We start from the raw sequence: 57671 nt of genomic DNA, 5'->3' as shown, positions 1-57671 counted from the left end.
GGAATCGCGGCGCGCGCGACGAGGAACATCCCCTTCACGTTCACGTCCATCACGGCGTCCCACTCCGCCTCGGCCATCTCCTCGACCGGCGCGACGGTGATGATACCCGCGTTGTTCGCGAGGACGTCGATGCGACCGAACTCCGCGACGACGTCGTCGACCATCGCCTCGACCTGGTCGGCCTTCGTCACGTCGCACTCGACGACGTGAGCGCGCCGGCCGTGGTCCTCGACGCGCTCGACGGCGCCCTGCGCCCGCGAGGCGCCCCCTATCTCCTCCGACGACCGCTGGTTGTACTCAGTGTCGAGGACGTCCACGTCCGCGATGACGACGTCGCTCCCGGCGGCCGCCAGCTCCGCGGCGATACCCCCGCCGATGTCCCCACCGCCGCCCGTCACTACCGATACGGCCCCCTCTAGACTGGTTCTCTCGACCATCACCCCCGTATGGCAGCGATAGGTAATCATAGTTCGTGACGGAAACCGGACAGAGCGACCGGGGAGACGGTCACCGGGAGGCGTGAGCGCGACGTCGCTTCGCGACGACCGAGGATACCCCTACGGGAACAGGGGTCAGATAACGAAAGTGCCCGGGGTGGGCTCCGAACCCACGATCTCCGCATGTCCCAGGTCGGAGGCAGGCGATGCCTCGCGGGATGCGGCGGATGCCGCCAGGTGAAACCCTATGAGTGCGGCGCTATGTCCAGCTAAGCCACCCGGGCTCAGTCACACGTTTCGGGCTACGCTACTTGACTGTTCTCATCTTCGTCGGCCCGCCGTGGGGGTGTCTCACGCATCGACGCGGGGACGCGCCGTCCCCGGCCGGTCACTCCCGGCCGGTCACCTTCCGGATACACGAGGAGCCGAACGGGCCGTGGTCGCCGGCCTCCAGACGCATGAAGTAGCCCGTCGAGAGGCTGGCGCCACAGCGCTTGCAGGTGAACTCTCCCTCCTTCGTCACCACCTCGCTCTCGAACCGGAGGAAGCGCCCAGCGGTGGGTCTGATGAGGCCGTCCTCGCGGCGGATGACGCCGCGTTTCTCGGCCTCGTCGAGGATGGTCCGGGTGGTCGTCGGCACGGTGGTGACGGTCTCGAGTCGGTCGACGGCCTCCGCCAGCGAGAGCTCCTCGTGTTCGAGGCGTTCGAGCAGTTGCACGCCGAGTTCGACCGTCTCGTCGGTCACGGAGAGGGGTACAGAGGCCGGGAGAATAACGCTTGTGCGACCAGAAAGCGTTTACCGACCCACCGGAAGCCGGGAGTATGCGCATGGACCGCGCGACGCGCCGACAGTTCGCCGGGGTCCTCCTCGTCGGCGGGGTCGCCCTCCTCGCGTCCGCGCTGGTACCGCCGGAGCGCGCACTGGTCGCCCTCGACGCCCTCGTCGACGACCCGCGGAGCTTCGCGCTCGCACTCGCGGTGCTGTACCTCTGTCGCCCGCTGGTCGCCTGGCCCATCAGCGTCGTCTCCGCGCTGGTCGGCTTCGTCTACGGGACCGCCGGCCTCCCCGTCGCGCTGGTCGGGGCGGTGCTCACGACGGTGCCGCCGTACGCGCTGGCCCGCTGGTGGCGCCCGACGACCGGGCCGTTCGCGCGGGCCGGCGAGCGCAGTGCCGACCTCTTCGCCGCGACGGGCGACACCCGGGGCGTCCTCGCCGCCCGACTCGCGCCCGTCCCGACCGACGTGGTGTCGGCGGCGGCGGGGCTCGCGCGCGTCGACCCTCGGTCGTTCCTCCTCGGGACGGCCGTCGGCGAGATACCGTGGGTGGTCGCGAGCGTCCTCGCCGGGCAGTCGATGGAGGCGCTCACCACGGAGGGCGTCCACGCCGGGTGGCCGCTCGTCGTCGCCGGCGTCGCCGTGGCGGGCGCACTCCTCGCCGGGCCGATGTACCAGCGCGTGAGCGACCGCGCTGGCGTCGTCGACTGAGCTAGAAGGGGTCGGAGCAGTCGTAGACGACGCCGTGGTGCGGACAGACGTACTTGCAGTGCCGTCGGTACAGCGGCGTCTCACAGACGGGACAGGGTCGGCCGCCGCGGCGGTCGCCCGCGGAATCGGACATAGGTGTACCGAGGTCGAAGGCCGCAAAGAGCTTTGGTCACCGGTCGGCGCACAACCGGACAACCCGTATAGTCCTGGCACACCTGAGTAAGAGTATGCCAGACACTCGCGCACGTCTCCGAGCGGCCGGCCCGTCGCTCGGACTCGCGCTCGCGGCCGGTATCGCGGGCGTCGCGGGGTCGTACCTCCTCGCCGGCTTCACCCCCGGGTTCGTCGTCGCACCCGTCGAGGCGACCCTCTCGCGGGCGATGCCGGACGTCGTCGTCAGGTACGCCATCCTCCTGCTGGGGAGCCTCGGCCAGCAACTCAACCTGCTGACCGCGCTGGTGCTGACGACGCTCCTGTTCGCCCTCGCGGCCGGCCTCTCGCGCGGTATCGGCAGGCAGGTCGGCGTCCCGTTCGTCGGCGCGGCACTCGCGGCGAGCGTCGTCTGGGGGATGACCGTCACGCTCACGGGCGCGCCCGTCCTCGCGCTCGGTGCCGCCCTCCCCGTGGGTCTCGCCGTCGCCGTCCCGGACCTCACGGCGCTCGCGGCGAGCGACCCCGGCCGCCGCGTCGACGCCGGCCGACGGAGCGCCCTGGGCGTCCTCGGTGCCGCCCTCGGCTTTGGCCTGCTGTCGTACGTCGTCGGCGGACGCGGTGACAGTGGCGGAGGCGCCCTCGAATCGTCGGAGGAACGGCGCGCGACCACCGAGGACCTCCTCGCGGAGGCCGAGGAGAAGTCACTCCCCGTCGAGGGGCTCGAACCGCTCGTCAGCGAGAACTTCTACACGGTCGATATCAGCAGCGTCGACCCGGATGTGAACGCGGAGGACTGGTCGCTCACCATCACCGGCGCCATAGCGGAGGACGTCGCCCTGAGCTACGACGACCTCACCGGGATGGACTCCGAATCGAAGTTCGTCTCGCTTCGCTGCGTCGGCGAGTCGCTCAACGGCAAGAAGATGGACAACGCGCTCTGGGAGGTGGTCCCCATCGCCGACGTCCTGGAGCGCGCCGGCCTCGACCTCGACCAGTGCTGCGTCCGCCTCCGCGCGGCCGACGACTACTACCAGGTGTTCCCCGTCGAGGCGCTGAAGCGGGGCTACCTCGTCTACGGCATGAACGGCGAGGCGCTCCCGCGCGCCCACGGCTACCCCGTCCGGACGCTCATCCCCGGACACTGGGGCGAGATAAACGTCAAGTGGCTCACCGAGATGGAGATACTGGAACAGGACGCGGAGGGCTACTGGGAGAAGCGCGGCTGGCACGGTACCGGTCCCGTCACCACCGTCGCGAAGTTCCACGTCGTCAACCGCCTCGACGACGGCCGTGTCCAGGTCGCGGGCCACGCCTACGCCGGCACGCGCGGCATCAGCCGCGTCGAGGTGTCGACCGACGGCGGCGAGAGCTGGGCCGACGCGACCCTCTCCGAGGAACTGCCCGGCGAGGACGTCTGGCGCCAGTGGGCCTACGAGTACGACGCGCCGGGTGAAGAGCACGACGTGGTCGTCCGCGCCTACGAGGGCGACGGGACGCGCCAGCCGCGCGAGCGTCGCGAGGCCTTCCCCCGTGGCGCGACCGGGTGGGTGACGCGGACCGTCTCGCCGGAGTGAGGAACGGGTCGGCACGCTGATACCGCGGGCGACCCGTGACTCGATATGGTCGACCTCCTCCCGCTCAGCGTCGTCGGCGCCGTCGCGCTGGCGGCGTTCTTCCTCGTTCGAACGCGCGAGGCGCGCTCCACCGCTCGCAACTACGGTATCGCGCTCGTGCTCGTCGCGACGCTGTTCCTGTTCGGCGAGGACCTCGCGGCGTCGGCCGGCATCGCGCTCCCGGCGGGCGTGCGCGTCGCCCTCTCGCTCGCGAACTTCGCCTGCCTCGGCGCCGCGCTCTACTTCTTCGTCGTCCGGGGCGGCCGGTCGGGGTGAGGCGCGAGGTCAGGGGTTCAGCGCCAGCAGGAGCAAGAGCGCGCCGGCGGCGACGAGGAGACCGCCGAGCGTCTGACTCGCGAGGCGGGCCCGGCGCGAGGTGCGCGAGGCGTCCCCGAACAGCAGCGACGCCTCCGGTCGCCGGATACGGTACGCGCCGACGACGAGGGCGACGAGGGCGAACCCGAGGAGCGTGAGGTCCATCGTCGATACGTATCGTACGCCCGGACCAAGGCGTTTCCCCGTCGAGCAGGGGACACGCGAGTGGCGGCGCGAATCGCCAACCGGGAAGCGTAACGATGGACGCGAGCGAGCGAACGAGGGAACGCGAGGCCGCGAGAGGCGGTTACGGACGCGGGGCGGACCGAGTCAGCACTCGGACCAGCCGCAGGACTCGCAGGTCTTGCAGCCCTCGCTGTAGTAGAGGGTCATCGACCCGCAGTCGGGGCACTCGGGGCTCTCGCCGGCGTCGATGAGCGACTGCGTGGCGTCGTCCGCCGCCGCGCCGCCGTCGGTCTCGGGTTCGACGTCGACGTCCGCGTCGGCCGCGGGCGCCTCCCGGTTCGGGTCGGTCTCCGTCTCCGTGCGGGGTTCGTCCCCCAGTTCCGAGAGGTTCTGCTGGCGGGGGTAGGGGCGTTCGATCTCGTCGTCGAGGTAGCGCCGCATCGCCGTCCCGATGGCGTCCGGGATGGAGTTGACCTGCTCGCCCTTGTCCCAGGCGACCTTCGGGCTGCGGATGCCCTTCAGTTCGGCCGCGAGTTCCTCGGGGTCGACGCCACAGCGCAGCGCCGTCGAGATGGTCTTGGCGAGCGCCTCGGTGAACGAGGCGGTGAAGCCGCCGGAGTTGCCGATGTTGGCGAACAGCTCGAACGGCTCGCCGTACTCGTCCTCGTTGATGTTGACGTAGAGCTTCCCGTAGCCCGTGTCGATACGCTGGGTGACGCCGTAGAGCACGTCCGGTCGCGGGCGCTTCTCGCCGGTGGTGCCGACGGTGTCGGCGAGGTCGTCGAGGCCGCCGCCGAAGGCCGCGCGGGCCTCCTCGGTCTCGAGGAACCCGTCGAGGTTCCCGAAGGCGTCCTCGATGCGCTCGACGAGCACCGCGGCCGCCTCGTCCTCGTCCATGTCTGCGAACTCGGCGTTGTCGGCGCGCGTCGTCAGGACCTGCTTCGAGCGCGTGCCGTCGCGGTAGACGGTGACGCCCTTCCCGCCGTGGTCGTAGATGTAGCGATACACCTCGTCCATGTCCTCCTTCGAGGCGCTGTTGGGGAAGTTACAGGTCTTGGAGATGGCCGAATCGACGCCCGCCTGGCAGGCACACTGGACGGCGGCGTGGTCCTTCCCGGTGAGGTCGGCCGTGACGACGAACAGCTCGGAGATGCTGTCCGGGACGGTCGAGAGCGAGGAGACACCCTCGAAGGCGTTGGTCGCCATCTGCTCCTGGGCCTCGCGTTTGACCTCGTCGACGTCGATGTCGTTGTCCTCCAGGACGCGCAGGAAGTAGTCGTCGAACTCGACGAGCATCTCGTCGCCCTGCACGTCGTCGCTCACGTTCTTGTAGTAGGCGACGTTGTAGATGGGTTCGCAGCCCCCGGTGGTGTTGCCGACCATGCTCGTGGTGCCGGTGGGCGCGATGGTCGTCGTGTTGTGGTTGCGGATGGGGAAGCCGTCGGCCCACTCGTCGGCGTCCTCGCCCGTGTGGTGTTCGAACCACTCGCGGTACTCGGTGGGGGCCGCGTACTTCGAGTCGTCCCAGTCCTCGAACGACCCGCGTTCGAGCGCGAGGTCGTGGGAGGTCCGCTTCGACTCGTGGTTGATGTGGGTCATCAGCTGGCGGGCGACCTCGTTGCCCTCGTCGCTCCCGTAGCGGATGCCCAGCTGGATGTAGAGCTGTGCGAGACCCATGATGCCCAGGCCGATCTTCCGCATCTCGCGGACCTTCTCCTCGATCTCGGGCACCGGGAAGTCCGACATCGTGACGACGTTCTCGAGGAAACGCGTCCCGAGGTCGATGCGGCGGTCGAACTCCTCGACGTCGATGGCATCGGAGAGGAACCGCTCGACGCCCTCCTCCAGCGAGTCGAACTCGTGGTCCTGCGACCAGACGCGCCAGTCGGGGGCGTCGAGGTCGGCGACCGTCGAGAGGTTGATGTGCCCGAGGTTGCACGCCTCGTACTCCTCGAGCGGCTGTTCGCCGCAGGGGTTCGTCGCGAGGATGCGGTGGTCCGGGTGGGCCTCCACGTCGAAGGAGTGCTCCTTGTTCACCCGTTCGAGGTAGATGACGCCCGGTTCGCCGTTCTCGTGGGCGCCGCTGACGATGCGGTCCCAGAGGACATCGGCGGGGATGGAGAACTCCTCGCCGGGTTCGACGTACTCGCCGAGGCCGTAGCGGCTGTACATCTCCTTCGTCTCGGCGGTGGCGACGTGTGGCTTCTCGGTGCGGGGGTTCGTGAACGTGAACTCCTCGTCGTTGTACAGGGCCTCCATGAAGCCGTCGGTGACGCCCACCGAGATGTTGAAGTTCGAGAGGTGACCCTCGACGGCGTTGCGGAGGTGCTTGGGGACGCGCCCGTCCTCGTCGATGAGGCTCCGGGCCTCCTCGAGCGCCTCGGAGAAGCTGGTGTAGGTGTAGTCGTCGGGGTCGTTGAGGCGCAGGCAGTGTGCCAGCGAGACGTCCTTGTTCTTCGAGTGGATGAACTCGATGACGTCCGGATGCGAGACGCGCATGACGCCCATCTGGGCGCCGCGGCGCGTGCCGCCCTGCGCGATGGTCTCGCACATCTGGTCGAACGTCCGCATGAACGTGATGGGGCCGGAGGCGATGCCGCCGGTGGAGCCGACCGCGTCGCCGTAGGGGCGCAGGCGCCAGAAGGCGTAGCCCATCCCGCCGCCCGACTGGAAGACCTCGGCGGCCTCCTTCGCGGTCTGGTGGATGTCGGTGAGGTCGTCGTCGGGCGAGTCGACGAAGCACGCCGAGAGCTGCTGGAGTTCGTCGCCCGCGTTCATCAGCGTCGGCGAGTTCGGGACGAACGAGAGCATCGACATGAGCTCCTCGAACTCGTCGGCCTTCTCCTCGACATGCGCGCGAATCCCGTCGGGCAGGTCGGGGACGACGGTGTCGTAGGCGAACTTCGAGACGTTGTACTCCGAGAGGGTGGTCTCCGCCTCGCCGTCGGCCGTCGTGCCCGCCCCGAACACCTCGGCCGCGAGTTCGTCGCGGCGCGGGTGGTTCGGTTTGAGCTGGTCGGGAGTGACGGTCACGTCCACGTCGCGGCGCTCGGCCTCGAAGACGGCCTCGGCGAGCGCGATGTTCTTCGCGACGCGAGTGAACAGGTCCTCCTGCGTCTCGGTGAGGTCACCGTTCGCGTCCTTGCGCAGGTAGCGCGCGGGGAGGATGTTGTGGTACGCGTTCCCCGTCATGCGCGCCTCGAGCGTCTCGCCCGTCGTCCGTTTTATCGGCAGGGTCAGGTCGTCTGCCGAGAGGTCTGCATTACTCATAGCCACCGCCAAGCGATACCGCAGATGTCGAGTGGTGTCGTTCGTGTTCAGTCATTGATAGCGACGGTTAGTTCCGTTGGAGCCAGTTGAACCCATCGTCTGGGTCGCGACGACTCCGAGTAGTCCGCGTGTTCGAACGCACCCGACCGGGGGCTCTCCACGTCCGGGTGCACGTCACCATCCGAGGGACTCCCATCCTATAACCGTAGGTAGACCGGAGTGAAAGTGAGTCTGTCGGCGAAAAACCGTACGACTGCAGACCTGTTCGAGGCGAAAAGACAGGGAGGTTCGACACTGAAACGAAGGGGTCGGGGGCGACCGAGGGGCGGCGAGCCTGTCGCTCCCGAGCCGATACCGTTTACCCCCCACCGACGTAGTAGGGGGTATGGACGCCACCCTCCTCCAGTCCGTCCCCGTCGACGCCCTGACGGCGCTCGCGGTCCTCGGGGCGCTCGTCCTCGTCGGCCGGCTCGCCCTCCGCGTCGCGTGGAAACTCGTCGTGGTCGCGGCGCTCGTCGTGGTCGGTCTCTGGGTCTTCGACGTCGTGAGCGCCCCGTTCGCCGCGGCGCTACTGTTCTAACCGCCGGGCACCCGCGACGAAGTTCCGCATCAGGTCGTGGCCGTGGGCCGTGAGCACGCTCTCGGGGTGGAACTGGACGCACTCGATGGGGTACTCGCGGTGGCGCACGCCCATGACGAGGCGCGCGCCGTCGGCCTCGGTGGTCGCGCTCACGGTGAAGCAGTCGGGGACCTCGGTGGCGACGAGCGAGTGGTAGCGCCCGCCGCGCAGGGGCGAGGGGAGCCCCTCGAAGACCCCCCGGCCGTCGTGGTCGACGGGGAACGCCTTGCCGTGAATCGGCTCGGGCGCGTGGCCCACCGACCCGCCGTAGGCGTAGACGGCCGCCTCCAGACCGAGACAGACCCCGAGGGTCGGCACCTCGGGGCTCACCTCCCGGAGGACGTCGAGGGTGACGCCCACGTCGCGGTCGTTCGCCGGGTGGCCCGGCCCGGGGCTGAGGACGATGGCGTCCGGGTCGGCCGCGCGCACGTCGGCGAGCGAGGCGGTGTTCTTCACGACGGTCGTCTCCGCGTGCTGGGAGACGTACTCGACGAGGTTGTACGTGAACGAGTCGAAGTTGTCGACGAACAGGACCCGGGGACTCACCGCGACACCTCCGTCGGCGGCCGCTCGATGGCCTCCAGGGCGGCGAGCACCCCCCGCATCTTCTTCTCCGTCTCCTCGTACTCCGCGGCGGGGTCGCTGTCGGCGACGAGCCCCGCGCCCGCCCGGACGGTGACGCTCGTCTCCGCGCCGTCGCGTTCGACCAGCGCCGAGCGGATGACGATGGCGACGTCGGCGTCGCCGTCCCACGAGAAGTAGCCGACGCCGCCGCCGTAGATGCCGCGCGGCGTCTCCTCCAGTTCGTCGATGAGTTCCATCGCCCGGACCTTCGGCGCGCCCGAGAGCGTCCCCGCGGGGAAGGAAGCGCGCGTGGCGTCGAAGGCGTCGAACGGCGGCGCGAGCCGTCCCGTGACGGTCGACTCGATGTGCTGGACGTGGCTGTACTTCAGGACGTTCATGAACTCCTCGACGCGGACGCTGCCCGGTTCGCTCACGCGCCGGACGTCGTTGCGCGCGAGGTCGACGAGCATCGTGTGCTCGGCGCGCTCCTTGTCGTCGGCGAGGAGTTCGCCCGCCAGCCGCCGGTCCTCGACGGGACTCGTCCCGCGGGCGCAGGTGCCCGCGATGGGGTTGGCGGTGACGCGGCCGTCGCGCACCGACACGAGCGTCTCGGGGCTGGCGCCGACGACGGTCCGCTCGTCGTAGTCGAGGACGTACATGTAGGGGGAGGGGTTGATTTCGCGCAGCGAGGCGTAGAGACGGAGGGGGTCGACCTCGCCGCGGAGTTCGCGCTCGCGCGAGACGACGCCCTGGTAGATGTCGCCGTCGAGGACGTGCTCCTTCGCGCGACGGACGGCCGCCTCGTACGCCTCGCGCGACCCGGCGCGCTCGCCGGTCCGCTGGAACCCCCCGCGGGTCGGCGGCGTCGCGTCCGAGAGCACCCCGTCCACGCGTTCGGCGGTCGCGAGCAGGGCGTCGTAGACCCCCTCGGGGTCGTCGTCGTCGCCGACCAGGGGCGTGAAGACGAGGCGACAGCGCTCGCGGTGGTGGTCGAACGCGAGCGTCGTCTCGCTGAGGACGAACTGTGCGTCGGGGACGGGCGAGTCGGGGCGCTCGACGCCGACCTCCTCCAGCCAGAGGTCGTAGACGGCGTCGTAGGCGAGGAAGCCGACGAGGCCGCCCGCGAAGCGCTCCGCGCGCTCGAAGCCGCGGCGCTCGACGTCGGGGAGCGCCGCGCGCAGGTCGTCGAGGACGTCGCCGTCCGATTCGGCGCGGAGGGCGTCCGCGTAACGCGCCTCGAAGACGTCCACGCTGGGGCCGTCGGGGCCGAGCGTGACGACGGCCGCCGGGTCGACGCCGACGTAGGAGTAGCGCGCGTGGCGGGTCGCCTCCTCGGGCGCGAACGCCCCGTCGGGGTCGTGGGAGGCGACCTTCTCGCCGCTCTCGAGCAGGAACGAGAACGGCCGGTCGGCGTCGGCCCGGAGCGCGGCGTAGGCGGTCAGCGGGTCGCAGTCGACGTCGAGGTCCGCCGCGACGTGGACGACGGCCGGTCCGTCGCCCGCGAGGTCGGCGAACTCGTCGCGGGTGCGAGAGAGCGCAGGAGTCGGCATCTCAGACCGCCCCCCGCGCGCCGGCGACGAACGCCCGCATCGCCGCGTCGTCCTTCCGGCCGTCCGGTCCCTCGACGCCGCTCGCCACGTCGACGGCGTAGGGGTCGACGCTGGCGACGGCCTCGCCGACGTTCGCCGGGGTCAGTCCCCCCGCGAGGACCACCGGGGTGTCGAGGTCCTCGACGACCGACCGGGTGCGCGCCCAGTCGTGTGTCTCGCCGGTGCCGCCGCCCCCGTCCGTCGCGGGCGTGTCGACGAGGAGGGCATCCGCGCCGTCGGCGTACGCGACGACGTCGGGCTCGTCGGCGCCGACGGCCGCGACGACCCGGGCGTCCACGGCCGCGGCGAGCGTCTCGATGTCGGCCGGCGAGAGGCCGTGGACCTGCACGACGTCCGGCCGGACGCGCGCGACGAGGTCGGCGCCCGCCGCGGGCGAGTCGGGCATCGTCACGAGCGTCGTCGTGACGAACGGCGGGGTGCTCGCGACGAGCGCCGCGGCGTCCTCGGGCAGGAGTTCGCGGTGGGTGTCGACCGACACCTCGCTGATGAAGCCGAGGGCGTCGGCGCCGGCCGCGACGGCGGCGTCGCGGTCGCTGGCGGTCGTGATGCCGCAGAGTTTCACGCGCGCCATCAGGTCGAGGGGGGGACCGAGACGCCCGTCCGGAGGTCGTCCAGTTTCGCGGCGGCGGCGCCGGAGTCGATGGCCTCGCGGGCGCGCTCGACGCCCGCCGCGACGGTGTCGGCCTCGCCCGCGACGTAGACGGCCGCCCCCGCGTTGAGCAGGATGACGTCGCGCTTGGGGCCGGTCACGTCGCCCTCGACGATGCCCCGGAGCGCGGCGGCGTTCTCGCTCGGCGTGCCGCCGGCGACGGCCTCGACCGGCGCGGCGTCGAGGCCGACGTCCGCGGGCGTGAGGGTGTACTGCTCGATGGTCTCGCCGTCCACCTCGGCGACGACGGACTCGCCGTGGAGACAGAACTCGTCCATGCCGTCGCCGTGGACGACGAGCGCGCGCTCGACGGGGAGGTTCGCGAGCGCCCGGGCGAGCACCGGAACGAGGTCCGCGTCGTAGACGCCGACCACCTGCGCGTCCGCCCCGGCGGGGTTCGTCAGCGGGCCGAGCACGTTGAACAGCGTCCGGATACCGAGTTCCTTGCGCGGGCCGATGACGGCCTTCATCGCGGGGTGGAAGACGGGTGCGAGCATGAAGCCGATGCCGTCGGCCTCGATGGCGGCCTCGACGGCCTCGGGGTCGGCGTCCACCTCCACGCCCACCTCGGTGAGCACGTCGGCGCTCCCCGAGGAGGAGGAGACGGAGTAGTTGCCGTGTTTGGCGACGGGGACGCCCGCGCCGCTGGCGACGATGGCGCTGGTCGTCGAGACGTTGATGGTGTCGTAGTCGTCGCCCCCGGTGCCGCAGGTGTCGACCAGCGGCGAGCGGTCGGGCGAGATGGTCAGCGCCGCGTCGCGCATCCCCTGTGCGAAGCCCGCTATCTCCGCCTCGGTCTCGCCCTTGGCGCGGAGGGCGGCCAGCAGCGCGCCGATCTGCGCCTCGGTCGCCCCGTCGAACACCGCCGTGGCCGCCTCCCGTGCCTCCGCCTGTGTCAGGTCCGCGCCGTCGGTGACGCGCTCGATGTAGTCAATCATGGGTGGGTACCGATGTCGATTATTGGTATATGACGTACAAACCTGTGCATCGTAATGAACCTGTCGGAGACGAGGGGACCCCTCGGTCGGACCGAACGTGCGAGGCCGCTACACGCCCGACGGCGTTCGGAAAGGTTCAAGTATCCCTGTCGGGTATCGGGAAATGCACGCAAGCGCGGGTTGGTGGTCTAGGCTGGTTATGACACCTCCTTGACATGGAGGAGGTCGGCAGTTCAAATCTGCCCCAACCCACTTCTGGTGGCGCAACACGACGAGCGAAGCGAGGAGTCAGCGCCACCGAATAGCGGCACAGGCGGATTTGACCCAGAGAGCGAGCGGAAGCGAGCGGCCGTGGGTCAAATCCGCTCCAGACCCATTCTCACGGCACAACACCCGAGAACGGAGCGACCGGTTGCATCGCGGCACACGGTTCTGGTCGGTCGGACTCGGGAGCGACCGAACGTGCACGGAACGACCCCGGTTCGAAGCAGGCCGTGCTCCATCGGAGCGAGCCGACGGGGGACGGTACGAACACGTGTGGTCCGGTCGTGAAATTCGACGGAGTATAGAAAATTAATATCGATTCACCGTGTATGTCTAACTAAGCGTCGTAGTATTTCATACAACACAACGTTTATATCCTGAATCTCGTTGGTGCGGTCGTATGTCAGGCGAAAAACCGAGCACTCGGGCAGCAGAAGACGAGAAAAGTGGCAGTTTCATGCCGAACAGGAGAGAATTTCTGAAACTTGCGGGAGTGGCTGGCGGCGCCGGCTTGCTGGCGGGTTCGGCGGCGGCGGACCCGGAGGGGAGTCAGCTCACCGAACGGGACCTCCCGGCGGAGGGCGACCGGCCCACCATCCGGGTCGTCGGCACCGGGGGGACCATCGCGAGTTCGCAGGAGGCGGCCGAGGACGGCGGCTACTCCCTCGCCAACCAGGCCGAGGCCATCGTGGCGGCGGTCCCCGAACTGGAGTACTTCGTGAACGTCGACTTCGTGCAGGTCGCCCAGAAGGGGAGTTCGAGCCTGCTGGTCGAGGACTACGTCGCGGTGGCGAAGGAGGCGATGCGCGCCGAGGCCGACGGCGTCGACGGCGTCATCGTCACCCACGGGACCGACGCCATCGAGGAGGACGCGTTCTTCAACGACCTGGTGCTCGACCTCGACATCCCGGTGGCGTTCGTCGGGGCGATGCGGCCCTCCGACGCGACGAGCGCCGACGGCCCGGCGAACCTGCTCACGGCCGTCAGGATGCTCACCCGGACGGAGTTCCACCTGGACGACGAACCCTGTGGGGTCTACGTCGTCCTGAACGACACCATCCACGCGGCGCGCGACGTGACCAAGACGTGGACGACGAAGGTCGAGACGTTCGAGTCCGGGCCGGCCGGTCCCATCGGTTACTTCACCGACAACGAACTCGTGCTCTACCGCGAACCGGGTAGTTACTCCGCGAACCTCTCGCACTGCGACCTGGACGCCGTCCCCGACATGACCGTCCCCATCGTCACGCACGGGGCGGGCGCGGAGTCGTACACCCTCGAGCAGGCGGTCGCCGGCGACTACCACGTCGACGGGGCCGTCGTACTCGCGACGGGCTTCGGCGGCGGCGTCTCGCCGGCCATCACGGAGGCGACGGAGGCCGCCCTGGAGGCGGGGATTCCCGTCGCCCGCAGCACGCGCGTCCACTGGGCGCCGCTGAACCCGGGGTACGACGACGACCGGACGGGTGACATCGTCGTCATGGAGGACCTGCCCGCGTGGAAGGCGCGGTTACACGTGATGGTCGCGCTGACGATGACCGGCTCCTACCCCGGCCTCTCGAGCGACCTCGAGGTGGTCCGGAAGACGATGGAGGACAACAAGTACGGCATCGCGGTCCCGGCGCCGTCGACGCTCGGCTGACGTCGTTACCGGTCGTCGGGGTCGTCGAGGACCTTCGCGAGCGTCTCGTGCGCGCCGACGACCATCGTCGGGATGAGCAGCATGAAGATGTGCTCCTCGACGGGGATGCCGAGCAGGTCGACGCCGGTCCGGAGCGGGATTTCGAAGACGCCGACGTGGAGGGTATACCAGTCCCAGACGTAGGCGGCGGGGTAGAGGACGAGCGTGGTCCGGGCGGCCTCGCGCCAGGCGTCCGCGTAGGACACGAGCGCGACGGCGACGACGCCCCAGAGGAGTTCGGTCACGAGGTACGTGTAGGGGCCGAAGACGGAGATGTCCACCATAGTTCGCCTCCGGTCTCCGGAGACAAATCGTCACGGGGCTGACGGACAGCGCTGCCCCCGCGCCAACCTTGATAACGTCGGGTGCGGAAGGGTGACACGGAGAGAACTATGGACATCGCAGACATCGCGACCCGGGAGTTCGTCGAGGTGGACGGAGAAAAACGCCTCTCCAAGGTTCGTTCGATATTCGAACACGAGAACCCGAAGGGCGTCATCGTCACCAACGACGGCGGGTACAAGGGCGTCATCACCCAGCAGCAGTTGCTTCAGTCGCACGTCGAAGACGACATGAAGGCCGCGGCGATGACGAAGTCCGCGCCGAAAGTAGACCGAACTACCGACGTCCGCGAGGTCGCGCGCATGCTCGTCGAGGGCGACACGAAGGTCGCCCCCGTCTTCGAGGGCGACGGGCTCTGGGGCATCGTCACCGCCGACGCCATCCTGGAGGCCGTCGTCGAGAACCTCTCGGTGCTCACCGTCGACCAGATATTCACCAAGGACATCGTCACCGTCACGGAGGACACCCACGTCGGTCGGGCCATCAACCTCCTGCGCGAGAACGGCGTCTCCCGGCTCCCCGTGGTCAACGAGAACGGCCGCCTGACGGGGATGGTGACCACCCACGACATCGTCGACGTCGTCGTCCGTAACATGGACAAGCCGACGCAGGGCGACCGGGCGGGCGACATCGAGCGCATCCTCGACATCCCGGTGTACGACGTGATGGCCAGCCCCGTGACGACCATCGACATCGAGTCGACGGTCGACGAGGCGGTCGAGCTCATGTTCGAGATGGACTACGCCGGCCTCGTCGTCACCCCCGAGTACGACGACAGCCTCCCGGCGGGCATCCTCACCAAGACGGACGTCCTCCGCGCGCTCACCTACACCGAGGAGGAGCACATGGACGTCCAGATAACGAACATCGACCTGCTCGACACGCTCACCCGCGACGAGATACGCCAGAGCATCGAGTCGGTCGTCGAGAAGTACCAGCGGATGTCCGTCCAGCACGCCCACGTGCGGTTCCACCGCCACAAGGAGAAACTCCGCGGCACGCCCCTCATCCAGTGCCAGATCCGCCTCCGGACCAGCCACGGGCAGGTCGCCGGCTCCGGCGAGGGCTACGGCGCCGAGTCCGCCTTCCGCGTCGCGCTCGACCGCCTCGAACGCAACGTCATCGAGATGAAGGGCATCGAGAGCGACGAGCAGTACCGCGGCCAGCTCCTCCGGAAGCTCAACGAGCTGTAGAGCCCGACATTCTCTATTTTCGATACGATTTCACGCCGAGCGCGGCGGGAACCGGTCCACGGAGCGCCGGCGTAAGCGGGGCTTGCAGTCCCCGACCGGTCGACCACACGCCCGGATAAAGAGTCCACTCGGAGAGGTAGTCACGGATAGCAGAAAAATAACCTAACCGCCGTCGTTCGAAGCCGGGGCAGAGATGCCTTCGTTGGTGGTACACGTCGCGCTGGGACTGGTACTCGGGGCGGCCCTGCTGGGCCGTGGATTCACGTGGCGGGCCGCGCTCGCGGTGCTCGTGGTGACGGTGCTTCCCGACCTCGACGCCCTCGCGGGCCTCTACATCCCCGGGGCCCACCGGGCGCTGTTACACACGCTCGTCGTCCCGCTCGCGCTCGCCGCCGCCCTCCTCGTGGACACCCACCTCCGACGGGAGGGGGTCGTCGCCGGACGCTTCGGCGCACGAGGGGTTCGACTGGCGTGGGCCTGCGTGCTCGTCTACGTCCTCGCCGGCATCGGCCTCGACCTCACCAACGGCGGGGTGAACGTGCTCTACCCCGTCCACGACCAGTTCTACGAACTCGACGGCGCCATCGCCTACTCGACCGAACGGGGCCTCGTCCAGACGTTCACGCTCCCGCCCGGAGCCGAACCGGGGACCATCGCGGGCACCATCTACGTCGCCAGCGACGCCGACACCGAGGACGGCGGCGCCAGCGGGTTCGGCTCCTCGGACGAGGTCCACGTCGGCAGCGCCATCGACCCGACCCCGGGGCCGGAGTCGCCGGGGACCGAGCGCGTGTTCCCCCTCGTCCGCTCGGGGTGGGAACTGCTCCTGCTGGTCTCGGGAGTCGTGGTACTCGCCGGCCGACGCCTGTTGCGTACCTACGGCACCGTCCGCCCGGAGGTGGTCACGCCGGACCCGGCCGACTGAGTGGGAAATCGAGGGCGCTATGGCCGGGGCGCGGGCACCTCCCACCATGGACGATTCGACCGACGCGACCGTCAGACCTTACGACCACGACGCCGACTGGCCCGCCCTCTGGTCACTGAAACGCGCCTTCGAGCGCGAACTCGGGAGCGCCGACGACGAGAAGGCCGCCCGCTACGAGGGGAAACTCACCGACGACTACCGCGCCGGCTACCGCGAGTGGGTCGCCGACTGCGTCCGTCGGGACCCCGGGTGCGTCCTCGTCGCCGACGACGACGGCCCCGTGGGATACTGCTTCCTCCTCCCCGCCGACCTCGCCTACATCTGGGACGCCGCCGTCGTCAACGAACTCTACCTCGCGCCCGAGTACCGAGGGAGCGGCCTCGCGGACGACCTGTTCGAGGCGGCGCTCGCGCACGCGGCCGAGCAGTCCCTCCCCCTCGACCGAGTCGTCCTCGACGTCGACCCGGAGAACGAGCGCGCCGCCCGGTTCTACGAGCGCTTCGACTTCGAGCCGTGGGCGGAGCTGGTCGCCCGGTCGGTCGGCGGGACGAAGCGTTCGAGGAGGTAACGGTCGTCACCGACGGGGCCCGTCACTCGACGCTCGCGCGGTACTCCGCCCCCGAGATGCTGTAGCGCACCTCGTCGGCGACCCGCCCCGAGGCGTACTGGAGGGCGTTTCGCACCGTCCCCTCGCGCCGGCCGCCGAAACGCTCGACGTACTTCTCGATGGCGCGGCGCGAGGCGTCGTTCTCGGGGTCGTGGGTCACGTACACCAGGTCGAGGTCGAGGCGCTCGAAGGCGAGGGCGAGGAGGGCGCCGGCGCGCTCGCCCGAGTACCCCCGTCCCCACAGCGGCTTCCGGAGCCACAGGCCGAGGCCCGCCCTGCGACGGTCCCAGTCGAACTCGAGGCCGGTCGTGCCGCCGAGGTCGCCCGCGAGCGGTTCGCCCTCGCGCGTGCGAACGACGTACGTCGCGTGGGTTCGTTCGTCCCACCCCTCCTCCATCGCGGCGACGAACTCGTGGGTCTCGCCGGGCGTCTCGTGGGGGTCCCAGTTGACGTGACGCGTTATCTCGTCGATGTGGGGCGCGCCGGCGCGCGCGTGCTCGTACAGGTCGAGCACGTCGTCGGTCGTGAGGCGTTCGAGGCTGAGCCGGTCGGTCTCGATGGTCTCGGGGAACACGGGCGTGACTGCGCCCGACCGGGCGAAAAACGTTCTCTATGTACGTGACACCGTCGCACGCCGCCCGACGAGCGCGTTACGCGCTCGCCATCTCGCGGCAGGTCTCCGCGCAGTCGCGGAGGACGTCCGCGCAGACCTGGCAGTGGTCGTGGTCGTGCTGTTCGCACTCGTCGGCGCACGCCTCGCAGGCGTCGGCGCAGGTCGCCGCGAGGTCGGCACTGTAGTCCGAGTCGCGCGCCATGAACCGGGCGTGGAGGGCCGTGAGGTCCGCCACGTCTCGACAGAGGCGGATGCACTCCTCCATCCCCTCGCCCTCGTCGATGCACGCGTCCGCGCACCACTCGCAGGTCTCGGCGGCGCTGAGGCAGTTGTCGATGCAGTCGCGCTGTTCGTCGCTCAGACGGTCGTTCCGGGAGATGGTCTCTGTCAGTGACATCGCACTCTAGCTATCGGGCGTCTCGTTTTTGTCGTTTGTCGCTCACGAACCGTCGCGCGGTCGGGGGGACGATTCCGGGCATCGTAAGTCGCGAAGGGTCCGTACCTAACGAATCCGGGGCGGCCGGCGTGCGACGGGAGAACGGCTACCGGGGCGGACGGAAGGTGTGGGGCGGCCGGTCTCGGCCGACGAACTCCGGTGTTCGACCGACCCTCGCGGCCCACCCCCGACACCGACACACGCCGCACGGTGGGTCCGGGAGCGATTTCGGGGAACGTTTTTGCGGATACCCACCAAATGGTCGTACATGTCGGACGCGACGCTCGACGACCGGGGCCGACTGACGCTCCCGAAGGAACTGCGCGAGCGGTACGGCGACCGCTACCACATCGTCGACCTCCACGACGGAATCAAACTGGTTCCGGTCGCCGACGACCCGCTGGAGGCGCTCCGAGACGAGTTCGAGGATGTCGGGACGACGGCTGCCGAACTCCGCGAGCGGGCACGCGAGACGGCACTCGACGAGGCCGGTCGCTGAGATGTACGCGGAGACGGACTTCCTGCTCGCGCTCGTCAAGGACGAGGACTGGCTCGGCGAGGCGGCCGAGGCGGTGTACCGAGAGCACCGGGACGAACTCTGGACCTCCCAGTTCACGCTCATCGAACTCTTGCTGGTGGCCTACCGCGAGGAGCGAGACACCGAGCGCGTCGTCACGAACGCCGCTGCCCTCGTGGAGGTGCGCGGCGACGTGGAGACCGTCGTCGCGGCGGCGACGTACGTCGAGGACCACGACTTCACCCCCTTCGACGCGCTCCACCTCGTCGAATCCGACGGGGACACGGTCGTCTCCAGCGACGGCGCGTACGAGGGGGTCGCCCCGCGACTCGACCTGCGAGCTGCAAGCGAGGAATAGCGGCGCGCGGCGCTCCGGAACCACTAAACGCGACTCGCGCCTCCCTCCGGTAATGACCGACTGGACGGAGAAGTACCGCCCGTCGACGCTCGCGGAGGTACGCGGGAACAACAAGGCTCGCGACGCCCTGCGCGAGTGGGCGGAGACGTGGGACGACCACCGCGAGGCGGTCATCGTCCACGGGTCGCCGGGCGTGGGGAAGACCTCGGCGGCGCACGCGCTGGCCAACGACATGGGCTGGCCGACCATCGAACTCAACGCCTCGGACCAGCGCACGAAGGACGCCATCGAGCGCTACGCGGGCGGCGCGGCCATGAACCAGTCGCTCACGGGAACGGGCCGACAGCTGGTCGTCCTCGACGAGGCCGACAACATCCACGGCAACGCCGACCGCGGCGGGGCGCGCGCCGTCACCTCGCTCGTCAAGGAGGCCAACCAGCCGGTCGTCCTCATCGCCAACGAGTTCTACGACATGTCACAGGCGCTGCGGAAGGCCTGCCGGACCGTCGAGTTCCGCGACGTCTCGGCACGTTCCATCGTTCCCGTCCTCCGGGACATCTGCCGCCGCGAGGACGTCGAGTACGAGAGCGAGGCGCTGGAGGCCATCGCGGAGGCCAACAGCGGCGACCTCCGGGGGGCGGTCAACGACCTGCAGGCGCTCGCCGAGACCACGGAACGCCTCACCCGCGAGGACGTGACGACGGGGGCGCGCGACCGGACGGAGGGCATCTTCGACCTGCTCGACGCCGTCTTCAAGGAGGAGGACGCCGAGGGGGCGCTGAAGTTCTCCTACGACGTCGACGAGACGCCCGACGACGCCATCAACTGGATCGAGGACAACGTCCCGAAGGACTACGCCGGCGCGGAGCTGGCCGACGCCTACGACGCGCTCGCCGACGCCGACCGCTGGCTGGGGCGCGTCCGGGCGACGCAGAACTACAGCTACTGGCGCTACGCGAGCGACAACATGACCGCCGGGGTGGCCGCTGCCCGCGCCGAACCCAAGGGCGGGTGGACGCGCTACGGCCCGCCGAGTTACTGGTCGAAACTCGGGCGCTCGCGGGCGAGCCGCGACAAACGCGACTACGTCGCCCGCCACGTCGCCGAGGTGGGCGGCATGAGCATCGCGACGGCCCGCCGGGAGGTCCTCCCCTACCTCGCGGCGATGACCCACCACTGCAAGAACCGAGAGCTGACCGTCGAGATGGCGGCGCACTACGAACTGGAGGCGGACCACCTCGCGTTCGTCACGGGCAGCGGGAAGGACACGAACAAGGTCCAGTCCATCGTCGAGGACGCCGTCGAGCGCCGGGAGGCGGCGGCCGTCGAGCACTCGGGTGGCGCCTTCGAGGGCGCACGCGCGAGTACGAGCGAGCCAGAGGAGCGCGAGGGGGACGAGACGAACGCGGGGGTGGACGGGGCGGGCGAACCGGACGAGGCCGACGCGGAGGCGACCGACGCGAGCGACGACGCGACGGCGAACGACGACCAGCAGTCGGGGCTGGGCGACTTCTTCTGACGGTACCCCGCTCGGAGGGCGGTCGACCGACCGCGGAGCGACCGCCTCAGGAGAGGGGAATCGCCGGGTCGGGTGCGTTGGCGTCCGCGCGGGTGAGCGCCGAGGCGACGAACGCGACGTACGCCGCGTTCGGGCCGGCGGCGACCATCCCGTCCATCGGGTCGTAGTCGACGACGGCGGCGTCGTCGAGGCGCGGGAGGTGCGCGTGGTGGAGCGAGAGCGCGACCGAGTGGCGGTCGTCGGCCGGGTCGGGGCTGTCGAGCAGTCGGTCGACGACCGTCTCTATCGGGAGGGGGTCGTCGCTCGTGGCGACGAGCGCGACGAGACGGCGACGGCGACGCGAACCGAGGAGGTCGAGGGTCGTCGTGAGACGGTCGTCGGACGGGGCGTCTGTCAGTGTCTGGGCGTGGGGGGAGTCCATCGATCGGTGTCAGTGAACAGTCGAAACGGCCGGGGGACGGGAGTCGCGGTCACCCGGGTCGCGAACGATTCCGTGTTGAACGTACGAGTGAGAGACTATCAACCTTTACAGCAGCACGTTACTGTCACACTCGCATTACGTTTTCGTTCGCCGACCGGACTCGACGGGTCGACTTAAGACTCCTCCGAGCGAGACGTTCACATGGACACGTCATTCTCCGGAGAGCAGACCGACGACAGCACGACTCCGGAGGAGGCGTTCGCCCTCCTCGGCAACGAGACCCGGCTCGCGGTCCTCAGGACCATCTGGTCGGAGGCCGACCACGGCGAGGCGGGCCGCGACGGCGTCCTCCCGTTCTCCGCCATCCGGGAGGCACTCGGCGTCGACAGCGGGAACCTCAACTACCACCTCGACCGGCTGGTCGGGACGTTCATCGAGCGCGTCGACGGGGGATACCGGCTCCGGCAGGCGGGCAAGAACGTCGTCCGGGCCGTCGTCGCGGGGACCATCACCGCCGACCCGTCCTACGGTCCCGTCGGCGTCGACACCGCCTGCCCGCGCTGTGGGAGCCGTCTGGAGACGCGCTACCGGCGCGAGTACCTCTACGCGGTCTGTTCGGCGTGTTCGGGCGGCCTCCGGAGCCACGCCGACCACCCCGAGGGGACGCTCGGCTGGCTGCGCGTCCCCCCGGCGGGACTCCGCGGCCGGACGCCGCAGGAGGTGCTCGACGCGGCCCACCGGCGGTTCAGCCACATGACGGCGGCGATGCTCGACGGCGTCTGTCCGACGTGCGCGGGGACCGTCTCGCCCACCCTGTCGGTCTGTTCGGACCACCGCTTCGACGGCGAGGAGCTCTGTCCGGCCTGCCTGCGAGCCATCCCCGCGCTGGCGCGCGTCACCTGCGACGTCTGCTCGCAGTTCCGGGGGGTGCCGCCCATCTACGCGGTGCTCGCCGAGCCGACGCTGGTGGCCGCCTTCGAGGAGGCGGGCGTCCACCTCTTCCGGTCGTGGGGGGAGGCCGCACCGCCCTCGCGGTGGCCGTTCGAGGTGGTCGAGGGCGACCGCCCGCGTGTCGAGTACGACCTCACCCTCCCGACGCTCACGGGACTGTTCACGGTGTCCGACGACCTGACGGTCGCGTTCGAGCCGGCGGGCCAGACCGGCTAGCGACCCTCGTCGACGCCGAGACCGGGGATGGCGACGGCGCGCTCGACGCGGTCCATGAACACCGTCGCCGAGAGGACGAGCGCGAGGTAGAACAGCCCGAGCAGGATGTAGACGTCCTGGTAGCGGAACGTGGCGTTGGCGATGGCCTCGCCCTCGGTGAACAGTTCGACGACCGTGATGAACGTCGCCAGCGAGGAGTACTTGATGAGGTAGACGAGCTCGTTCGTCCAGCCGGGAATCGCGTACCTGAGGCCCTGGGGCAGGACGACGTAGCGGATGCCGTCGAGCCGCGAGAGGCCGATCGACCGCGCGGCGGTCAGTTGCCCCTCGTCGACCGACTCGACGGCCGCGCGGATGTACTCCGCCTGGTAGGCGGCGCTGTTGACCGTGAAGCCGACGATGGCGACCCAGACCGCGGCACTCGGGAGCACGCCGACGGTGAGGTCGCGGAAGTACTGCGAGAGGTTCAGCCCGTAGTAGACGACGAACAGCTGGGCGAGCAGCGGCGTCCCGCGGATGAGTTCGATGTAGCCGAGCGACAGCGCGCGCGTGAGCCGACCGCCGTAGATGCGCGCGACGCTGAGCGCGATGGCGATGGGGAGGCCGAGCAGGATACCCGCGACGGTGAGGACGACGGTCACCCACGCGCCGGCGGCGAGGTCCGGCAGGCTCGTGACGCCGATGGCGACGAACCCGGCGACGTCGCCGCACCACGAGAGCAGGCCGGCGGCGATATCGGCCGGCCGCGCGAGCGCGCCCGTCGTCCCGCCGATGACCTCGGCGTCGACGGTGAGCCCCTCGGCGGCGCGCTCGAACGGCCCCGCCGGGAAGAACGGCTCGGTGTAGCCGACCCACAGCGCGAGCCAGCGCACCACGAGCCACGCCCAGAAGAGGACCCCGGCGACGAAGCCGACCTGTCCCCACGAGGGGAGCGAGAGGCGCGAGCGCGTGACCGTCTCCCCGCTCATACGGGGCCCTCTTCGAGCGTCGTGAGCCGCTGGAGGAACTCCGCGGTCCGGTCGCGCTCGGGGCTCTCGAACAGCCGTTCGGGCGGACCGCGCTCGACGATGGACCCCTCGTCGAGGAACATCAGGCTCGTCGCCGCCCGGCGGGCGAAGCCCATCTCGTGGGTGACGACGAGCATCGTCATCCCCTCCTCGGCGAGGTCGCGCATGACCTCGAGGACCTCACCCACGAGTTCGGGGTCGAGCGCGCTCGTCGGCTCGTCGAACAGCAGGATGTCGGGCTCCATCGCCAGCGCCCGGGCGATGCCGACGCGCTGTTTCTGCCCGCCGGAGAGCTCCGCCGGGTAGGAGTCGGCCTGGTCCGCGAGGCCGACCTGTGCGAGGTAGCGGTCGGCCGTCCCGGTCGCTTCCTCGCCGCTCATGCCGAGGACGCGCTTCGGTCCGAGCGTGATGTTCTCGCGGGCGGTGAGGTGCGCGAACAGGTTGATGTCCTGGAACACCATCCCCACGCGGCGCCGGAGGTCGTTCTCGTTCATCTCGAGGACGGACTGGCCGTCGAGGCGGATGTCGCCGCCCTGGAACTCAGTGAGGCGGTTGACGCAGCGCAGGAGCGTGCTCTTGCCGCTCCCGCTCGGCCCGATGATGACCTCGACGTCGCGCTGTTCGATGTCGAAGCTGACGTCCGTGAGGACCTCCTCTTCGCCGTACGACTTCTGCAGGTTCTCGACGCGTAGCAGTGGGGTCTGACTCATGAGTTACCGCCGGGGATGGCGTAGTACCGACCGAGGTAGTCGAGCGAGCGGTTCGTGGCGAACGTGAGGACGAAGTAGACGAGGCTGATGGCGAGGAACAGTTCGAGCGTCGCCGTCGACTGCTGGGTCGTGAGGTTGTCGCTCCGGGCGAACAGCTCCGCGAGGCCGATGGCGAACGCGATGCTCGTGTCCTTCAGGACGATGGTGAACTCGTTCTGGAAGCCCGGAATCGACCGCCGGAGCGCCTGCGGGACGACGACGTATCGGAGGGCGGCGACCTTCGAGAGACCGACCGACCGCGCCGCCTCCATCTGCCCCTCGCTGACGCTCTGGAGCGCCCCGCGGAATATCTGTGACTGGTAGGCGGCGCTCCGGAGGCCGAGGCCGAGCGTCGCCGTGAGGAACGCCCCCATCCCGAAGGAGAGGCTGTCGTCGAGCAGCGGAATCGTGACGTCGCCCTCGGGCAGGGGTAACGGCGAGACGAAGAACAACAAGAACAGGATGACGAGGATGGGCGTCCCGCGCAGGACGACCCCCGCGCCCCGGACCGCGGAGCGCAGCGGCCCCCGGCCGTACACCTCGATGGCCCCCGCCGGGAAGCCCGCGAGGAAGCCGAGCACCATGCTCGTCGCCGTCAGCAGGACGGTGATGACGATGCCCTTCGCCAGGTAGCCGGCGTTGTCCCAGACGAACGCCCAGTCGCCGGGGGACGTCTGGAGGCCCGGAGAGAGCGCGAGCGTCCACTGCGTCGGGTCCATGGCTTACGACTCGGTGTTGAACCACTCGGCGCTGATGTCCTCGTACGTGCCGTTCTCCTCGACGGCGGCGAGGCCCTCGTTGAGCGCCTCGCGCAACTGGTCGTCGTTCTGGCGGACGCCGAAGCCGTAGGCCTCGCCCGTCTCGTACTCGAAGGCCACCTCGACGTCGCGCTCCTGCTGGAACGTCTCCGCGACGGGCACGTCGACGACGATGGCGTCGATGTTGCCGTTCTCGAGGTCGGTGACCGCGAGGACGTAGTTGTCGTAGGCGTTGTAGTTCGACTCCTCGAGGTCGCCGGCGTCGATGAGTTCGCTCTGGATGATGCCCTCCCCGGTGGTCCCCTTCTGGGCGCCGATGGGGTGGCCGCCGAGGTCCGAGAGCTCCTCGGGCTGGAAGTCGCTCCCCGACGCGACGAGGATCGACTGGTTGGCCTCGAAGTACGCGTCCGTGAAGGCGATGACCTCCTCGCGTTCCTCGTTGATGGTCATCGCGGCGGCGATGACGTCGATGCGGCCGTTCGTGAGCGCCGAGATGAGCGAGCCGAACTCGAAGGTCTCCCAGCCCGAGAGTTCGTAGTCCGTCTCGCCGACGACGGCCTCCAGCAGGTCGACGTCGAAGCCGACGAGGTCGCCGCCCTCCTCCATCTCGAACGGCGGGAAGCCGGGGGCCGTCCCGGCGACGATCTGGCCGCCCTCGCCGACGGGGTCGGCCGTCTCGTTCCCGGTCTCGTTGCCCGTCCCGTTGCCGCTGGCGTTGTCCGACCCGTTGCCGTCCCCGCCCGCGCCGTCGCCACCGTCGGTGAGACAGCCGGCCAGCGCGATGGCCGACCCGGCACCGACGGCCTTCAGGTACGCCCTCCGTCCGAGCGATTTCTCGTGACTCATGGTAGCAGAGGAGGCCGGTGCGGAAAATAAACCTACTCACTCGAACCGACCATCGACGACTGGTTCACCCCCGTACGGGGTCCGGACGCGACGGGCGACGGTCGCGTCACCGGTCGGTCAGTCGCCGTCGGGGAGGCCGCCCGACCGCGGGCCGGCCGCCCCCGTCCGGGCGGTCAGCCAGAGCGCGACGCCGGTGAGCGCGAACGCGAGCACCGCGCCGGCGAGCGCGAGCGCCTGGGCGGTGTCCGAGAGGACCTGCCGGCCGACGACGAGCAGGCAGAACAGCACCGCCGTCGACAACCCCGTCGCGACGCGTGCGAGCGCGGAGGTCGCCTCGTCGGCCCACACCGTCGTCGCGAGGACGGCGGCGAAGGCGAGCAGGCCCGCCGCGTAGTAGGCTACCTGCGCGCTCGCGTCGTAGACGACGAGCAGTCGGGGGGTCAGCGCGGCGACGATCGGCAGGGCGACCAGCGCGACGCCGGCGGCCCGGCGGGTCCGTCCCGGGCCGCCCTCGAACGTCCAGACGGCCGCGAGGACGACGCCCGTGAAGATGGTCATCGCGGTGACGAAGTGCGCGGTCAGGATGAGCAGTTCGTACCGCGTGACGGTGAGCGCGCCGAGGACGATCTGCGAGGGCAGGAAGAACGTCGCGACGGCCAGGGCCGCCAGGACGCGCCGTTCGGCCCCCGTCCGCCACGCCGCGACGGTCGCACCGAGGATGACGAACCCGGTGACCATCGCGACCAGCCGGTGGAACCACTCGATGAAACTCGGCCAGTTGGCGGGGAACAGTCCGAAGACGGCGCCGTCGCACAGCGGCCAGCGTGCGTTGCAGGTCAGCCCCGCGCCGGCCGCGGCGGTGTAGACCCCGAGCAGGATGAGCAGGAACGTCAGTCCCGCGGACACCCCGACGAGGGTCCGGAAGCGATTCGCCATGGTCGACACTCGGCACCGGGGACACTTACGTTCACCCTTCGGCAGGCGCGCCGTGTGGCCCCGAGGAGGGCAGATTCGTGGGTAGCTTTTTACCATCCCTGTGCGGGATAGGGCTATGGGCATCGAGGAGGACTCACTCGACTACCACCGACGAGAACCGCCGGGCAAACTGGAGATATCGACGACGAAGCCGACGAACACGCAGCGGGACCTCTCGCTGGCGTACTCGCCGGGCGTCGCCGCTCCCTGCCTCGAAATCGCGGACAACGAGGACCTCGCGTACTCCTACACGTCGAAGGGGAACCTCGTGGGGGTCGTCTCGAACGGGTCCGCCGTCCTGGGCCTGGGCGACATCGGGGCGGCGGCCTCGAAACCCGTCATGGAGGGGAAAGGGGTGCTGTTCAAGCGCTTCGCCGACATCGACGTCTTCGACATCGAACTGGACACCGACGACGCCGAGGAGATAATCCGGACGACGGCGTCGATGGAACCGACGTTCGGTGGCATCAACCTGGAGGACATCAAGGCGCCGGAGTGTTTCGAAATCGAGGCGCGCCTGCGCGAGGAAATGGACATCCCCGTCTTCCACGACGACCAGCACGGCACCGCCATCATCTCCGGCGCCGCCCTCCTCAACGCCGCCGACATCGCCGGAAAGGCCCTCGACGAACTCGACATCGTCATCTCCGGCGCCGGCGCGAGCGCCATCGCCACCGCCCGTTTCTACGTCTCGCTCGGCGCGGACCGCGAGCGCATCACCATGTGCGACTCCACGGGCATCATCACGGAGGCGCGCGCCGACGCCGGCGACATCAACCAGTTCAAGCAGGAGTTCGCCCGGGACCTCCCGGCCGGCGGTCTCGCCGACGCGATGCAGGGTGCGGACGTGCTCGTCGGCCTCTCGGCGGGGGGCATCGTCGACGCGGAGATGGTCCGCTCGATGGCCGCCGACCCCATCATCTTCGCGATGGCGAACCCTGACCCCGAAATCGACTACGAGACGGCCAAGGAGGCGCGCGAGGACACCGTCATCATGGCCACCGGTCGCTCCGACTACCCCAACCAGGTCAACAACGTCCTCGGCTTCCCCTTTATCTTCCGCGGCGCACTCGACGTCCGTGCCACCGACATCAACGAACGGATGAAGGTCGCGGCGGCGGAGGCGCTGGCCGGCCTCGCCCGGCAGGACGTCCCCGACGCGGTGGTGAAGGCCTACGGCGACCAGCCCCTGCAGTACGGCCCCGAGTACATCCTCCCCAAACCCGTCGACCCCCGCGTCCTCTTCGAGATCGCGCCCGCGGTGGCGCGCGCGGCGATGGACAGCGGCGTCGCCCGCGAGGAACTCGACACGGACGCGTACGTCGAGCGCCTGGAGGCGCGCCTCGGGAAGTCCCGCGAGATGATGCGCGTCGTGCTCAACAAGGCCAAGAGCGACCCCAAGCGCGTCGTCCTCGCGGAGGGGGACGACGAGAAGATGATTCGTGCGGCCTACCAGCTCGTGGAGCAGGGCGTCGCCCACCCGGTGCTCATCGGGAGCGCCGACACGATTCGGCGGACGGCCGACTCGCTCGGGCTGGACTTCGACCCCGAGATCGTCGACCCCGAGGAGAGCGACCTCGCGCCCTACGCCGACCGCCTCCACGAACTCCGCCGCCGCAAGGGCGTCACGCGCCGCGAGGCGAGCGAACTCATCGAGGACGGGAACTACCTCGGGAGCGTGATGGTCGAACTGGGCGACGCCGACGCCATGCTCACCGGGTTGATGCACCACTACCCGTCGGCGCTCCGCCCGCCCCTGCAGGTGGTGGGAACGGCCGACGACGCCGAGTACGCCGCCGGGGTGTACATGCTCACGTTCAAGAACAGCGTCGTCTTCTGCGCCGACGCCACCGTGAACCTCGCACCCGACGAGGACGTACTGGCGGAGACGGCGAAACACACCGCCGAACTCGCCCGCCGCTTCAACGTCGAACCGCGCGTCGCCTTCCTCTCCTACTCCGACTTCGGCTCCGTCAGGAACGAGGGGACCGCGAAGCCGCGGCTGGCGGCCGAGACGCTCCAGTCGGACCCGACGGTGGACTTCCCGGTCGACGGGGAGATGCAGGCCGACACCGCCGTCGTCGAGGAGATGCTCCATCGCCTACAAACTCCTGCAACGGCTCGGTGGGGCGGAGGCCATCGGCCCCATGCTCGTCGGCATGGACAAACCCGTCCACGTCCTCCAGCGCGGCGACGAGGTCAAGGACATCGTCAACCTCGCCGGCGTCGCCGTCGTCGACGCACAGGAGCGCGAACAGGAGGAGTGAGCGAAGGCGAGGGCGCCGGGTGACGGCGCCGCCGCTCTCCGTCCCTCGGGGGACGTGTACGGGAGCGAACAGGCGACGGTCGGTCGATGACGCGAGGTCGTCCGTCGCACGTCCGCGGTCCGGCGGTCGAAGCCACTCGACGCCGGGACGACCCTCGCGGCGACTGGTCAGCGCACGGCGACGCTGGCCGCGGTATCGTACGTGAACTCTCGGACTGTGAGTCGTGAGCGAGAGGTGTGAGCGGTCACGCTCGTCCGAGCGCGGATGGTCCCTGAGACTCGACGCCGAGCGAGCCGGCGGCTGGGCGACGAGCGACCGAAAGAACGAGTGCGGTGATGTTAGGCGCCGACGTTCATCGCCCGCTCGAGGATGTCCTCGCTGTACAGGTCGGCGAGGTCCTCGTGCTGGTCGGGGCGGTTCTCGTAGACGTCCTGGAACAGGCTGATGGGGGTCATCGCGGCCTGGTAGGTCGCCTCGTCCCACATGCGGTCGTTGCTGATGTCGACCTCGACGCCGTCGATGACGATGGTCGCGGAGCGCTCCATGGCGATGGCGCCCTTGCCGCCTTCCTTCGCGGCCTCGAACTCCTCCATCGAGTCGACGATGTCGTTCATGCTCGGGATGTACTCCGCCATGTCGAGCAGCTCCTTGCTGAGTTCCTCCTCGTCGAGTTCCCGCTCGTCGTTCCCGACGGTGAGGACGTAGCCGTCGCCGGACTCGGCGAGCGAGAGCGCGTCGCCCCGGTAGACCTGGCGGCCGTCCTCCTCATCGAGTTCGACCTGCTGGTCGCCGACGTTCAGGAGCCAGCTACCGGACTGGGGCGGCAGCGGCGACTTGTTCGCCTCGACGACCTGCCCGGGCGTCAGCGACCAGATGCCGAGCATCCCCTTGGCCTGGTTCTCCTTCATGCGCTCGCGGTAGCCCTCGACGTCGCGGATGTCGTCGTACGGGCCGTCGACGGCGATGAGGCCGGCGGCGCTCGCGCCGCGGGAGGTGTTGTGGCGCAGTTCCGGCCACGGCGGCAGATTGCCCGACGGCGTGATGGCGCGCATGTCCTTCGTGTAGTCGACCTCGCCGTCGACGAGCAGGAACATGCGTTCCATGTTGTTCGTCCGCTTGACCATCTCGTCGGGGAGGTCCCCCATCGCGAGTTCGGAGAGGCCGCTCTCGATGATGACGGACATCTTGATGCTGCCCTCCTCGTAGCCGTACTCGTTCTCGATGATGGTGATGAACTCGTCGGCCTTCTTCCAGTCGTCGATGCCACCGACTTCGGGGATGACGAACCCGTCGATGTGCTCCGCGGCGCCGCCCTCGGGGTCCATTATCGTCATCATCTGCTGGAACCCCTGGTAGCGAGTCTGCGGGCTGTCGCGGTGCCAGACGACGCGCGGGTGTATCTCGCCGGGGAAGTCGGCGCCGTTCTCGGCGACGACCTCGACGATGTTCTCGGCACCCTCCTCGCGCATGGAGGGGGCCGTCGCGTCCTCGTTGTCCGGCACCCAGACGTCGGGCGCCTGCATCCCGCTGAGTTGGCTCGCGCTTCGAATCATCTTCGCCGAGTCGTCCTCGCCCTGCACCGCCGTCGGTGAGGTGAAGAACGTCCTGACGAACTCCCTGTCGTGCTTGCGCTCGACCATGTCAGTCGGCTATGGAGGGGCGACAGTTAAACATTGAATTAGAGGCAGTTCTGAGGCGGCCGTTCAGTCGTCGCTCGAGGAGATGGGGTCCGGTTCCTCCTCCTTGAACCCGGCCGACCGCTGGATGCGCTCGGCGGCGTCGGGGTCGAACTTCGCCTCGATGTCCTGGTAGCGCGGGACGAACGAGAGCTGGTGGTGGCTCTCGGTCTCGTGGTCGAGGTAGCGCGACTCCAGGTCGAACTGCCCCTGTTCGGCGTTCTCGGCGAGGTTCTTCATGTCCTCGTAGGCCGCGTGCGCGCCCGAGTGCAGCGCGAACAGCGTGATGAAGACGTACTTGTACCCGAGGTCACCCAGTTCGGCGAACGTGAGGGGGTCTTCCTCCTCGGACCACGCGAAGCTCGAGGAGTAGTTGAACGCGAGCTTCAGGTCCGGGTGCGTCTCGTGGATGGTCTCGGCGTAGCGCGTGGCGTCCTCCCGGGAGGGGTTGGGCATCTCCGGCCAGACGAGGTCGACGCCCGCGTCGGCGTAGATACGCCCGCGTTCCAGGTGCTCCTCCCAGTCGCCGTTGGCGCTCCCGTAGGCGTCCGTGCGCGCGATGATGACCGTGTCCTCGCTCTGCTTGGCGTCGACGGCCGCCTCGAAGCGCGCGCGCGCCTCCTCGCGGGAGACGATCTGCTTGCCCGCGATGTGCCCACAGCGCTTCGGGGAGGTCTGGTCCTCGATGTGGATGGCGGCGACGCCGGCCTTCTCGTACTCGCGGACCGCCCGGCGGACGTTGTGGATGCCGCCGTAGCCCGTGTCGCAGTCGGCGACGACCGGGAGGTTCGTCGCCTCGGCGATGCGCTTCGCGTTCTCGACCATCTCGGTCATCGTGACCATCTCCAGGTCCGGGAAGCCGAACTGACCGAGCACCGTCGAGTAGCCGCTCATGTAGACGGCGTCGTGGCCGGCCATCTCCGCCAGTCGGGCGTCCAGGGCGTGGTAGAGCCCCGGGGCGAAGGCGTAGTCACCCTCCAGCAGCTCGCGGAACTTCCGACCCATCGGGTTGTCTATCTCTCGAACACCCGTCTCGGTGCTCCGAACTCGACTCGCGACCTTGTCCGTGCCGTTGTTGGCTGTCATCGTATCGTGTCTCCTGTGTTTTCGGCCCACAGGGGGCCGACGGGGACGCGCCCCCGACTGCTTCGCACCCCACCCTGCGACATATCGGACAAAAACTGTTATGATTTATAATGATAATAGTCTATAATGGCCTTGGTCGGCCTAGTACGACACTAACCTACACGGTTCTACACGGCCAGTCGGGAGGTAACACTCGGAGCGTTCGGGTCGGGGTGAGGGAGCCGACGGGGCAGGCGGGGTTACATCACGTCGTAGCCGCCCGCGACGGCGATGTACTCGCCGGTGATGAACGACGACTCCTCGCTCGCGAGGAACAGGACCGCGTTCGCGACCTCCTCGGGCTGGCCCCACCGTCGCAGGGCGTGCATCTCCTCGGTCTCCGCGATGACCGCCTCGGGGTCGTCCTGCTGCTCGACGAACTGCATCGGCATGTCCGTGTCGATGAACCCGGGGGCGACGGCGTTCACGCGGATGCCCTCCGGACCGACCTCCGTCGCCAGCGCCCGCGTGAAGTTGAGGACGGCACCCTTCGTCAGACAGTAGGTCGTCTCGGTGGGGTAGCCGAGGTAGCCGTACACCGACGAGATGTTGATTATCGACCCGCCGCCGTTCTCGCGCATCAGCGGGAGGACGGCGCGACTGCCGTTCCAGACCCCGTTGACGTTGACGTCGAGCATCGCGTCCCGCTCTTCGAGGCTCGTCTCCTCGAGGAGCGAGAACTGGTTGATGCCCGCGTTGTTGAACAGGACGTCGATGCCCCCGTGGTCGGCGGCGACGCTCTGAAGCACCGACTCGACGGCGTCGTAGTCCCGGACGTCCAGTTCGTAGAACGCCGCGGTCCCGCCCTCCTCGTCCTCGACGAGGCGGACCGTCTCCTCGCCCCCCTCGACGTCGATGTCCGTGACGGCGACGGTCGCGCCCTCGCGCGCGAACCGTCGAGCGGTCGCTCGTCCGATGCCACTCCCGGCGCCGGTGATGACGACGGTCTGTTCCGCGATATCGCTAGCGAATGCCATACGGTAGCGTCGTTAGTGGAGAGGACGATAACGGTTCGCCCGCGTCTCGGCTCCGGGCGGCTCACGGACGACACAGATATATGCCGGTCCGGTCGCTACACGCCGAGTGCATGACGACACCACTCGACGGGGAAATCGAACAGGAGGGAGACCTGAAACTGACGAGTCCGGCGTTCGACGACGGCGACCGGATGCCCGATTCGGTGGGCTACGCCAACGAGAACGAACACCCGCCGCTCCACGTCAGCGGCGTCCCCGAGGACGCGGAATCGCTCGTGCTCGTCATGGACGACCCCGACGCGGAGGCGGTCGCCGGACACGTCTGGGACCACTGGCTGGTGTACAACGTCGACCCCGACACGGAGGCGATTCCGGCGGGGGAGACGCCCGAAGGCGCAATCACCTCGTACAACGACTTCGTCGAGCAGGACTGGGGCGGCCCGGCACCGCCGGAGGGCGAACACGACTACTACTTCAAACTGCTCGCGCTGGACACGACGCTCGACTACCCGGCCGGCATCAGGAAGGCACGGCTGGGGTCGGCCATCGCGATGGAGGCGACCATTCTCGCTCAGACGCAACTCGTCGGACGGTACGACGCGGAGCAGGGGACGGCGTTCTAGAGGTTGGGTGAGGGACGACCCGTCGTGGGAGACGAGTGCGAGTAAGCCTAGGCCGGGATTTTAGCCGAATGGTTAAATCCTGTAACGAACCATTCCGAACCGTATGACGAAGCGCGAACGCATCCGCGTTTTGAAAGAGCGCATTCGAGCCGGCGGCGGGGCCAACTTCTACGACGATGAGCGATATGCAGACGACACGATCAGCGACGACGACGCTGGAACGCTGCTCACCGTCTCCGATCAGTTCGACCTCCACGACTACAGCGACAATCGTCACGAGAAACTCCTCAGGCACCTCGTCCGCGTAGCCGAGAAGGTCGGCGGCTTGACCGACGCACTCGAGGACCGCGAAGCTGCTGAGGAACTCGTCCGCTGGGTCAATCGGGAGTACGACAACCCCCGGACGAAGTGCGATTACCGGCTGGCGATCCGCGCCATGGGCAAGCACGCGCTCCGCCGTGGAACGAAGGGCGATCCGCCGGAATCCATCGACTGGATGTCCGCGAACACGCCGCGAAACTACAATCCGAAACCGTCGCGTGCCGACATGCTCGAGTGGGAAGAGGACGTCCTCCCGCTCATCAACGACGGGACAAACCCGGCCCGCAACAAGGCTCTGTTCGCCGTCCAGTTCGAGGGCGGGTTCCGACCGCACTGCGAACTCTATGAGATGAAGGTCGGTGACGTGAAGGACACTAGCTACGGTGTCGAAATCGAGGTCGACGGGAAGACCGGCCAGCGCTCGGTGACGATGATTCTCGCTCTGCCGTACCTGAACCGCTGGCTCGGCGACCATCATCCATGTCCGGGTGACGACGACGCCTACCTCTGGGTGAAGTCGAACGGCGAGCGCATGAGCTACACGACCTTCCAACGCTACTTCAAGCGAGCTGCCGACCGCATCGACCTCGAAAAGCCCGTCACGCCGAAGAACTTCCGGAAGTCGAATGCGACGTGGCTCGCCAAGCTCGGCAAGAACGAGTCGTTCATCGAGGACCGACAGGGACGCCAGCGTGGGAGCGATGCCATCTCCCACTACGTCGCGATGTATGGGGAAGACCGAGCTCGCGAGTACGCGTCGATGCACGGGCAGGACGTCGAAACTGAGGATCCGGAGGACTACACGCCGATTACCTGCCCCCGATGCCGTCGACAGACGCCCCGTGACAAGGACGTCTGTATGTGGTGCAATCAGGCGCTCGACCACGACACTTTCGAGGACCTCGAAGAGACGAAGACGACGGTCAGAGACATGGCACTCCAGCTGTTCCAGGAGGACGGCGAATTCGTCGAGGACGTCGTCACCCGAAAGGCCGTCACCCAGATGATGCTGAACGACGACGACTTCTTCGAGGAGGCGCTCGACGTCGCTGAGAATCTCGACATCGACCTGCCGACCGCCGTCGAGTGATCGGCTCACGGCTTCCCCCTCCGTTCCACGACTGCATCGAGTTCGTCGTGTAACTCGTCCAGTTCGTTGTCTGGCGTGTATCGATCTAAGAGCGCCCACGCGCAGGCGCGAGCGAAGGGATCGTCACTGCCTCTGACGACGGCGAGTACTTGCTTGCGATTCTCCTTGACGTACTCCTCGGGGTCAATGTCGTTGTCAAACATCGGGTGAGAATGGGGGTCTGGGTTGGTTTCTGTGAAGACCCGTGGTGAGCCATGGCCTGTATCGACGGGACTGCAGAGCGTCAGTGGGCGATCTCGATTAGGGATAGCACCCTGATCGCGTAGCTGTCGGTCAAACACCTCCAAGCAAACTCCCGGCGATTGCTTTGTGCAGCGCGTCCGTGCTTGTTCAAGCGTCATCTGGTCATAGCTCGGGTTTCGTGGATGGTTAGCGAACGATTCGGGCCTCAGTCGGGGGTTCGACAGTGTTAGCCCCCGTTTTCGCTTATAAACCTTCGTACACCACCCAGTCGGTTGACTGGGAGTCAGTGGTCACCTCCTCGTTCTCCTCCGATTCCTTCGACGTGGTAGACGTCGGGGTGCTGAGGCAACTGCTCCCCAGAACGCTGTGAGGATTGTCAAGAATCTGCAGCACGTCTTCCGCGTCGGCGCTGCGCGCGTTATCGAGCCCGGTGAATGCCTCAAGGACTCTGCGGTACTGGCCGAGACGTTTCTGGACGTACTTTTCGAGTTCACGTTGGCGGTCCTGTTCTCGAGTACCCATGGAGCTCTGGTGGCTGGGAGGGGCCCGATTGGGTGATTGGCCGTTCGGCGGGACGCTGAATTGTGCAGCGACATCGACCCAATACACACCCCTACTATAAATAACCAACGAGATTCGTAACTAATTCTGTTACGAACCTCGGTGTCGGCTAGAACTGTTACGGGTTTATATGCACCAGCGTTATGTGGCCTGCAGCAAGACTCTGTAGCATGACAGACCGGTCCAACGCGCTCCTTACCAAGAGCCAACGCGACAAGATACGGGAGGGAGGCGAAGACGCCGAGCATACCCGACAGTATCGACAACGGGTCCGCGAGCGCACCCGGAACGGGACGATCGATCTCGGGATACTCTTTGAGCACATGGAAGCCCGAGACATCAAGCAAGTATTCGGCCCAGACGTCAGTCACCTCAACGAACTTCAGAACGCAGTTGACGATGTTCGATCGCTTCTCAGCGGATATGGATCTAAACGGGGTCTCCGAAATCAGGTGGATGAGCTGGAGATGTTAGCGGAAGAGTATTCAGATGATTTTCGCCAGATCAACCAGCCCGAGGAAGACAATCAACCCGGTGAGTGGTACCACTCTCAGCAGGAGCTGAATGAGCAACATAAAAACAGGCTTGAATCGCTCCAGCAGAGTGCGTCGGAGATCATCGACGTGTACGGGGAATGGGTGGAGAATATCGAACAGGCACAGAATGATCTCGAACAGCTGGTTGGCTCTGGCCAATATGATTCCGAATACCAGAACCGCATCCAGAAAGTGGTTGATGAGCTTGAAAAGCTACATCAGCGAACGTCCTCAGGCAAGGAGGAATTGAAAGAGATTATCGAAGAGATCAACTATCAAATTCGGCGAAACGAGTCCGTCCCGCCGGGGATCGTTGATGATCTGAGCGCTTCGGTGCAGACAGTCAAACGATCAAGAAATGGTGTTTGGTCAGAGCTTTCTGAGCTTGATGACCAGATTCAGATGGATCTTGGGCAATCAACCTTTGAACAGGGCCTACGCGACGACGTCGTGTCTGCACTGGCGTTCTATCTTCGCGTTAGCGAAGTCCTGGGTACCTCGACAGAAGGGCTGGTCGAGGACGCTCTCGTTCGGACGTTTGAGCAAGAGCACCCAGATGACGTGATTGGACACGCAACAGTAGATATCGCTGCCGACAACCGGACGAAGGCTGTCAAACAAGGTTCGAGGAAACTCACTGAGGGTGACACTCGACTGTCCAGCACGGAACTCAGAGCGATCGCCGAGACCAAACCAAGCCTGTTGAGCAAAATGCAACGACAGCGCGAACTCACAGCGAGAGATTTTCGAGAAGCGGTTCTCGAAAATCCGGGTCAGTTAGAGGAAGGGCTAGAGATTGTGGACGCAGAACCGGATGCGCCGGGTGATACAGTCGTTCCGGATCTCGTGGCAAAAGATACGGACGGGAATCTCGTCCTGGTCGAACTCAAACGTTTGGCGAACATCGAACAGCGCCCCAAATCGACGGTAAATCGCGTCGGTGAACTCATCAACCAGTATGGGGGCGAGGGTCGGGTACGGGCCTTCATTGTGGTTCCCGATTTTGAACTCAAAGAGAGGGACGAGGAGACGTCACTGCATAACGTCCTAAGCTCTGAAGGGCCAATCGAATTGAAGCCGGTGGCGTTGGTCTGATCGGAATGGCTTTGGCTCAGAGGGAATCCGTTTCAATACTCGTTACACGCACGCTTCCTCAAGATTGTCCTGACATTTTTGATCATGCCACCGAGTGTTAACCAACAAATGGCCTTTGCGATGATCCTGTTGGTTAATATGGCCTCTGAAACCATCAGCTCAGACAGGGAAAATTGACGCTGTTGATTCCAGGAATTTCGGAGAAGAGGTCCTAATGGAGGCTAATCCGTGTGACTTTATACATTTGTCCTGTGGCATGGTTCAGAGACAGCGAAGAAGCGGATCACCTGGATACAGCTGCTATCCTCGTCCTGCTACAGAGAGGAAAGCGTACGCGAGTAATTGGAGCAGATTGCACATCTCTACAATCACCAGAGACCGCACAATCATTCAGCGGAAGAACGCCAGCTGAAGAGGTGGTAAACTAAAATGTGTCCGTCGAGAAGAGTTAGCTGGAGTTTGATTATAGTAATTATTTTAACCGTTACCGAATTGTTGGTAACCATCAGATGTACGAAGTGCTCGACGACACGGCGGCCCAGGTCCTCCTCGCCATCGAGAGTGGCGACTCCATCCGCCGCGTCGCCCAGCACCTCCACACACCCTACGAGACGGTTAGACAGGCAGCCAACCGGCTCGAGGAGGCAGGCTACGTCCACTATGATGATGGCCTCTCAGTTGTCGACGACCGCGTGCGCAATGCAGCGCGCGAGCTGGTCGCTGCGAGCGCCGGCGTCAGTCCGCCATCGATCGAGGAGGCGTACGTCATCCCGCAGTTCGGGGAGTGGCCGTTCGCCTTCACGCGGATCGACGCCGTCTACGTCTGGACCCAGGGCGGCTACCAGGTCAGCCGCGATCCCGACGATTACCCGCTGTTCATCGCTGTTCGCGAGCAGGACATCGACGCCTGGGAGACGTTCTTCGCATCATTCGGGCTGCCAACCGCCTCCGAGCGCCAGCCCAGCGACGAGATCGATGGGCCGCTGCAGATAGTTCTCGATCCACAGCCGTCACTCGAAATCGAGGATGTGGAAGGCTACCCGGTCATCCCCCGCGAGAACACGATTGAATACATGTGTGACCACTACGCGACCTTCAAGTCGGCGCTAGCGATGCTGGACCGGATGTACGAGGATCTCGATCTCGGCATCACATATCGAGAGAGGGAATGGTCGCAGACATGAGTTTCCACAACCGGAGTGACGCGCTCATCGAACTGCTCGAGGAACTCACTCAAGAGAGACACGAGTACCTTCATGTCGGGTGCAACGCTGTCTCAGCGTTCAACGCACGCATTCTCCACGGACCTCGGGTAGTTACTACGACTCTTCTTCAACTTCCGCCTCTTGAAGACCCACACCGAATTCGTTGAGCTGCTTCTGTCTGCCCAGCTCAGCAGTAATTCGCTCTTCACATTCTTTCCGGAGGCCATCCTTCATGTCCTCGATTCGCCAATTAACCCACTTATCCTCGAGGACCTGCTCCAGGTCGTCCTTGGCCGTATAGTTCGACACCACCTTCAAGTCAGCACGGTCGTCGTCCCACTCAGAGAGGAAATTAATGCGTTTACCCGCCTCAATCAGGTCATCCACGATGCCCGTCACGCGCTCCTCAGAGTAGTTCAGTGAACTGCTCGAGACGTACGATTCGATATCTACACGATCAACACAAGGATGTCGCCCTTCGACTCGACGTGCCTGCACCACGACTCGTAGCTGATCGACAATGATTGCGGTTGGTAAAACATCTGCCTGGCCAAAGCTCGTGGTAACTCGGTCTAGCTCCCCGTTCAACGCTGACATATCGTGCGTGTGTCGGCGGTCTAGTTCCTGAAGCATCGCATCCGGCTCGTCAGCCTCCAAGTTGTCCGGGAACGACGTCGGGCGGGCTTGACGAATCCACAGCTCGTCGTGGTGGGCGTCCACGACCCAGGTAATGAACTCGGCCCCCTCCTCGATGATGGCCTTCGCGATTTTGTCGCCGTGATTGACGTACGTCGAAACCACGAATTCCATATGGTCGATCTCGCTTCCCAGGTACTCCTCTTCGATGTGCTCCTTGTGGTTTTCGGCAGTCTCCTTGCGCTCCTCGAGCTGATTCACCACAGTGTCGGCGCTCGCCGGGACCGAGGACTTGGCCTCGCCGAATATCACATTCCCATCCAGGTTCCACAACAGGAAATCGAAGTTCGGAACGCCGAGTTCCTCCAGCGGTTCGGCGGTGAAGAACTTGTAGCCAGCCGGTCGTCCCTGTACGAACGGGAAGATAGAGTAGCTGATTAGTTTTCGGTGTTGGCGTTGAACACTGATTTCCTCACGCAGATTTTCACTCTTGGACTGCTCAGGGAACCCTGCGAGCTTATGCTCGACACACTTGCCGTACAATCCACGATACTTCGTTTCTTGACCCTCAGGCACCGATTCAGGAGGGTCAACATTCGTCATGCGTTAGGCTGCTGACTGAGATTCGTACAGTCGCATTTCGGCGCCACCATCTAACAGCTGTATCACGGCTAGATAGAACTCAACAAGAGACGGGAACGAGCAGTCGTGTTTCGGCACGATACGCATCGACTCCTCGGTCGCACTCACATTGAATAAGGAGCCTCGGTTTTCGTCAGTAACTTGCGCAGAGAAGTCGAGCGATCCAGCCTGCTTGGTGACGTCCGTGAAGCTGAAATTCAGGTCATCACTGTTCTTTGTACCCTTGATAAAATTCTCTGCCTGCATCAACGACACTTGCTGATCAAAATCTATCTCACCAGAACTCACCTCCGGCACTTGCACTTTCAAGTTTCCCGGCACCACCTCTCGCTTCTCGAACTTAATCTGATTCGCCACATCCAGCAATTCGAGCACATTTACCACGACCTCGCTCAGCAGGTCAAACAGGATGTTGAAGCTCTCTTTGTTGACGGTTTCGAGCGTGAACTTGCCGGACGTGTCGATTCGGATCGAGACGTTCTCGTGTTCGTACTGAATCCGAGTCGGGACAACCCCATACTCATCACGGAATTCATCGAGTCGATCCCGACCATCAGCGCCTTTGTATTCGATTTCCCGGTCAACATCCGGTCGCGTTCGAGCGTCAGCAAGGCTTGGCACACGCTTTGATTTAAACTCGGAAATCCGCATATCGTCGTAGGTACTGAGGACAATTTCGTTCATCGTCTGGAAATCCTCAGTCATAATCGGCATCGGCGACAAGCAATCGCTGTGCTCCGAAACTGGACGGAGCGACTGCCTAATCGCTTCCTCCGTTTCGGCAGTCAACACCATCTGAAGATCGTCTTTATACTGTCCAGCGTAGAATTTTGCCGGCTGCTCCGCACCCTTTCGGTTCCTATACTTGCCGACGAACTTCGTGATGCCGCCGAGGTCCTCAGTCTCGTAATGTTCGTCAAGGTAGTCACGCCAGCCATCGTCAGAGAGGTAGAGGAAGGATTTGATGCGCTGGCCGTGGTACCCTTCGAGGACACGCTCTGGCGAGTCGAAGATCACTCGACAGAACTCCTTGAGATTGTATTGTCCTTCTGGGATGTGCATTAGGATACCTCCGGCAGCGTTGTTGATTGATTGTCGCACACCAGACCGTATATTAGTTCCCCCTTCGTCGCGAAAATGAAAATCCGGCGTATAAAGACCTTCTAACCCCGAATTTGGGGTATATGATAACGATGTATCTAGTTCAGCACCTCGTCATCTGGTGTTCGTCCATTCACTGCTGAGCTTGGTCTATCATAGTAGAGTGGTGTCTGAATTGCCTGAGCCATTACGGAGGCTGGCTAGACTACCCCACTAGAATGAGTGAAATCGGTCATCCGCATTGAGACCGTTTGAATCGATGGGGAGTCTCGTCAGGTGAGGACTTCTATTCTGACCGAGTATCAATATTCAGAAATCAATTCCGCCATAGAACGAAGGTCAGATTCGATTACAGAGTGCTCGCTCGGGCCCCATTCAAACCGTTCTTCGATGCCGGCATCGGTGAATCGAAGTGAGGCACGAATACTGCGATCGGGATTATGCTGTAGGAGAGCCAGCGCGTACGCGAGCATCTGAGGTCGATAGTGTTCTGCTAGATCATCCGACGTCGTAGATGAGAGGTCGTTGGTCTTGTAGTCGATAATGTGGTATGCGTCTGGAGTGACAAGCAGTCGGTCGATATCACCAACGATCCGCGACTCACCAATTCGAGCGACAACAGAGTATTCGTCGTAGACCGCTTGGAGCTGGGAATTGGTCTCAACTTGGTCCACAAATTCGACCGCATCAGTAGCGTGATCGACAGCGTCCTTGAGGTCTGTTTCCGTCGGCTCCTCACCGGCCATCCGACTCAGACGTCGAATCAGGGTTGGCCAGTCGTCTCTCGGTGGGCGGAGTTCGTTAATCCGGTGGACGACCGTCCCAAACGTCGTGGGGCTCAGTCCGGCCGACCCCTCACGCTGAGAGTAACTGTGACCGTCCGTAGACGCATCCGCCACCGCATTCACGAGTGCCGTAGCCGCAATCCGCTTCGCCGGCGCCAGCGTCGGTGGCGAGGGTATCGAAATCTCGGGCGGAGAATCCACAGCGTTGGCATCAGTATCCCAGTCTACTGGGTGCGGCGGCCTACGAACGGTATAGCTGGCCCTATCCATCTCGCCACGGGCCTGTCCATCTCGAACCGCCTCGGCGACGAGTGCTCCGTCGAGGAGGGCTGGCTGTAACCAGTCGCGCCACCGGTCTGCGTCGTCGAAGGCTGCAGGCTCGCCGAGTTCGATTGTCCCGGACTCGTCGACGTCGATATCGTGCGTGCCGCAGAGGAAGAGGTGATCCCGCGTTCGTGTACACGCAACGTAGAGGAGCCGTTTCGACTCCGCCCGTTCCTGAGGACGCGACTGCCGATCGGCGTATTCGTGGACGGCCGTCTTCTCGATCGAAAACGCATCGCTCGGATTCGGCCCACCAACCGCCGGCACCGGCGGCGCGTCATCAGTTCCGTCCACGAGTTGAACGTACCCATGGTCGTCGACGGAGCGACCGAAGTTGAGGTCACTCCCGAGATCGGGGACGGTGACGATCGGAAACTCGAGTCCTTTCGCAGAATGGATCGTCATTATCCGAACGCCCTCGACGTCTCCGGGAATATCGGCCTCCCCCTCACGGGGGTCGATTTCGACTTGTCGGTCGATACGGTGGAGCAATCCGGCAGTGGTGTGAACCCCGTTCTCGCTCCAGGTGCGGACCTGATCGCGGAACTTCTCGACGTTCGCGACGGCCTGTCGACCGCGTTCGTCAGCGCTTACGCTCGCTAAATAGCCAGTATCGTCAATCACGCGCGACAGCAGGCGGTTCCACGGGAGGACGCCATCCTCGGACGGCGTCGCGCAGCCACTGAGGGTCCGCCACCTCGACAGGAGGTCGAAGGCCTCCGCCAGTTGCGGGTCGTCCGTCTCGCCGAGCGCGTCCCACACTGACTCGGCCTCCGCGACCGCCGGTGCGAGGCGATCATCGGTGAACCCGAACAACGGTGACCGAAGCACCCCGTAGAGGGAAACGTCGTCCCGTGGGTCACCAAGCACCCGAAGCAGGTTCGTGAGCGCCTGGACCTCGGGCGTATCGTAGAACCCGACGCCACCGACGACAGTGTAGGGAATGTCGTACTCCTCGAGCGCCCGCTGATACCGATCCAGATGTGTTCGCCGGCGGAGGAGGATCGCAACGTCGTCGGGTGTGGCGTCGCGATGAACACCTGTGTCGGGGTCTTGGATTGTCGGCGGATCGTCGAACAGATGAGTCAGTCGAGCAGCGAGCGCTTGCGCCTCGGCCTCGATGGTGTGGTCAAGCGCTCCTTCGGCGACCGGATGGTCGTCGCCAAAGAGCTCCGCCGCCGTATCGGCGTCGTCGGGGACAGCGAGATACTCGACGCTGCCGGTCAGTCCCTCGATGTTTTCGACCCGGTCGCGCTCCGTGGTCAGCTCCTGTGGTGGCGCTTCGAAGGGTGCGTGGTGGTCACCCTCCGGCTGGAACAGGTACTCGAAGAGCTCGTTTAGAAACGACAGCGGCTCGTCCAGCGTCCGGAAGTTCCCGGAGAGTTCGAGCGTCGTCGGACTCTCGGCGTCGTTGTCGGGAACGTCGTCGACGCCACGCGCTTCATTGACGGCCTGAAGTTCCGCTCTTGCCTCCCCAAACGTCGTCACGTCGGCCCCACGGAATCCGTAGATGCTCTGTTTCTCGTCGCCAACCAGGAAGACGTTCGACGCTGTCCCTTCCTCGACGCCCGTGAGGAGCTTGACCAGCTCCCACTGGCGCGGATCCGTGTCCTGGAACTCGTCGACCATCACGGCCGCAAACTGCTCTCGAAGCCGCTTCGTAACCGCATCGGTGGCTCGCAAGAATTCGAGGGTCGTCTCGATCACGTCAGGGAAGTCGAGCGTATCGCGGCGCTCCTTCTCAGCTGTGTAGGCTGCAAGTAGGTCGTCGAAGACCCGCATCAGAGCGAGCGCGTAGTGAGCACTATTCGATTCCAGTTCGCCGGGCGTCGTCTCGACCGCATCCACATGTGACTCAACGGCCGAGATGACCGCGTCGATGGCGTCCTTCAAGTCATCGTAGACGTCACCGTACTCACCCCAATCGTTCCGATCACCGACGACGTACCCGGAACTGCTGTACAGGCCGCCGTTCTCCTTCTCACAGGCCTCGTAAAGCTCGAGGATTGCCCGCTGACAGTCGCGAGGATCGCTCTCTTTAGGCTCGTCAGGGAGTGTGGTCGCGACCTCAGTGAAGGTCCGGTAGGCTCGAAGGCCATCCTCATCGGAGATCGCGGCCTCGCGGTCGACGCGACCCGCGACCGTGCGTAGCAGCTCGATGAGTCCGTCCGCATACAGCGTCTTTCGAGCATCGGCAACGTCGAGGTCACAGACGACCTCCCAGAGGACGTCGACGTAGTCGTCAACCTGGGCGTCACCCCACTCATCGAGAACGGCCTCGCTCTGTGGGCGTTCGTCAAGTAGTCCTGCGAGTACGGCGACCAACTGGTCGCGACCCCAGATCTGAGCGAGGAGCGCGACATCGTCATCATCCTGGTTTCGTTCGAGGAACTCGGTCACGACCTCGCGTTGGAGTGTCGCGGCGCCGTCTTCATCGAGCACGTCAAACCCGAGCGGGACCGGGGCCTCGACGGCCCGTTCTCGCAAGAGCCGGGTACAGAACGCGTGAATGGTGTGAACGTAGCCATCCTCCAAATCGTCGAGGACGTTTCGCCAGCGGTGGTAGGCCTCTGGTGAATCGACGGCTTCGAGTCGGTCGTACACCTGTTCCCGGACGCGCTCGGTCAGTTCGGTAGCGGCCTTTCGTGTGAAGGTGATCGTGACGATATTCTCCGGGGTGAGCGACGGGTTTTCGGCCAGTATCGTCACGTACCGCTCGGTCAGCGTCGTCGTCTTCCCGGTCCCGGCGCCGGCAGTGATCGCGACGTTCCGGCCCTGGACGAGCGCATCCTTCTGTTCCCCTGTGAGCTGAATCTCCTTGGGTTCCTCAGTCATCGCTCATCACCGCCTCGATGTCCTCGTCGTCGCGAACACGGAGCGGAACGTACGCAGCATCGTCCTCGTGAACCTCGCCGACGAACTCCCGCTTGCGGTGATGGCGGACATCGCACGCCCGCCGGTAGTCACAGTATCGGCAGTTCGCACCCCGAGCAGAGAGGAGCGTTGTATGGAACCGTCCGTTCCCGATCGCCTCGTCGATCTGGCCCAACCACTCCGGAACGACATCGTTCAGGAAACGACGGAGTTCGACCTCTGAATCGAACTTCGACTCGACTCCGCGTGGAACCTTGAGGTCGTTGGGGGGTCGCACCTGATAGTACGTCGCTGAAAGCGATCCCTGCTCGAACAGATCACCGTCGACGACGTTGGCCGCAGCGAGCAGATAGATGGGGAGCTGGAACTTCGTGCCGCCAGTCGTCTTGGTCATATACGGTGCTCGACCAGTCTTGTAGTCGTACAGCGTGAGTATCGGTTGCTCGCCATCCCGGCTCACGTCGACGCGGTCGATGTATCCACGAATCGAGACGGTCGAACCGTCCGGTCGCTCAACTGTGAACGGACCCGCATCCGAGTCGGGGAGCCCCTCGCCGAACGGTGCCTCTAACAGGTGTGGGCGGGCGACGCTATCTCGCGAGAGTTCATTGTCGAGGAAGGTAGTGAACAACCCCTGTTCCGGCGCGTTGTGGGGTTTGCTCCCGGCCTCGTACGGAGCGCTCCCATCGTCACCGAGACCCGCGAACAGCTCCGCCTTCCACCGCTCGTGGAACAGGCCCTCGTACCCGAAGTCAGCATCCCGGAGTTCCTCGACGGCGATCTCGCGAAGGTGCGTCGCCAGGTCGTCCCGGTCGAAGTCTGTGAGATCGACACCATCCTCGGTCTCGTCCTGTAAATCCGCGAAAAACCGTTCGAGGACGTCGTGAACGTACGACCCGGTTTCGAGGGGTGTAGGGACGACCTCAACGTCGTCGGGATCTTCGATTCCGAGAACCTTGTCAGCGTAGAATTTGAAGCCACACTCGACGTATCTCTCGATCCGACTAGCGCTGTAGGGTTCCCGCTCCGACGGGGGATACACCTCTGCGACGGTCTCGGGTTCCACCACGCCGTCGTGTTCGGAGAGGCCAGTCGTTCCCCTGTTGTCCGCACAACGAAGCCCCCGGTCTGTGCGCTTGGTCTGCTCGGGTGAGAGGTCGCCTCGGTCGCCGGCGCGGCTGACTGCCGCACGTCGGTCGGTGGTCTCAGCGACGTGTCGCTGGAGGTCTTCGCGGGAGCCCACCCGGTTGTCGACGCCGTCTTCGGGTTCGATTCCAGTCACGCGCTGAAGTTCGTCGAGGATCGGTGACCGGACGACGGCAGATTCGTCGTCGCCCGTTTCGGGCGTGGTGATCGTGAGTTCGTCGACGTTCGCGAGCAGCGTCGCGAAGAGATAGCGGCCACGGAGTCGCTCGTCTCCGGTGTCGAATCGCGGGTGGATGTCCGTCATCTCCTCAAAGAAGGCCGGCCGTTCTGGCGTCACCGGGAAATGGTCACTCGTCAGCCCCACGAGGAATACCTTCTCGAAGGACCGCATCCGGGCGTCGAGCAACCCCATCACTTCGATGTGGCCGCCGGCAGCACGTTGCGGGACCCGAATCGGCACGCCGTCGAAGGCGCGAGTGAGCAGTGCCAATGGAGAGAGGTCGCTACTGACGGCCGCCAGCGACTCGAACGAGGAGAGGACCTCGTCCACGAGGTCGTGGGCCCGCAGTTCGACAGCTTGCTCGGCACCGCTGGCGTAGTCCTCCGTTGCCGCCTCCAGGTCGAACTGGTCGTCCAACAGCCGTCGGAGCGTCTCGGTTGCATCCTCGACGTCGCCCGTTCGGAGCGTCTCCAGTGTGGCCAGCAGATCCTCGATCACCGCCGCGGCCTCGTCGTCGACGTCATCGAGCAGGGGCGACACCGAAACCGTGTCACGCCGGCGAGCAGCTGCCGTGACGGCGTTGGCCTGGTTGGCCTCGACAACATCGACCAGTGGATTCGCCAGCAGGGACGTGAGGTCCTCGGCACGGGAGTCGGGTTCGGCAAGGTTCAGGAGATCGTGTACGACACTTCCGGTGAAAGTCCGATCCAACTGTGAGGCGGCGGTCGTGACGTGCGGAATGTCGAATGTATCGAACGTGTCCTCAACGTAGCCCGAATAGGCCTCGGTACCCGGAACGACGACGGCGAGGTCGTCGGGATCCCGTCCAATGGCCAGCTCAGTTCGGAGTTCGCGGGCTACGAAGCGAATTTCACGCTCGGGCGTGGGGAGTTCCCGCCATCGCAGAGCATCAGGAGTCGGAATAGTGTCGGGGTTCGGGCGATAGAGAGCTTGGGTGATCGTTCCGAAGGCCCGCCCGGCATCATCGGTGTGATCGAGTTCTACCGTCTCGAAGTCCAGCGATTCGTAAATTTCTAGGGCGTCTTCCGCCACGGCGTCGACACCAGTCCGGTCATCCTGATGGAGTGGTAGCAGTGCGATCATCGGGAGTTCATCGACGATTCGTTCGATGACGCGACGTTCGACGGGGCGGAACTCGTGATACCCAGAGAGGACGACGACATCCAGTTCCGGTGAGAGTGCCGAGAGCGACCGCTCTGTCGAAGCGACGGCGTGGAACATCTCTCCCCGGGTACAGACCCACTCATCGACGTAGTCGGCGTGGAGATCCCGGTAGTGACGATAGGCGTCGACGGTGGCTGTCGCAATACGGTCATCAAGCGCTGAGCCCTCGAACTCCGCTGCCAGCGCGTCGGCAGTCCCGACGCCGGCGTCGTCGAAGAGTGAAAAGCGACTACTGAACGAATCCGCGAGGGCAGCCGAGGCGGGTTCGCCGGCGAGAGCCCCTGTCGTTTCGGCCGTAGTTCTGTCGAGTCCGTACTCCGTGAGCCGGCGGTTCAGCTGCCCTGAGAGTGGTTGGACCAGACCGTTGAGGTCCTCGTACCACTCGCGAATGACCGCATCAAGTGTCTCGGCACGAAGACGAAGCGGGTCGTGCGACGCGGCCCAGCTATCCTCAACCGCACTGCGGCGAGCGTCGTTCCGAGTTATGTAGAGAATACTGCCCAGGGAATCAGTTGCAATGTCATTAGCCCGCTGAAATGCCCGCTGTTCCAATCGGGCGTGTTTCGGACCGGTAAGAAGTGTTGAATCCATCGAACACTCCCTACCAAGATATCGGCCACACTTCACTCTTGGCGAGACTGACAGCTTGGGAGGACCACAATTAGTTCTCGGCAATGTAAAGAGAGTTCAAGGACTCAATCGACCATCGCTATCCCTGGATCACCGCATCAGAGAGTCTCTTGCCGCGTTCAGTCTATCTGAATTGCTTTGCTAGCGGCGTCAAGTGGATCTGTGTAGAAAACAAGCTGAAGCTGATCAAGAAGCTCGTCCGGTATCTTCGCCATATCCTCTTTGTTTTTAGCCGGCAGTAACACGGTTTTGGCCCCTGCATCTGCTGCTAATTGTAGCTTGTCGATCAATGAGCTTACTGCAACCAATTCTCCCATCAGACTCATAGCACCCAGAATTACAGTCTGGGACCGAACAGGTCGATCGAGAATTCCTGAGGCGATTCCTACAAGCAAGCCGACACTCGTCTCGCCTCCTTCATTCGCGTCGGAGGGATTGAGTACTTGAACATTGATATTGTACTCATCCAGCGTCTCATCGCGGCGGAGTTCCCGCATATTCGCTTGAAGATAGTCACACGCAGTCTCGAACGATTCTTTCATTTTTTTGCCTGGCGTCCCCGAGATGTTCGTTTTGCCAGAGCCAGGGAGTGTCTGTGTTTCGATGCGGAACGGAGCGTGACGACCTTCGCTTTCGCCGATAGTGTAGACAGTCCCTGCTTGCTGTGTACCAGGCGGAATGAGAGCCTCATCGGCCTCCTCGGGAACCGGAACGTAGAGTTCTTCCTTCGTTTCTAAGTCCAGATACGAGAACTCGACTGCACGATACTCCATACCACCCATCCGCTTCAACTGTTCTTTGACGCGACGACGTCCCTCCATAGCGAATTCGAGATATTCACGAAGCTCTTCTTTTGTGTATTCTCCATGCGGGTGGAGTAATTTGAGCAGGCCAGATACCGTCTTCCGGACGGCCCTTTCGTCTCGTTGGTTCAGGTGGTCTCCGAATGCGAACTCCTCGTTGATCGCATCGCCATAGGATTCCTTGCGGAGTTCGCGGACAAACTCGGCGAAGTAATCGACGATGAACCCGAACTGATCACCGAAGAACTCGGACCGCATCTTTGGGACTTCCCAGCCGGGGAGGTAGTAGTGGAAACGGTCGATGAGGGCGAGGTCCTGCATATCTTCTGGGAACGGCTCGAAGAGGTGGGAGCTCTTGAGAACGCCTTCGACATCCAAGTCAATGTTTCCAACATAGACCATCGAAGCCTGAGCCGTGAGTTCCTCAGTTCCGCGGGAGAAGCTCCCAGACTCCATGTAGTCTTTGAGCATCTGGACCGCTTCAGAGTCGCTGAACTGGAGGCCTCCGACCTCGTCGAATGCCACGACGTCCCAACGGCCAACGAGACCGATTCGTCCAGTATTGAGGTTCAGGAAGAGCTTCGCAACGGTGGTTTTTCCACCGGAGATGAGGATCGAGTGAGGGCTGATTTCACGGTACAGATAGCTCTTTCCCGTTCCGCGGGGCCCTAATTCGACGTAGTTGTAGTTGGACTCGACGAGAGGGAGACACCGAGTTAGAAAGAGTAGCTTCTCGCGGTCGCTGAACGCGGAAGGGTCGTACCCGACGCTCTGGAGGAGAAGATCCATCCACTCGTCGCGCGTGAATTCTCGTCGACGGTCTTTCAGTTGGTCGAGGTCGAGGTTCGACACCTGTATCGGTTTGAACGATTCGATACCGAACAAGCTCTTGGGACTTTTTGCGTTGTCTGGGAGGTATTCCAAGTCAATGATGGCCCAGACACCGCCGCCCAACAGCTTCGGGTGCTTACTGACGAGATGTTCGTTGACCTCGACGTCGTTGAGTCCGAGATTGACGAACGAGCCGATGTAGGCGTCCTGCTGCTCGTCGAGTCTGACGGTTACTTTATCGATGACACGGTATCGCCCTCGCTCGCGTACTTCGCTTTTGACGTACTCGGCCTCGTCGGGGCGAACGTAGTGCTTCGACAGAATTTGTTTGACTTTTTCCAGCCCCTCCTCAAGTGATTCCTCATCGTCAGTGGCGCAGTATTGTCCGATGAGATATTCCAGGACATAGGTGGGGACGTTCACTCCCGACTTGATATCTTGAACGAGATCCTTCCGGACGACGCGTCCGGGAAAGACGTCGAGAGCTTTCTGATCGACGTCCTCAGTACTCATTATATACCGGAAGTGTAGCCGGGGGCATATTGGTGTCGGTCATGCTAAGTGGAACACCGAGACGAATAACCGAGATCCGCTTCTGGACCGTTTACCCACGCACAATTGCTGGGATTCATTGCTGCTTAGACGTCGAATCCCATATCGTCGTCTCCGAAGAGCAGATCGAGTTCTACCGTTTTCCGCGTGATCGTTTCTCGGGTGTCGGTGTCGATGACTTCGAACTGGACGGAGTTCTCGCCGGAGATTGCTCCCTGTTTGAGCCGGACACGTTCACTATTGGTTCCAGGCGAGACCTCCATCGTTACGGGGTCTGCAACCGGTTCATCGTCGATGTTCGCACGGATCTCCAGAATCGGCGCTGGGTCGAAGGCCACTTGTCCGCTCTTGGCTTCGATCTCGACAGAGATTATCGAGTTCGTGATTGGGTCTGGGATCGAGACGTCGTAACTGATCGACGCGCTTTCTTCGATCTCGCCAGTAGTCACAGAAAGACACGGAACGAGTAGTTCTTGGAGTGAAATCCCGCCATGGAAGTACTGCATATTCCCGCCTTGGGCCTTGAAGCAGGCGACACTCCGGGGGAAGAGCAGCTTGAGTTCTGGGGCGTTGATGCCGAGGTCAGACAGCGCATCGGAATCGACTTCGATGAATTCGTCCGTATCGACGAGTGGAGCATCGCTGTCGGCGGCTGCGAACCGTCGTTTGACAACTGGAGCGAGATCGGGTGATTCGACTTTGAGGTCGTCGGACAACCGGTCCGTATAGAGGAACCCGTGGTCGCTCGTTATGACGAACCGAGTGTATCCGGCCTGCTTCAATCGTTGGACTGTCCGTTCGACGTCATCGACGTGGGAGGCAACCTGGCTGAACGCCGCATCGTCGTCGAGACTCTCACCGAGTTTGTCTATCGTTCCGGAGTAGACGACTCGGGGAACCGGGTCAGACTCCGTCAAGTCCTCCAACGAGATGCTGCTCACCTCGTCCATATCCACCACTTCGAAGCCTGCGGCGCTGAGTCGTTCGACGCGGTCTGATTTCCCGGTCATTTCCTCACCGCCGCTAGTCACGACGAGGTCATCGTCTTCGAGTGCGAGGCCGAGTTCCCCGGGTAAGTGTGCAGCCATCCCTACTTCGGTGATCGAGGGGAGGGCTGCGCTGACTGCGCTCAGGTCTTGCTCGAAGTCAGTCCGTCGGCCCAAGTTCTGTTTAATTGCTTCGGCGAGTTCGTAGCGAAGCCCGTCACAGATGATGATCGCGGTCCCGTTCTCAAGATCCGCGAATTCATCGTAGAAGGAGGTCTGCGGTGTCCCGAGGGTCGGATCGTCACTCAGGATGTCCGCAAGCGGCCGGTTCACCCCCTGAAGGAAGGACATGTAGTGTTGCGTAACCCGCTGTTTGACCGTGGTTTCGTTCGGATAGGGAAACGTGGCCTTTCGGGTGGCGTTGATGTACTGCCGATAGGCCGCATCGACTTGCCACCACCCGTCGTCGCTCGTATACTTCTGGGCGAGTTCCGACGAGGAGAGCGTCTTGGCTTCGTCGGCGTCGATAGTTCCGACACGCTGGAGGGTTTCGACCGCCAGGACTGGGACTGACCAATCGACGAGGTCCTCGTTGCTCCAGAAGCTGTCTTGGCGCTCAGTGACTGTCTGCTGGAGGTCTGCCGCGATATCGGGGAGATCTGCATAGGTCTCGTCGGCGAGTCGTTTCATCACGAGCCGGATGAGACCCATGTCGATACCCTTGAACGCCGTCGCATCCCAGTGAATCCGGTCGGAGTCGATGATGGCCTTCGCAAGGTCGTAGTCTTCCGCGATTTTCTGTGCGTATCGCGTGAACTCGGCGGGGGCATATTGTTGCCACTCGTCACAGAACGCCGCAGCAGCGCGAGTGTCGTCAGCAGCGAGTTCGTCGTATCGGGACGTCGGTGCTCGGCTGGCCACCTCGCCGAAGAGGAGCTGAGTCGCCAGCTCCTTCGGATCGAGTCCCGCGGTGACACCGTACTCCTCGCGGAGCTGGGCGTCCCAGGCGTCGGCCATCGCGTTGTCTTCAATTGTCTCACGGTACTCTTCCGGGTTCGAGAGGTAGGTTCGAACCCAGTCGTTGGTCGCCGGGCCAGCAGTGTCGAAGAGAACGCAAAAGAACGCCAGGCGCTGAACTTCGCGGTTCTGTCCCCAGTCCTCGTATGCGTCGGGGATTTCTTCGTCGTGTTCGACGAGGAACTGCGTCACGGGCGTGTCGTCGATGTCTTGACCGACGCGATACTGTCGCCCGAGGGCGTGGACATCACGGAACCACTCGGCGTCGTTTCGTGACTCGGGGATGTAGAACAGCCAGTTCTGCTCGTAGTTCGGATCCTCCTCGTGGAGACGGCGCTTCAGTTCGAAGTAGCTGCCTTTGTAGCGTGCGAGCGTGACGTTGTCAAGTTCTGATTCGACCTCGTCGAGGACGCCCTTGTACTTCTCCTGGGCGTCGTACCACACCCATACCGGGTGTCGGTCGAACTTCTGCCGGAGTTCCGTGATAATACTATCCGCGAGATCTCCCATTATGTTCTCATTTCAAGCGGGGGCTGATTGTTGTTTCGGGAATCTACCTCATCCGAGGTAGACTCTGATGATAGATATGCAAAAGACTCAGGTCTCTACCTTGGGAAACTTTACAGTAACATGACCAAGGGAGACCGCAGAAAACAAAGGTTTGAGACGGGGTCTGGTGTGGAATACTCACCACATTCGATGATGCACAAGGCTATCGTTCGGATGGATCCAACCAAATTGGAGATGCTTAATGGCTTTGAGCGTACGGATAACGGCCACAAATACGCACCTCCAGATTCTAATGTTCGGGTTATTATAAGCGGTCGTGACTGGTCAAATAAGAGACTATTTGTTTATGGGTGCCTGTCTTCAGAAGAGGCTGCAGAATATATTGAAAAAATAATCAATCGTGTTTGTGAAATTGGTCACGAGGCCACCTTGTTAGAACGCCCAGAGATAATGAACATCGCTGTGAGCGGTGATCTGGGAACTCCACTCCAACTGGAAGAGATTCCACTCGGTGACAATGATCCTGGGCTGACGGTGGAATACGAGCCAGAACAATTTCCCGCTGCTATTGTCCGACTGGATGATTTTTCGGCCACTTTTATGCTATATTCAACAGGACGGTTCGTGATACAGGGGCTTCGGAGAACTGAAGATATTGAACCAGCAATCAATCGTATTCAAACATTCCTAAAAACCACAGTACCTTGACGCATCCCTCGATGTATGTCTATTTTTTATAATACACTGTTTTTAACGCAAGTAGCTTGATTTTAGTTTTGGGAGCCCAGTTTGAAGAACTTCGTATTGATCCCATTCCTTGATGTTCTCCCAGATTCCTTTTTCCGGGTTTACTGTAACGCCATCGTCGATCATTTCGTCCACGGTCGCACGGAACTCTTTGATATCGTTGAGGTCGTTCTGGACTTTCTCCTTTCTGTTCAGAAGTTCCTTCTCAGGATTATCGCCGCTAGTTTGGGCTCTCAGAGTTTCCAGTTCGTTTTCTAGTTCGTCAATACGCCGGTCAAGATACTGACCCCGTAGTTTTGGAAGGGTGTTTGCGTCGATCTCGTGGTAATAAATGAAGCAACTAAACGCACCGTCCGGACTTTCGAGTTGCCAGTAAATCGGAATACGCTGGCCTCGACGGCGATATTCCTTACAATGATGATATCGGAAGAATGACCCACGTAACCAATCGTCTAGAGAAGTTCCCAGTGAACCTTCGAGAGACGACAGCATAGCCGAATCATCATCGGAAAACGTCTCTATGCAACTCAAGATTTGCTTCCTTACACTTTGACCAGCACTCCCGTCAAATACAACCATCCCATCACTTACAGGTTCTGTGTCTTGGTCGGCGTTCCAACGTCCGAAAATCAATCCAAGACAGAACGATAGAACTCGGCCAGCAGCTTGTTCGAGTCTCTCCGCCTCATAGAGATCCTCCATATATCGTGCATCTGCGATGGTTAGGGGAGAGATTTCCAATTCTTCCGCTGCATCACGGATTTCTACCGGGCTTTCGACAATATTAGAGAGTAAAGACTCATACTCGTCCGGTGACAGATTCTCTTTGGGCACATCATTATTGAGAATTGCATAATCGGCCTCCAAGTTTTCCACAACAGGATATGTTGACAAATTCTTAGGCAAATTATTGTAGAGCCGGTTTCGCTCTTCCGTTGGTATTGAGTACTCGTCATAGATTATTGGGTCGATAAGTCCGTGGATTAGACCTACTTCTGCATTGAGCTGATCTTCATAATGCAGAAGTTCTCTTACTCCTCCCTGAACGTGATTAGCGAAAACTTCTGGGCTAAATTCATCACCGGTCTCATCTAATGCGACTAACTGCTTTCTACGGTCGCGTGCACGGTTGACGAGGTTCTCTACCTCTTGTTGTTGCTCTGGTTCCGGTTCAATAGGTAGTCGCTTCACGTCACCGACTTCGAAATTCAACGACGGATTGATTCCATTCAAGAGGAAACGAACCAGAGTAGAATTACCATAACCGAGTAAATATTGATCGTTTATCTCCGGTGAGTAGACAAAGTGCGATTTGTGATAGAAGATAGTATCATCTGGCTTTTCACGAGCAACTGCATAATTTCCGAAACCTCGGAATGATATTCCCTCTCGGAAATAGTAGTCGGGATTACGAGGATAGCTCCCATCATATTCCTTGACTTCTTTACCGTCGTCTTTCCAATAGAGATAGTCACGTTGCGTGTCATAGTAGGGAGAAGAAGAACCACTTTTTTGATATGGGGCATAATCACTTTCCAACTCCGCCGGTGGCACCTCCCAATGTTTTCTCACAAATCGATCATCGTCTCCCGTAGCTAGCCCCTGTTTTACTTCAACCGATTCCTCTATTGCAGGATATTGGGAGAATAGGTTGAGAATGGAATCACCAAACCAGTACAGGAACGGCTGTCGGCCGATTGATAGGAAGTCGTTTGGATTCACGACGTAGATATCATCAGAATATTCTTCATTTCTTATTTGTCCGACTAAGCTGTTCAGGCCCTTTATTTTCTTCTCATAGTTATCGTACAGATCCTGTTCGTGAGTCATGCGATAGAAGCGTGTTTTATCGAGCTCCTCGGGCTCACTATTGCGAAGAAGGAACGGAATTGTGTAAGCGTCTTTTTGTTGGTCAAATCCATATCGGGAGAGGTGGACACCCTCGACAAATTGATGGTTTTGAAGTAGAATTCGACGTAGTTTTCGATAGCTATATGAGAACATGTAGTTCTCGGGTGTGACTAGCGATGCATACCCGTTTTCTTTGGCGAACTCCCAGGATCGCTGAATGAAGGCAGCATACAGGTCACGGGTACCAACATACCCGTCTTTAACGTATTGCTTAAGATTATCTCCCATTTTTGCGCTACCTAAGTAAGGTGGATTAGCGACAACCACGTCGTAATCATGAATAAGGATATCCAGAAGTTCAACCGTCTTTGACACCTCTGCAGCAAACATTTCATCAACTGGGTTATCCTCGTTAAGCGCTATTCGAGCTATTTCACGGGCGTTCTCAAGTAGCCGCTCTTTCACAGCCCCCCATGATTCAGATTCATCATCCGAGAACGAGACGACAGAAGCTTGCTTCTCAAGCCCTCCACTTTGTGTGAACTTGGATTGGCCCGCGGCTTGGAGCTCATCTCGGTAATCGTCAATAATCTCCTCGATACGCTCTTCAACTCGGACAAGACTTCCCCATTCTCGGATGTGTTCGAAGCTAGTCCATATCTGATCAAGAATTTCTTTTTCGAGTTCCGATTGTGTTCGGCTGAGAACTTCCTCCTTTTTCTCACCATTTATTAGGACTGCATCTGCCGAGGCGACATTGATCTGGTCGACTTCTACATTTGGAGCCCGTGTTTTCGCTTTGAGATATAGTGACAGTGCTGCAATTTGTGCTGCACCAGAGTCAATATCAATTCCGTAGAGATTGTTCCGAAGAATTTCACGCGAGATATATTTCTCGGGGATCTCTCCTTCCTCCAGATACATCTGGTAGAGTACATCAAAAGCATAGAACAGCATATGACCACTGCCACAAGCAGGATCAAGAACCGTTATGTTCTCAACCGCTTTCGTCTCTCGATCAATTAAGGATTCTGCCAGCGGGGCAAGGTAGAAGCAATTCTCTTTATCGTCGATATTCGTCCGTTCGCCCTGCATTTCGAGCCACGTCCGACCCAACGAGTTGTCGACCATCCACTCGACGATGTACCGCGGAGTGAACAGTTGTGTCTTCGTGGCGATGTCCGTCCCAGCAATCTTGTAGTTCTCTTCGTCGACGCGGTCGTCGATCTCTTCGCGTTCTTCCTCACCGAAATACTGGTACACCCAGCCGAGCGCTTCGTCACTCTCCCACGCTTCGTCATCGATTGCATCCAGTTCGTCAAGAACTTCCTCTCGAACCTGTGCATCGAGGTCGATAGCGGTGTGTTCGGATTCCTCGAAGATCATTCGAATCTCTGCGCCGATTTCCTGATACGCTAGGTCTAGTGCGGCACCGAAGCCGTCGTCTGGAGCGTTGGTTAGCTCGCCGGCGATCTCCGCCACGGTGTGGTGTATGTACGACCGGTTGCCGTACTCTGGACGCTCTGTAATGGTTTCCTCGACGAGGCCACGAACCTCGATGGTTTTCAGCGCGACGAACCGGTTGAGGTAAGTCTTCGTTGCTTCGCGGACGTAGTTGGTGATCGACCGCTCCAGATCGCCTTCCGTGGATTCGAGTTCTCGCTCGATAGCGGCGTCCAGCGTTCGTCGAGTGTGGCGGTCTTCTGCTGAGAGATGGGACAGGTCTTCGAGTGGGAGTCGCTTGTTCTCGTAGATACCGTATCTTTCGAGCTGGCGTCTAAGTTCATCTTCGAGCGTGTGGCGCGTGCTGAGGATGGTGCTTCGGATAGTTGAGCGCTGTTCCGACGAGAGACCGGGTTGACCGTGTGTCGTGGACATGGATATCAGAGGGTCGCGCACTGCCACGAAACGGGCGGGACGGCAGTACGCTGTGTCGGGATTCCCGCCCGCGATGACATACAACCAGCAAGTATTCGGCGTGTCTTATAATTGTGGGAGAACGGGCTGTCCCGGCGTCTGCCGAATCTCGCAGTGCCCTCTCGTGAAAAGTCGGAGCCCGAACAGATGCGTTACCGGAACCGAATCTCTACGTCACCGTCCTGGTCGAGGAGGGTCTCGATCTCCCCCCGTAGTTCACTGATTGGTGCGTCGATGTCTCCGGGTTCAGTCACGACGACGCTCCCGAAGATATCGTCGATGTCTACACTCTCGCGGACCGTTCCATCGTCGTCGTCATCGTCCAAGTCGTCGATTTTGGTTTTCGCCCCGCTCTCGTACGCGTCGACGGTCTGGATGTGTTCTATGAGGCGGGTGAGCGAGGGGTCCGGACTGATGTGGTCCTTGTTCGAGATATCCAGATCCACCGACCCGTCGCCCTGCCGTTCCGTTAGGTCCGACAATGCCGAGTCGAGATCGTCCTCGTCGATGTCGGAGCCAGCGTATGCTTTCACCGAGTCGATGGAGTTTGTGTACGTTTCGTGCCGTTTCTCGTACAGCGCTTCGTAGGTCGCGGTGAAGGCTTCTGCTGCGGCTCGATAGTCCGTCTTGACGTTGTTCCACTGGCTGATGACGCCCTCGGTGTCCAGCGTGTTCTTGACGCGGTCGGCGGCGTCACGCGCGTCGTCGCTGATGTCCACGAGTGCCGAGTGGTCATCTGCCTCGTCGACGAGCGATTCCCACTCGGTCGTGATGAATCGCTGTATCGTCTCGTATTCTTTCAGTCGGTTTTCGCCGCCGTTCTCACCGCAGAACTGGGCGACGTCTTTCGCGGTTTTGGTGAGGCCTTCGAGTTCGTCCTCGAATTCGACGAACTGCTTGATGCGCTTGGCCGACGTGGGTTGTTGAAGCAGGTTCTTCAGTCGGGTTTGGAACTGCTCGACGTCGTCCGTGAGCGGG

48 protein-coding genes, 2 tRNA genes and 1 pseudogene (2 of these 51 only partly in view) are annotated in these 57671 nt (G+C 63.5%); 19 read left to right on the top strand and 32 right to left on the bottom strand.

All coding sequences use genetic code 11. From position 1 onward, the window contains the following. The 3 genes from P1Y20_RS14085 to P1Y20_RS14075 all read right to left on the bottom strand — a co-directional run. A protein-coding gene (locus P1Y20_RS14085) for an SDR family NAD(P)-dependent oxidoreductase (RefSeq protein ID WP_304449286.1) crosses the window boundary here: on the bottom strand, positions 1-437 show its 5' portion. Its footprint begins 376 nt before the window's first position; only the first 437 of its 813 coding nucleotides appear in the window; its start codon is at positions 435-437; the stop codon falls past the left edge of the window. Positions 438-586: 149 nt separating this feature from the next. After that, positions 587-721, bottom strand: a tRNA-Met gene (locus P1Y20_RS14080). 104 nt (positions 722-825) lie between these two features. Then, entirely contained in the window at positions 826-1209 is a 384-nt protein-coding gene (locus P1Y20_RS14075) for a DUF5830 family protein (RefSeq protein WP_368662178.1), read from the bottom strand. A gap of 50 nt (positions 1210-1259) precedes the next feature. Between P1Y20_RS14075 and P1Y20_RS14070 the strand changes: the two genes are divergently transcribed. Next, complete coding sequence (locus tag P1Y20_RS14070; RefSeq protein ID WP_304449284.1) at positions 1260-1922, top strand: TVP38/TMEM64 family protein; 663 nt, start codon at positions 1260-1262, stop codon at positions 1920-1922. A 1-nt stretch (position 1923) separates the two neighbouring features. Here P1Y20_RS14070 and P1Y20_RS14065 read toward each other — a convergent pair whose 3' ends face one another. After that, on the bottom strand, positions 1924-2055 hold the full coding sequence (locus P1Y20_RS14065; RefSeq protein WP_304449283.1) for an HVO_2523 family zinc finger protein: 132 nt from the start codon (positions 2053-2055) through the stop codon (positions 1924-1926). A gap of 94 nt (positions 2056-2149) precedes the next feature. Here P1Y20_RS14065 and P1Y20_RS14060 point away from each other — a divergent pair, with 94 nt between their 5' ends. Beyond that, complete coding sequence (locus tag P1Y20_RS14060; RefSeq protein ID WP_304449282.1) at positions 2150-3649, top strand: molybdopterin-dependent oxidoreductase; 1500 nt, start codon at positions 2150-2152, stop codon at positions 3647-3649. A gap of 45 nt (positions 3650-3694) precedes the next feature. Then, on the top strand, positions 3695-3964 hold the full coding sequence (locus tag P1Y20_RS14055; protein ID WP_304449281.1) for a hypothetical protein: 270 nt from the start codon (positions 3695-3697) through the stop codon (positions 3962-3964). A gap of 9 nt (positions 3965-3973) precedes the next feature. Here the strand turns inward: P1Y20_RS14055 and P1Y20_RS14050 are convergent, their stop codons facing one another. After that, the gene (locus P1Y20_RS14050; protein ID WP_304449280.1) at positions 3974-4168 is read right to left on the bottom strand and encodes a hypothetical protein; all 195 of its coding nucleotides are present in this window, start codon (positions 4166-4168) and stop codon (positions 3974-3976) included. Between the two features lie 165 nt (positions 4169-4333). Then, positions 4334-7459, bottom strand: a complete 3126-nt coding sequence (locus P1Y20_RS14045; RefSeq protein WP_304449279.1) for an adenosylcobalamin-dependent ribonucleoside-diphosphate reductase — start codon at positions 7457-7459, stop codon at positions 4334-4336. Positions 7460-7844: 385 nt separating this feature from the next. Between P1Y20_RS14045 and P1Y20_RS14040 the strand changes: the two genes are divergently transcribed. Continuing rightward, the gene (locus P1Y20_RS14040; RefSeq protein WP_304449278.1) at positions 7845-8039 is read left to right on the top strand and encodes a DUF8029 family protein; all 195 of its coding nucleotides are present in this window, start codon (positions 7845-7847) and stop codon (positions 8037-8039) included. Here P1Y20_RS14040 and trpG read toward each other — a convergent pair. From trpG to trpD, 4 genes are read right to left on the bottom strand one after another with little or no spacing between them, the layout of a single operon-like run. After that, the gene (gene trpG / locus P1Y20_RS14035) at positions 8028-8624 is read right to left on the bottom strand and encodes an anthranilate synthase component II (RefSeq protein WP_304449277.1); all 597 of its coding nucleotides are present in this window, start codon (positions 8622-8624) and stop codon (positions 8028-8030) included. The genes P1Y20_RS14040 and trpG overlap by 12 nt on opposite strands. Next, positions 8621-10192, bottom strand: coding sequence for an anthranilate synthase component I (gene trpE / locus P1Y20_RS14030; RefSeq protein WP_304449276.1), 1572 nt, complete (start codon positions 10190-10192; stop codon positions 8621-8623). Before trpE ends, trpG begins: the two co-directional genes overlap by 4 nt. Before the next feature lies 1 nt (position 10193). Then, positions 10194-10823, bottom strand: coding sequence for a phosphoribosylanthranilate isomerase (locus P1Y20_RS14025; protein ID WP_304449275.1), 630 nt, complete (start codon positions 10821-10823; stop codon positions 10194-10196). Continuing rightward, positions 10823-11839, bottom strand: coding sequence for an anthranilate phosphoribosyltransferase (trpD, locus tag P1Y20_RS14020; RefSeq protein WP_304449274.1), 1017 nt, complete (start codon positions 11837-11839; stop codon positions 10823-10825). Before trpD ends, P1Y20_RS14025 begins: the two co-directional genes overlap by 1 nt. Before the next feature lie 177 nt (positions 11840-12016). Here trpD and P1Y20_RS14015 point away from each other — a divergent pair. Together P1Y20_RS14015 and P1Y20_RS14010 are read left to right on the top strand one after the other, a co-directional pair. Continuing rightward, positions 12017-12091, top strand: a tRNA-Val gene (locus P1Y20_RS14015). A 412-nt stretch (positions 12092-12503) separates the two neighbouring features. Next, complete coding sequence (locus P1Y20_RS14010; RefSeq protein ID WP_304449273.1) at positions 12504-13745, top strand: asparaginase; 1242 nt, start codon at positions 12504-12506, stop codon at positions 13743-13745. Positions 13746-13750: 5 nt separating this feature from the next. Here the strand turns inward: P1Y20_RS14010 and P1Y20_RS14005 are convergent, their stop codons facing one another. Beyond that, positions 13751-14068 (bottom strand): lycopene cyclase domain-containing protein, encoded by a 318-nt coding sequence (locus tag P1Y20_RS14005; protein WP_304449272.1) that lies wholly within the window; start codon positions 14066-14068, stop codon positions 13751-13753. A gap of 108 nt (positions 14069-14176) precedes the next feature. On the opposite strand from P1Y20_RS14005, the gene P1Y20_RS14000 reads away from it, so the two are divergent. From P1Y20_RS14000 to P1Y20_RS13990, 3 genes are all read left to right on the top strand, one after another. Next, positions 14177-15319: a CBS domain-containing protein gene (locus P1Y20_RS14000; protein WP_304449271.1), complete on the top strand. Its 1143-nt coding sequence runs from the start codon at positions 14177-14179 to the stop codon at positions 15317-15319. Positions 15320-15512: 193 nt separating this feature from the next. Continuing rightward, on the top strand, positions 15513-16244 hold the full coding sequence (locus tag P1Y20_RS13995) for a metal-dependent hydrolase (protein ID WP_304449270.1): 732 nt from the start codon (positions 15513-15515) through the stop codon (positions 16242-16244). Positions 16245-16290: 46 nt separating this feature from the next. After that, complete coding sequence (locus P1Y20_RS13990) at positions 16291-16812, top strand: GNAT family N-acetyltransferase (RefSeq protein WP_304449269.1); 522 nt, start codon at positions 16291-16293, stop codon at positions 16810-16812. Between the two features lie 22 nt (positions 16813-16834). On the opposite strand, the gene P1Y20_RS13985 is transcribed toward P1Y20_RS13990, so the two are convergent. Continuing rightward, positions 16835-17425 carry a GNAT family N-acetyltransferase gene (locus tag P1Y20_RS13985; protein WP_304449268.1) on the bottom strand — a complete coding sequence of 197 codons (591 nt, stop codon included), beginning with the start codon at positions 17423-17425 and terminating at the stop codon, positions 16835-16837. 76 nt (positions 17426-17501) lie between these two features. Continuing rightward, positions 17502-17861, bottom strand: coding sequence for a four-helix bundle copper-binding protein (locus P1Y20_RS13980; protein ID WP_304449267.1), 360 nt, complete (start codon positions 17859-17861; stop codon positions 17502-17504). Positions 17862-18168: 307 nt separating this feature from the next. Here P1Y20_RS13980 and P1Y20_RS13975 point away from each other — a divergent pair, with 307 nt between their 5' ends. The 3 genes from P1Y20_RS13975 to P1Y20_RS13965 are packed head-to-tail and all read left to right on the top strand — an operon-like array spanning position 18169 to position 20294. Further along, on the top strand, positions 18169-18399 hold the full coding sequence (locus tag P1Y20_RS13975; protein ID WP_304449266.1) for an AbrB/MazE/SpoVT family DNA-binding domain-containing protein: 231 nt from the start codon (positions 18169-18171) through the stop codon (positions 18397-18399). 1 nt (position 18400) lies between these two features. After that, the gene (locus P1Y20_RS13970; protein ID WP_304449265.1) at positions 18401-18775 is read left to right on the top strand and encodes a PIN domain-containing protein; all 375 of its coding nucleotides are present in this window, start codon (positions 18401-18403) and stop codon (positions 18773-18775) included. Between the two features lie 52 nt (positions 18776-18827). Further along, positions 18828-20294, top strand: coding sequence for a replication factor C large subunit (locus P1Y20_RS13965; protein WP_304449264.1), 1467 nt, complete (start codon positions 18828-18830; stop codon positions 20292-20294). Between the two features lie 46 nt (positions 20295-20340). Here the strand turns inward: P1Y20_RS13965 and P1Y20_RS13960 are convergent, their stop codons facing one another. After that, positions 20341-20715 (bottom strand): DUF7344 domain-containing protein, encoded by a 375-nt coding sequence (locus P1Y20_RS13960; RefSeq protein ID WP_304449263.1) that lies wholly within the window; start codon positions 20713-20715, stop codon positions 20341-20343. A 201-nt stretch (positions 20716-20916) separates the two neighbouring features. Here P1Y20_RS13960 and P1Y20_RS13955 point away from each other — a divergent pair, with 201 nt between their 5' ends. Continuing rightward, on the top strand, positions 20917-21882 hold the full coding sequence (locus P1Y20_RS13955) for a winged helix-turn-helix domain-containing protein (RefSeq protein ID WP_304449262.1): 966 nt from the start codon (positions 20917-20919) through the stop codon (positions 21880-21882). On the opposite strand, the gene P1Y20_RS13950 is transcribed toward P1Y20_RS13955, so the two are convergent. The 5 genes from P1Y20_RS13950 to P1Y20_RS13930 all read right to left on the bottom strand — a co-directional run bounded on the left by P1Y20_RS13950 (position 21879) and on the right by P1Y20_RS13930 (position 26178). Continuing rightward, a complete protein-coding gene (locus P1Y20_RS13950) occupies positions 21879-22850 on the bottom strand; it encodes an amino acid ABC transporter permease (protein ID WP_304449261.1) in 972 nt (323 codons plus the stop codon). The two genes, P1Y20_RS13955 and P1Y20_RS13950, sit on opposite strands and share 4 nt — an antisense overlap. Continuing rightward, complete coding sequence (locus P1Y20_RS13945; RefSeq protein ID WP_304449260.1) at positions 22847-23599, bottom strand: amino acid ABC transporter ATP-binding protein; 753 nt, start codon at positions 23597-23599, stop codon at positions 22847-22849. The genes P1Y20_RS13950 and P1Y20_RS13945 overlap by 4 nt, the downstream gene beginning before the upstream one ends. Then, entirely contained in the window at positions 23596-24357 is a 762-nt protein-coding gene (locus P1Y20_RS13940) for an amino acid ABC transporter permease (RefSeq protein WP_304449259.1), read from the bottom strand. Before P1Y20_RS13940 ends, P1Y20_RS13945 begins: the two co-directional genes overlap by 4 nt. A 3-nt stretch (positions 24358-24360) precedes the next feature. After that, complete coding sequence (locus P1Y20_RS13935) at positions 24361-25242, bottom strand: transporter substrate-binding domain-containing protein (protein ID WP_304449258.1); 882 nt, start codon at positions 25240-25242, stop codon at positions 24361-24363. A gap of 117 nt (positions 25243-25359) precedes the next feature. Then, on the bottom strand, positions 25360-26178 hold the full coding sequence (locus tag P1Y20_RS13930; RefSeq protein ID WP_304449257.1) for a COX15/CtaA family protein: 819 nt from the start codon (positions 26176-26178) through the stop codon (positions 25360-25362). Positions 26179-26293: 115 nt separating this feature from the next. Here P1Y20_RS13930 and P1Y20_RS13925 point away from each other — a divergent pair. Continuing rightward, positions 26294-28484, top strand: a pseudogene (locus P1Y20_RS13925) (NADP-dependent malic enzyme). A 338-nt stretch (positions 28485-28822) separates the two neighbouring features. Here P1Y20_RS13925 and aceB read toward each other — a convergent pair. The 3 genes from aceB to P1Y20_RS13910 all read right to left on the bottom strand — a co-directional run bounded on the left by aceB (position 28823) and on the right by P1Y20_RS13910 (position 32262). Then, on the bottom strand, positions 28823-30124 hold the full coding sequence (gene aceB / locus P1Y20_RS13920) for a malate synthase AceB (protein ID WP_304449256.1): 1302 nt from the start codon (positions 30122-30124) through the stop codon (positions 28823-28825). 63 nt (positions 30125-30187) lie between these two features. Next, positions 30188-31165 (bottom strand): isocitrate lyase, encoded by a 978-nt coding sequence (gene aceA / locus P1Y20_RS13915; protein ID WP_304449495.1) that lies wholly within the window; start codon positions 31163-31165, stop codon positions 30188-30190. A 320-nt stretch (positions 31166-31485) separates the two neighbouring features. Continuing rightward, entirely contained in the window at positions 31486-32262 is a 777-nt protein-coding gene (locus P1Y20_RS13910; RefSeq protein WP_304449255.1) for an SDR family NAD(P)-dependent oxidoreductase, read from the bottom strand. A 110-nt stretch (positions 32263-32372) separates the two neighbouring features. On the opposite strand from P1Y20_RS13910, the gene P1Y20_RS13905 reads away from it, so the two are divergent. Beyond that, a complete protein-coding gene (locus P1Y20_RS13905; protein WP_304449254.1) occupies positions 32373-32885 on the top strand; it encodes a YbhB/YbcL family Raf kinase inhibitor-like protein in 513 nt (170 codons plus the stop codon). A 103-nt stretch (positions 32886-32988) separates the two neighbouring features. Continuing rightward, on the top strand, positions 32989-34296 hold the full coding sequence (locus tag P1Y20_RS13900) for a site-specific integrase (RefSeq protein ID WP_304449253.1): 1308 nt from the start codon (positions 32989-32991) through the stop codon (positions 34294-34296). 5 nt (positions 34297-34301) lie between these two features. On the opposite strand, the gene P1Y20_RS13895 is transcribed toward P1Y20_RS13900, so the two are convergent. Then, the gene (locus P1Y20_RS13895) at positions 34302-34499 is read right to left on the bottom strand and encodes a hypothetical protein (protein WP_304449252.1); all 198 of its coding nucleotides are present in this window, start codon (positions 34497-34499) and stop codon (positions 34302-34304) included. A gap of 283 nt (positions 34500-34782) precedes the next feature. Beyond that, the gene (locus P1Y20_RS13890) at positions 34783-35061 is read right to left on the bottom strand and encodes a hypothetical protein (protein WP_304449251.1); all 279 of its coding nucleotides are present in this window, start codon (positions 35059-35061) and stop codon (positions 34783-34785) included. A gap of 209 nt (positions 35062-35270) precedes the next feature. Between P1Y20_RS13890 and P1Y20_RS13885 the strand changes: the two genes are divergently transcribed. Both P1Y20_RS13885 and P1Y20_RS13880 read left to right on the top strand, forming a co-directional pair. Then, complete coding sequence (locus tag P1Y20_RS13885) at positions 35271-36731, top strand: hypothetical protein (protein ID WP_304449250.1); 1461 nt, start codon at positions 35271-35273, stop codon at positions 36729-36731. 509 nt (positions 36732-37240) lie between these two features. After that, complete coding sequence (locus tag P1Y20_RS13880; protein WP_304449249.1) at positions 37241-37915, top strand: helix-turn-helix domain-containing protein; 675 nt, start codon at positions 37241-37243, stop codon at positions 37913-37915. A gap of 135 nt (positions 37916-38050) precedes the next feature. Here the strand turns inward: P1Y20_RS13880 and P1Y20_RS13875 are convergent, their stop codons facing one another. From P1Y20_RS13875 to P1Y20_RS13850, 6 genes are all read right to left on the bottom strand, one after another. Continuing rightward, positions 38051-39175: a hypothetical protein gene (locus tag P1Y20_RS13875; protein WP_304449248.1), complete on the bottom strand. Its 1125-nt coding sequence runs from the start codon at positions 39173-39175 to the stop codon at positions 38051-38053. A gap of 3 nt (positions 39176-39178) precedes the next feature. Continuing rightward, complete coding sequence (locus P1Y20_RS13870) at positions 39179-40276, bottom strand: hypothetical protein (protein ID WP_304449247.1); 1098 nt, start codon at positions 40274-40276, stop codon at positions 39179-39181. 341 nt (positions 40277-40617) lie between these two features. Continuing rightward, entirely contained in the window at positions 40618-44259 is a 3642-nt protein-coding gene (locus P1Y20_RS13865; protein ID WP_304449246.1) for a UvrD-helicase domain-containing protein, read from the bottom strand. Then, positions 44252-47440 carry a PD-(D/E)XK nuclease family protein gene (locus tag P1Y20_RS13860; RefSeq protein WP_304449245.1) on the bottom strand — a complete coding sequence of 1063 codons (3189 nt, stop codon included), beginning with the start codon at positions 47438-47440 and terminating at the stop codon, positions 44252-44254. Before P1Y20_RS13860 ends, P1Y20_RS13865 begins: the two co-directional genes overlap by 8 nt. A gap of 158 nt (positions 47441-47598) precedes the next feature. Then, positions 47599-49626, bottom strand: coding sequence for a protease Lon-related BREX system protein BrxL (gene brxL, locus P1Y20_RS13855; RefSeq protein ID WP_304449244.1), 2028 nt, complete (start codon positions 49624-49626; stop codon positions 47599-47601). A 125-nt stretch (positions 49627-49751) separates the two neighbouring features. Next, the gene (locus P1Y20_RS13850; RefSeq protein ID WP_304449243.1) at positions 49752-52178 is read right to left on the bottom strand and encodes a PglZ domain-containing protein; all 2427 of its coding nucleotides are present in this window, start codon (positions 52176-52178) and stop codon (positions 49752-49754) included. A 120-nt stretch (positions 52179-52298) separates the two neighbouring features. On the opposite strand from P1Y20_RS13850, the gene P1Y20_RS13845 reads away from it, so the two are divergent. Beyond that, positions 52299-52886 carry a TATA-box-binding protein gene (locus P1Y20_RS13845; RefSeq protein ID WP_304449242.1) on the top strand — a complete coding sequence of 196 codons (588 nt, stop codon included), beginning with the start codon at positions 52299-52301 and terminating at the stop codon, positions 52884-52886. Positions 52887-52928: 42 nt separating this feature from the next. Here the strand turns inward: P1Y20_RS13845 and pglX are convergent, their stop codons facing one another. Both pglX and brxC read right to left on the bottom strand, forming a co-directional pair. Then, the gene (gene pglX / locus P1Y20_RS13840) at positions 52929-56654 is read right to left on the bottom strand and encodes a BREX-1 system adenine-specific DNA-methyltransferase PglX (protein WP_304449241.1); all 3726 of its coding nucleotides are present in this window, start codon (positions 56652-56654) and stop codon (positions 52929-52931) included. A 191-nt stretch (positions 56655-56845) separates the two neighbouring features. After that, positions 56846-57671, bottom strand: partial view of a BREX system P-loop protein BrxC gene (gene brxC, locus P1Y20_RS13835; RefSeq protein WP_304449240.1) — the 3' end only. It continues 2819 nt past the right edge of the window; only the last 826 of its 3645 coding nucleotides appear in the window; its start codon lies beyond the right edge, outside the window — the gene reads right to left on this strand; the stop codon is at positions 56846-56848.

Origin of the sequence: Halomarina ordinaria (assembly GCF_030553305.1) — an archaeon.
Classification (GTDB): Archaea; Halobacteriota; Halobacteria; order Halobacteriales; family Haloarculaceae; genus Halomarina; species Halomarina ordinaria.
The sequence above is the reverse complement of the archived record's forward strand: the minus strand, read 5'-3'. Positions and strand labels throughout refer to the sequence as shown.

Coding starts and splice junctions, on each gene's coding strand:
- P1Y20_RS14070 (WP_304449284.1), top strand. CDS start 1,260: ATGCGCATGGACCGCGCGACGCGCCGACAGTTCGCCGGGGTCCTCCTC.
- P1Y20_RS14065 (WP_304449283.1), bottom strand. CDS start 2,055: ATGTCCGATTCCGCGGGCGACCGCCGCGGCGGCCGACCCTGTCCCGTC.
- P1Y20_RS14060 (WP_304449282.1), top strand. CDS start 2,150: ATGCCAGACACTCGCGCACGTCTCCGAGCGGCCGGCCCGTCGCTCGGA.
- P1Y20_RS14055 (WP_304449281.1), top strand. CDS start 3,695: ATGGTCGACCTCCTCCCGCTCAGCGTCGTCGGCGCCGTCGCGCTGGCG.
- P1Y20_RS14050 (WP_304449280.1), bottom strand. CDS start 4,168: ATGGACCTCACGCTCCTCGGGTTCGCCCTCGTCGCCCTCGTCGTCGGC.
- P1Y20_RS14045 (WP_304449279.1), bottom strand. CDS start 7,459: ATGAGTAATGCAGACCTCTCGGCAGACGACCTGACCCTGCCGATAAAA.
- P1Y20_RS14040 (WP_304449278.1), top strand. CDS start 7,845: ATGGACGCCACCCTCCTCCAGTCCGTCCCCGTCGACGCCCTGACGGCG.
- trpE (WP_304449276.1), bottom strand. CDS start 10,192: ATGCCGACTCCTGCGCTCTCTCGCACCCGCGACGAGTTCGCCGACCTC.
- P1Y20_RS14025 (WP_304449275.1), bottom strand. CDS start 10,823: ATGGCGCGCGTGAAACTCTGCGGCATCACGACCGCCAGCGACCGCGAC.
- trpD (WP_304449274.1), bottom strand. CDS start 11,839: ATGATTGACTACATCGAGCGCGTCACCGACGGCGCGGACCTGACACAG.
- P1Y20_RS14010 (WP_304449273.1), top strand. CDS start 12,504: ATGTCAGGCGAAAAACCGAGCACTCGGGCAGCAGAAGACGAGAAAAGT.
- P1Y20_RS14005 (WP_304449272.1), bottom strand. CDS start 14,068: ATGGTGGACATCTCCGTCTTCGGCCCCTACACGTACCTCGTGACCGAA.
- P1Y20_RS14000 (WP_304449271.1), top strand. CDS start 14,177: ATGGACATCGCAGACATCGCGACCCGGGAGTTCGTCGAGGTGGACGGA.
- P1Y20_RS13995 (WP_304449270.1), top strand. CDS start 15,513: ATGCCTTCGTTGGTGGTACACGTCGCGCTGGGACTGGTACTCGGGGCG.
- P1Y20_RS13990 (WP_304449269.1), top strand. CDS start 16,291: ATGGACGATTCGACCGACGCGACCGTCAGACCTTACGACCACGACGCC.
- P1Y20_RS13980 (WP_304449267.1), bottom strand. CDS start 17,861: ATGTCACTGACAGAGACCATCTCCCGGAACGACCGTCTGAGCGACGAA.
- P1Y20_RS13975 (WP_304449266.1), top strand. CDS start 18,169: ATGTCGGACGCGACGCTCGACGACCGGGGCCGACTGACGCTCCCGAAG.
- P1Y20_RS13970 (WP_304449265.1), top strand. CDS start 18,401: ATGTACGCGGAGACGGACTTCCTGCTCGCGCTCGTCAAGGACGAGGAC.
- P1Y20_RS13965 (WP_304449264.1), top strand. CDS start 18,828: ATGACCGACTGGACGGAGAAGTACCGCCCGTCGACGCTCGCGGAGGTA.
- P1Y20_RS13960 (WP_304449263.1), bottom strand. CDS start 20,715: ATGGACTCCCCCCACGCCCAGACACTGACAGACGCCCCGTCCGACGAC.
- P1Y20_RS13955 (WP_304449262.1), top strand. CDS start 20,917: ATGGACACGTCATTCTCCGGAGAGCAGACCGACGACAGCACGACTCCG.
- P1Y20_RS13950 (WP_304449261.1), bottom strand. CDS start 22,850: ATGAGCGGGGAGACGGTCACGCGCTCGCGCCTCTCGCTCCCCTCGTGG.
- P1Y20_RS13945 (WP_304449260.1), bottom strand. CDS start 23,599: ATGAGTCAGACCCCACTGCTACGCGTCGAGAACCTGCAGAAGTCGTAC.
- P1Y20_RS13940 (WP_304449259.1), bottom strand. CDS start 24,357: ATGGACCCGACGCAGTGGACGCTCGCGCTCTCTCCGGGCCTCCAGACG.
- P1Y20_RS13935 (WP_304449258.1), bottom strand. CDS start 25,242: ATGAGTCACGAGAAATCGCTCGGACGGAGGGCGTACCTGAAGGCCGTC.
- P1Y20_RS13930 (WP_304449257.1), bottom strand. CDS start 26,178: ATGGCGAATCGCTTCCGGACCCTCGTCGGGGTGTCCGCGGGACTGACG.
- aceB (WP_304449256.1), bottom strand. CDS start 30,124: ATGGTCGAGCGCAAGCACGACAGGGAGTTCGTCAGGACGTTCTTCACC.
- aceA (WP_304449495.1), bottom strand. CDS start 31,165: ATGGGTCGGAAGTTCCGCGAGCTGCTGGAGGGTGACTACGCCTTCGCC.
- P1Y20_RS13910 (WP_304449255.1), bottom strand. CDS start 32,262: ATGGCATTCGCTAGCGATATCGCGGAACAGACCGTCGTCATCACCGGC.
- P1Y20_RS13905 (WP_304449254.1), top strand. CDS start 32,373: ATGACGACACCACTCGACGGGGAAATCGAACAGGAGGGAGACCTGAAA.
- P1Y20_RS13900 (WP_304449253.1), top strand. CDS start 32,989: ATGACGAAGCGCGAACGCATCCGCGTTTTGAAAGAGCGCATTCGAGCC.
- P1Y20_RS13895 (WP_304449252.1), bottom strand. CDS start 34,499: ATGTTTGACAACGACATTGACCCCGAGGAGTACGTCAAGGAGAATCGC.
- P1Y20_RS13890 (WP_304449251.1), bottom strand. CDS start 35,061: ATGGGTACTCGAGAACAGGACCGCCAACGTGAACTCGAAAAGTACGTC.
- P1Y20_RS13885 (WP_304449250.1), top strand. CDS start 35,271: ATGACAGACCGGTCCAACGCGCTCCTTACCAAGAGCCAACGCGACAAG.
- P1Y20_RS13880 (WP_304449249.1), top strand. CDS start 37,241: ATGTACGAAGTGCTCGACGACACGGCGGCCCAGGTCCTCCTCGCCATC.
- P1Y20_RS13875 (WP_304449248.1), bottom strand. CDS start 39,175: ATGACGAATGTTGACCCTCCTGAATCGGTGCCTGAGGGTCAAGAAACG.
- P1Y20_RS13870 (WP_304449247.1), bottom strand. CDS start 40,276: ATGCACATCCCAGAAGGACAATACAATCTCAAGGAGTTCTGTCGAGTG.
- P1Y20_RS13865 (WP_304449246.1), bottom strand. CDS start 44,259: ATGACTGAGGAACCCAAGGAGATTCAGCTCACAGGGGAACAGAAGGAT.
- P1Y20_RS13860 (WP_304449245.1), bottom strand. CDS start 47,440: ATGGATTCAACACTTCTTACCGGTCCGAAACACGCCCGATTGGAACAG.
- brxL (WP_304449244.1), bottom strand. CDS start 49,626: ATGAGTACTGAGGACGTCGATCAGAAAGCTCTCGACGTCTTTCCCGGA.
- P1Y20_RS13850 (WP_304449243.1), bottom strand. CDS start 52,178: ATGGGAGATCTCGCGGATAGTATTATCACGGAACTCCGGCAGAAGTTC.
- P1Y20_RS13845 (WP_304449242.1), top strand. CDS start 52,299: ATGACCAAGGGAGACCGCAGAAAACAAAGGTTTGAGACGGGGTCTGGT.
- pglX (WP_304449241.1), bottom strand. CDS start 56,654: ATGTCCACGACACACGGTCAACCCGGTCTCTCGTCGGAACAGCGCTCA.